Origin of the sequence: Pseudomonas sp. BIGb0558, assembly GCF_024807515.1 — a bacterium.
GTDB lineage: Bacteria > Pseudomonadota > Gammaproteobacteria > Pseudomonadales > Pseudomonadaceae > Aquipseudomonas > Aquipseudomonas yamanorum_A.
The window spans coordinates 1-57,671 of the sequence record NZ_JANUEW010000010.1; the positions used below are offsets into that span (position 1 = coordinate 1).

General features: G+C 54.4%; 46 protein-coding genes and 2 pseudogenes (1 of these 48 running past the window's edge). 17 read left to right on the forward strand and 31 right to left on the reverse strand.

Going from position 1 to position 57,671, the window contains the following annotated elements:
• Window positions 1-282 precede the first annotated feature (282 nt).
• Window positions 283-675 (reverse strand): lysozyme inhibitor LprI family protein, encoded by a 393-nt coding sequence (locus M2400_RS14330; protein ID WP_177042157.1) that lies wholly within the window; start codon window positions 673-675, stop codon window positions 283-285.
• A gap of 193 nt (window positions 676-868) precedes the next feature.
• Here M2400_RS14330 and M2400_RS14335 point away from each other — a divergent pair, with 193 nt between their 5' ends.
• The 4 genes from M2400_RS14335 to M2400_RS14350 are packed head-to-tail and all read left to right on the forward strand — an operon-like array spanning window position 869 to window position 5,011.
• Complete coding sequence (locus tag M2400_RS14335; RefSeq protein ID WP_177042159.1) at window positions 869-2,272, forward strand: gluconate:H+ symporter; 1,404 nt, start codon at window positions 869-871, stop codon at window positions 2,270-2,272.
• Between the two features lie 15 nt (window positions 2,273-2,287).
• Entirely contained in the window at window positions 2,288-3,148 is an 861-nt protein-coding gene (locus M2400_RS14340; protein WP_259196398.1) for a MurR/RpiR family transcriptional regulator, read from the forward strand.
• 1 nt (window position 3,149) lies between these two features.
• A complete protein-coding gene (locus M2400_RS14345; RefSeq protein WP_177120139.1) occupies window positions 3,150-4,613 on the forward strand; it encodes an amidohydrolase family protein in 1,464 nt (487 codons plus the stop codon).
• Between the two features lie 29 nt (window positions 4,614-4,642).
• Window positions 4,643-5,011 (forward strand): VOC family protein, encoded by a 369-nt coding sequence (locus M2400_RS14350; protein WP_259196400.1) that lies wholly within the window; start codon window positions 4,643-4,645, stop codon window positions 5,009-5,011.
• A gap of 172 nt (window positions 5,012-5,183) precedes the next feature.
• Here the strand turns inward: M2400_RS14350 and M2400_RS33580 are convergent, their stop codons facing one another.
• The 5 genes and pseudogenes from M2400_RS33580 to M2400_RS14370 form a co-directional block, all read right to left on the reverse strand.
• Window positions 5,184-6,047 carry a methyl-accepting chemotaxis protein gene (locus M2400_RS33580; protein WP_371132985.1) on the reverse strand — a complete coding sequence of 288 codons (864 nt, stop codon included), beginning with the start codon at window positions 6,045-6,047 and terminating at the stop codon, window positions 5,184-5,186.
• Window positions 6,048-6,086: 39 nt separating this feature from the next.
• A pseudogene (locus M2400_RS33585) lies at window positions 6,087-7,136 on the reverse strand (methyl-accepting chemotaxis protein); the annotation flags it as partial.
• A gap of 120 nt (window positions 7,137-7,256) precedes the next feature.
• Window positions 7,257-9,062: a CocE/NonD family hydrolase gene (locus tag M2400_RS14360; protein WP_259196574.1), complete on the reverse strand. Its 1,806-nt coding sequence runs from the start codon at window positions 9,060-9,062 to the stop codon at window positions 7,257-7,259.
• A gap of 19 nt (window positions 9,063-9,081) precedes the next feature.
• A complete protein-coding gene (locus M2400_RS14365) occupies window positions 9,082-10,521 on the reverse strand; it encodes a YfcC family protein (RefSeq protein ID WP_177078886.1) in 1,440 nt (479 codons plus the stop codon).
• A gap of 108 nt (window positions 10,522-10,629) precedes the next feature.
• Window positions 10,630-11,526, reverse strand: coding sequence for a LysR family transcriptional regulator (locus tag M2400_RS14370; RefSeq protein WP_177115792.1), 897 nt, complete (start codon window positions 11,524-11,526; stop codon window positions 10,630-10,632).
• 172 nt (window positions 11,527-11,698) lie between these two features.
• On the opposite strand from M2400_RS14370, the gene M2400_RS14375 reads away from it, so the two are divergent.
• Window positions 11,699-12,922 carry an OprD family porin gene (locus M2400_RS14375; RefSeq protein ID WP_259196408.1) on the forward strand — a complete coding sequence of 408 codons (1,224 nt, stop codon included), beginning with the start codon at window positions 11,699-11,701 and terminating at the stop codon, window positions 12,920-12,922.
• A 6-nt stretch (window positions 12,923-12,928) separates the two neighbouring features.
• Here M2400_RS14375 and M2400_RS14380 read toward each other — a convergent pair whose 3' ends face one another.
• From M2400_RS14380 to M2400_RS14405, 6 genes are all read right to left on the reverse strand, one after another.
• A complete protein-coding gene (locus M2400_RS14380) occupies window positions 12,929-14,386 on the reverse strand; it encodes a glycosyltransferase family 39 protein (RefSeq protein ID WP_259196410.1) in 1,458 nt (485 codons plus the stop codon).
• 111 nt (window positions 14,387-14,497) lie between these two features.
• Window positions 14,498-15,052 (reverse strand): nucleotidyltransferase family protein, encoded by a 555-nt coding sequence (locus M2400_RS14385; RefSeq protein ID WP_259196412.1) that lies wholly within the window; start codon window positions 15,050-15,052, stop codon window positions 14,498-14,500.
• Window positions 15,053-16,081: a hypothetical protein gene (locus M2400_RS14390; RefSeq protein WP_259196413.1), complete on the reverse strand. Its 1,029-nt coding sequence runs from the start codon at window positions 16,079-16,081 to the stop codon at window positions 15,053-15,055.
• Between the two features lie 177 nt (window positions 16,082-16,258).
• On the reverse strand, window positions 16,259-16,552 hold the full coding sequence (locus M2400_RS14395; RefSeq protein WP_259196414.1) for a DUF6124 family protein: 294 nt from the start codon (window positions 16,550-16,552) through the stop codon (window positions 16,259-16,261).
• A 756-nt stretch (window positions 16,553-17,308) separates the two neighbouring features.
• Window positions 17,309-19,390 carry an ATP-binding protein gene (locus tag M2400_RS14400; protein WP_259196416.1) on the reverse strand — a complete coding sequence of 694 codons (2,082 nt, stop codon included), beginning with the start codon at window positions 19,388-19,390 and terminating at the stop codon, window positions 17,309-17,311.
• A 353-nt stretch (window positions 19,391-19,743) separates the two neighbouring features.
• Window positions 19,744-21,099: a site-specific DNA-methyltransferase gene (locus M2400_RS14405; RefSeq protein ID WP_259196419.1), complete on the reverse strand. Its 1,356-nt coding sequence runs from the start codon at window positions 21,097-21,099 to the stop codon at window positions 19,744-19,746.
• A gap of 452 nt (window positions 21,100-21,551) precedes the next feature.
• Between M2400_RS14405 and M2400_RS14410 the strand changes: the two are divergent.
• Window positions 21,552-21,680: pseudogene (locus tag M2400_RS14410) on the forward strand (integrase); the annotation flags it as partial.
• Complete coding sequence (locus M2400_RS14415; protein WP_259196420.1) at window positions 21,677-21,946, forward strand: hypothetical protein; 270 nt, start codon at window positions 21,677-21,679, stop codon at window positions 21,944-21,946. The pseudogene M2400_RS14410 and the gene M2400_RS14415, both read left to right, overlap by 4 nt.
• A gap of 349 nt (window positions 21,947-22,295) precedes the next feature.
• On the opposite strand, the gene M2400_RS33590 is transcribed toward M2400_RS14415, so the two are convergent.
• Together M2400_RS33590 and M2400_RS14420 are read right to left on the reverse strand one after the other, a co-directional pair.
• Complete coding sequence (locus M2400_RS33590) at window positions 22,296-22,451, reverse strand: hypothetical protein (RefSeq protein WP_405046185.1); 156 nt, start codon at window positions 22,449-22,451, stop codon at window positions 22,296-22,298.
• 50 nt (window positions 22,452-22,501) lie between these two features.
• Window positions 22,502-22,771 (reverse strand): Arm DNA-binding domain-containing protein, encoded by a 270-nt coding sequence (locus tag M2400_RS14420; protein WP_259196422.1) that lies wholly within the window; start codon window positions 22,769-22,771, stop codon window positions 22,502-22,504.
• A 1,166-nt stretch (window positions 22,772-23,937) separates the two neighbouring features.
• Here M2400_RS14420 and M2400_RS14425 point away from each other — a divergent pair.
• A complete protein-coding gene (locus tag M2400_RS14425) occupies window positions 23,938-26,340 on the forward strand; it encodes a HAMP domain-containing sensor histidine kinase (protein WP_259196424.1) in 2,403 nt (800 codons plus the stop codon).
• A 3-nt stretch (window positions 26,341-26,343) separates the two neighbouring features.
• On the forward strand, window positions 26,344-28,314 hold the full coding sequence (locus M2400_RS14430) for a hypothetical protein (protein WP_259196426.1): 1,971 nt from the start codon (window positions 26,344-26,346) through the stop codon (window positions 28,312-28,314).
• Window positions 28,315-28,364: 50 nt separating this feature from the next.
• On the opposite strand, the gene M2400_RS14435 is transcribed toward M2400_RS14430, so the two are convergent.
• From M2400_RS14435 to M2400_RS14450, 4 genes are all read right to left on the reverse strand, one after another.
• Window positions 28,365-29,270 (reverse strand): phosphoadenosine phosphosulfate reductase family protein, encoded by a 906-nt coding sequence (locus tag M2400_RS14435; protein WP_259196427.1) that lies wholly within the window; start codon window positions 29,268-29,270, stop codon window positions 28,365-28,367.
• Window positions 29,263-32,829 carry an ATP-binding protein gene (locus tag M2400_RS14440; protein WP_259196429.1) on the reverse strand — a complete coding sequence of 1,189 codons (3,567 nt, stop codon included), beginning with the start codon at window positions 32,827-32,829 and terminating at the stop codon, window positions 29,263-29,265. Before M2400_RS14440 ends, M2400_RS14435 begins: the two co-directional genes overlap by 8 nt.
• A complete protein-coding gene (locus M2400_RS14445; protein WP_259196431.1) occupies window positions 32,822-33,775 on the reverse strand; it encodes a DUF4007 family protein in 954 nt (317 codons plus the stop codon). The genes M2400_RS14440 and M2400_RS14445 overlap by 8 nt, the downstream gene beginning before the upstream one ends.
• 492 nt (window positions 33,776-34,267) lie before the next feature.
• Window positions 34,268-35,116: a hypothetical protein gene (locus M2400_RS14450; RefSeq protein ID WP_259196432.1), complete on the reverse strand. Its 849-nt coding sequence runs from the start codon at window positions 35,114-35,116 to the stop codon at window positions 34,268-34,270.
• A gap of 537 nt (window positions 35,117-35,653) precedes the next feature.
• Here M2400_RS14450 and M2400_RS14455 point away from each other — a divergent pair.
• A complete protein-coding gene (locus M2400_RS14455; RefSeq protein ID WP_259196435.1) occupies window positions 35,654-35,854 on the forward strand; it encodes an AlpA family transcriptional regulator in 201 nt (66 codons plus the stop codon).
• A 356-nt stretch (window positions 35,855-36,210) separates the two neighbouring features.
• Complete coding sequence (locus tag M2400_RS14460) at window positions 36,211-36,867, forward strand: inovirus Gp2 family protein (protein WP_259196576.1); 657 nt, start codon at window positions 36,211-36,213, stop codon at window positions 36,865-36,867.
• A 100-nt stretch (window positions 36,868-36,967) separates the two neighbouring features.
• Here the strand turns inward: M2400_RS14460 and radC are convergent, their stop codons facing one another.
• The 6 genes from radC to M2400_RS14490 form a co-directional block, all read right to left on the reverse strand.
• Window positions 36,968-37,465, reverse strand: coding sequence for a DNA repair protein RadC (gene radC / locus M2400_RS14465; RefSeq protein ID WP_016973819.1), 498 nt, complete (start codon window positions 37,463-37,465; stop codon window positions 36,968-36,970).
• A 46-nt stretch (window positions 37,466-37,511) separates the two neighbouring features.
• Window positions 37,512-38,435 (reverse strand): hydrolase or metal-binding protein, encoded by a 924-nt coding sequence (locus tag M2400_RS14470; RefSeq protein WP_259196439.1) that lies wholly within the window; start codon window positions 38,433-38,435, stop codon window positions 37,512-37,514.
• A gap of 106 nt (window positions 38,436-38,541) precedes the next feature.
• Complete coding sequence (locus M2400_RS14475) at window positions 38,542-39,546, reverse strand: YqaJ viral recombinase family protein (protein ID WP_259196441.1); 1,005 nt, start codon at window positions 39,544-39,546, stop codon at window positions 38,542-38,544.
• 111 nt (window positions 39,547-39,657) lie between these two features.
• Window positions 39,658-40,626: a DUF932 domain-containing protein gene (locus tag M2400_RS14480; protein WP_259196442.1), complete on the reverse strand. Its 969-nt coding sequence runs from the start codon at window positions 40,624-40,626 to the stop codon at window positions 39,658-39,660.
• 66 nt (window positions 40,627-40,692) lie between these two features.
• A complete protein-coding gene (locus M2400_RS14485) occupies window positions 40,693-41,022 on the reverse strand; it encodes a hypothetical protein (protein ID WP_259196444.1) in 330 nt (109 codons plus the stop codon).
• Window positions 41,023-41,723: 701 nt separating this feature from the next.
• A complete protein-coding gene (locus tag M2400_RS14490) occupies window positions 41,724-42,656 on the reverse strand; it encodes a LysR family transcriptional regulator (RefSeq protein WP_259196446.1) in 933 nt (310 codons plus the stop codon).
• Between the two features lie 157 nt (window positions 42,657-42,813).
• On the opposite strand from M2400_RS14490, the gene M2400_RS14495 reads away from it, so the two are divergent.
• The 6 genes from M2400_RS14495 (at window position 42,814) to mhpT (ending at window position 50,425) form a co-directional block, all read left to right on the forward strand.
• Window positions 42,814-43,737, forward strand: a complete 924-nt coding sequence (locus M2400_RS14495) for an amidohydrolase family protein (RefSeq protein WP_259196448.1) — start codon at window positions 42,814-42,816, stop codon at window positions 43,735-43,737.
• Between the two features lie 82 nt (window positions 43,738-43,819).
• A complete protein-coding gene (locus M2400_RS14500; RefSeq protein ID WP_259196449.1) occupies window positions 43,820-45,256 on the forward strand; it encodes an aldehyde dehydrogenase family protein in 1,437 nt (478 codons plus the stop codon).
• 57 nt (window positions 45,257-45,313) lie between these two features.
• The gene (locus tag M2400_RS14505) at window positions 45,314-46,429 is read left to right on the forward strand and encodes an iron-containing alcohol dehydrogenase (protein ID WP_259196451.1); all 1,116 of its coding nucleotides are present in this window, start codon (window positions 45,314-45,316) and stop codon (window positions 46,427-46,429) included.
• An 80-nt stretch (window positions 46,430-46,509) separates the two neighbouring features.
• Window positions 46,510-48,714, forward strand: a complete 2,205-nt coding sequence (locus M2400_RS14510) for an AMP-binding protein (protein ID WP_259196452.1) — start codon at window positions 46,510-46,512, stop codon at window positions 48,712-48,714.
• On the forward strand, window positions 48,711-49,133 hold the full coding sequence (locus tag M2400_RS14515; RefSeq protein WP_259196453.1) for a PaaI family thioesterase: 423 nt from the start codon (window positions 48,711-48,713) through the stop codon (window positions 49,131-49,133). The genes M2400_RS14510 and M2400_RS14515 overlap by 4 nt, the downstream gene beginning before the upstream one ends.
• A gap of 80 nt (window positions 49,134-49,213) precedes the next feature.
• On the forward strand, window positions 49,214-50,425 hold the full coding sequence (mhpT, locus tag M2400_RS14520; protein WP_259196454.1) for a 3-(3-hydroxy-phenyl)propionate transporter MhpT: 1,212 nt from the start codon (window positions 49,214-49,216) through the stop codon (window positions 50,423-50,425).
• Between the two features lie 409 nt (window positions 50,426-50,834).
• Here the strand turns inward: mhpT and M2400_RS14525 are convergent, their stop codons facing one another.
• The 7 genes from M2400_RS14525 to M2400_RS14555 all read right to left on the reverse strand — a co-directional run.
• Complete coding sequence (locus M2400_RS14525) at window positions 50,835-52,085, reverse strand: OprD family porin (protein WP_259196455.1); 1,251 nt, start codon at window positions 52,083-52,085, stop codon at window positions 50,835-50,837.
• A 170-nt stretch (window positions 52,086-52,255) separates the two neighbouring features.
• Window positions 52,256-53,275: a 4-hydroxy-2-oxovalerate aldolase gene (gene dmpG, locus M2400_RS14530; RefSeq protein ID WP_259196456.1), complete on the reverse strand. Its 1,020-nt coding sequence runs from the start codon at window positions 53,273-53,275 to the stop codon at window positions 52,256-52,258.
• Between the two features lie 10 nt (window positions 53,276-53,285).
• Complete coding sequence (locus M2400_RS14535; protein WP_259196458.1) at window positions 53,286-54,221, reverse strand: acetaldehyde dehydrogenase (acetylating); 936 nt, start codon at window positions 54,219-54,221, stop codon at window positions 53,286-53,288.
• On the reverse strand, window positions 54,218-55,048 hold the full coding sequence (mhpD, locus tag M2400_RS14540) for a 2-keto-4-pentenoate hydratase (RefSeq protein ID WP_259196577.1): 831 nt from the start codon (window positions 55,046-55,048) through the stop codon (window positions 54,218-54,220). The genes M2400_RS14535 and mhpD overlap by 4 nt, the downstream gene beginning before the upstream one ends.
• A 14-nt stretch (window positions 55,049-55,062) precedes the next feature.
• Window positions 55,063-55,926, reverse strand: coding sequence for an alpha/beta fold hydrolase (locus M2400_RS14545; RefSeq protein WP_259196459.1), 864 nt, complete (start codon window positions 55,924-55,926; stop codon window positions 55,063-55,065).
• Window positions 55,927-55,941: 15 nt separating this feature from the next.
• Window positions 55,942-56,895, reverse strand: coding sequence for a 3-carboxyethylcatechol 2,3-dioxygenase (locus tag M2400_RS14550; RefSeq protein WP_259196461.1), 954 nt, complete (start codon window positions 56,893-56,895; stop codon window positions 55,942-55,944).
• A 1-nt stretch (window position 56,896) separates the two neighbouring features.
• Window positions 56,897-57,671, reverse strand: the end of a protein-coding gene (locus M2400_RS14555; RefSeq protein ID WP_259196462.1) for a bifunctional 3-(3-hydroxy-phenyl)propionate/3-hydroxycinnamic acid hydroxylase. 884 nt of this gene lie beyond the right edge of the window; the window shows 775 of its 1,659 coding nt (coding positions 885-1,659); the start codon falls outside the window, past its right edge; the stop codon is at window positions 56,897-56,899.

Below are 57,671 nucleotides of genomic sequence, written 5' to 3' on the forward strand. Positions count from 1 at the left end.
ACCGAAGTCTGAGGTTTTACGACTGCTGCTCCGCAGAGGTGCGATTGCGTAGCAGCTGTCGAGCCTTGGCGAGGCTGCGTCTGCGGTGTGCCTGACACACCGAAGTCTGAGGTTTTACGACTGCTGCTCCGCAGAGGTGCGATTGCGTAGCAGCTGTCGAGCCTTGGCGAGGCTGCGTCTGCGGTGTGCCTGATACACCGAAGTCTCAGGTTTTACGACTGCTGCGCAGCCGAACGCGGCCTCGTTCTACTCGACCGCTGCTACGCAGGGTGTGCTTGACCATCAGGGCCCGACCAGGTTTTCCAGCTCCTGGGCGCGGGTCTGGGTCATGTCCAGTACGCAGCCGGAACCGTTGACCTGGTCAATGGTGCCGCCGGTGGCCGAGCCGATGAAGCCGCAATTGGCATCACGAAATTTGATCCACTGGCGCTGCACATCCTGCAATTGCTGTTTACGGGTGCCTTCCATGGCCGTCATGGCAGCTTTGTAGGCGGTGTTCAGGCGCGCGTCCTGAACCTTGGTTTCCTTGGTGTTGCAATCGACCATGTCGGCGGTGGTGTTGGCGCCGTCCATGCATTTTTTCAGCGCCGGGTTCTCGTCGGCCGACGCCGTGCCGCACAAAGCCAGCAGCAGTGCGCTGGCGGCGAACGGAACAAGCAGGTGTTTACGATTCATTCTGGGTTTTCCTGGTCATGAGTCGGTGTGCAGTCTAAGACTCGGCCTGCGCCGTTGAGTTTCCAGCCCCGGCGATCTTCATGTAAGAACGCCCCCCGAATTTTCATCCACTGGCCCCGGGCATGTCCCTGCGCGACAAGGCTTATCCGTGGGCGAAAATTACTTTCATAAAAATTGAAAATCCACCTCGGTAATGATTTATGACTTTCACAACCTATTCGACGTGACCCTTTCCGAGGAGTACCGCATGGCCGCATCACCGGGGTATTGGCTGTTGATCTACGCCGCCATCGCCATCATTGCATTGATCGTATTGATCGCGCGTTACCGGCTCAACCCGTTTATCGTCATCACCCTGGTGTCCATCGGCCTGGCGCTGTTGGCCGGGATGCCGGCGGACACGATCATGGGCTCCTACGAGGCGGGCGTCGGCAAGACGCTGGGGCATATTGCGCTGGTGGTCGCGCTGGGGACGATGCTCGGCAAGATGATGGCCGAATCCGGCGGCGCCGAGCAGGTGGCGCGCACGCTGATCAACCGGTTCGGCGAGCGCAATGCGCACTGGGCGATGGTGTGTATTGCGTTCCTGGTGGGGCTGCCGCTGTTTTTCGAGGTCGGTTTTGTGTTGCTGGTGCCCATCGCGTTTACTGTGGCGCGGCGGGTCGGCGTATCGATCCTGATGGTCGGTCTGCCGATGGTAGCGGGCCTGTCGGTGGTGCATGCGCTGGTGCCGCCGCATCCGGCGGCGATGATGGCGGTGCTGGCCTATAACGCGTCGGTGGGGCAGACGGTGCTGTATGCGATTTTGATCGGCATACCCACTGCAATCATTGCCGGGCCGCTGTACGCCAAATTTATCGTGCCGCGCATTCACCTGCCGGCGGAAAACCCGCTGGAACGCCAGTTCATCGACCGCGAACCGCGCACCCGTTTGCCGAGTTTCGCCCTGACCATGGGCACCATCCTGTTGCCGGTGGTGCTGATGATGATCGGCGGCTGGGCCAACCTGATTTCCACGCCGGGCACCGCGTTCAACCAGTTTCTGTTGTTTATCGGCAACTCGGTGATTGCACTGCTGGTGGCCACTTTGGTGAGCTTCTGGACCCTCGGCCTGGCCCAGGGTTTCAACCGCGAATCGATCCTCAAGTTCACCAACGAATGCCTGGCGCCGACCGCCAGCATCACCTTGCTGGTGGGCGCGGGCGGCGGGCTTAACCGGATCCTGGTAGACGCTGGCGTCACCAATGAAATCCTCGGCTTGGCGCATGCCTTCAACCTGTCGCCGCTGGTGATGGGCTGGTTGTTCGCCGCGTTGATGCGGATCGCCACCGGCTCGGCTACGGTTGCCATGACCACCGCGTCGGGCGTGGTAGCGCCGGTTGCGATGGGCCTGGGTTATCCCCACCCGGAATTGCTGGTGCTGGCCACCGGTGCGGGCTCGGTCATCTTTTCCCACGTGAACGACGGCGGCTTCTGGCTGATCAAGGAATACTTCAATATGACGGTGATCCAGACCTTCAAGACCTGGACCGTGCTGGAGACTCTGATTTCAGTGGTCGCCTTCGGTCTGACTTATGGCCTGTCCTGCATTTTGTAACCCGGAGCCGAACCGATGGACATCCTCTACCAGATCCGCGCCCGCCAGGATTCCTTCAGCGCCGGCGAAGGGCGTATCGCCAAGCTGATGCTCGATGGCGTCGGCTTTGCAGCGTCCGCCAGCCTGGAAGAGTTGTCCCAACGTGCCGAGGTCAGCACCGCCACCTTGTCGCGCTTTGCCCGCAGTGTCGGGTGCCGTGACCTGCGCGACCTGCGCCTGCAACTGGCCCAGGCCAGCGGGGTTGGCAGCCGTTTCCTCGACCCGGCGGGCCTGCCTGAGCAGTCGGCGTTTCACCGGCAGATTCTCAGCGATATCGAGGCGACGTTGCGCCGGCACTTGTCCGGTTTCAACCAGCGCAGTTTTGTCGACGCCGTGAGCCTGCTGGGCAATGCCCGGATGATTCACGCGTTTGGCATGGGCGGGCCGTCGAGCCTGTGCAGTGACGAGTTGCAAGTGCGCCTGGTGCGCCTGGGCTACTCGATCGCCGCCTGCCACGACCCGGTGATGATGCGCGTGACCGCCGCCACGCTGGGCCCGGAACATGCGCTGATCGTCTGCTCCCTGACCGGCATCACCCCGGAGGTATTGGGCGTTGTGGCGCTGGCACGCAACTACGGCGCAAAAATCATCGCCATCACCCTGCCGGATTCCCCGCTGGCGCAGTTGGCCGACGTGCTGCTGCCGCTGCAACCGGCGGAAACCAGTTTTATCTACAAGCCAACGGCGGCGCGCTACGGAATGCTGTTGGCCATCGACGTGCTCGCCACCGAGCTGGCCCTGGCCATGCCGGACGACAACCAGGAACGCCTGCGACGGATCAAGCTGGCCCTGGACGATTATCGCGGCGGCCCCGACAGCCTGCCGCTTGGAGATTGAGATGAAGTACCACACGCTGATCCGCCAGGCTTTGATCATTGATGGCAGCAACACCCCCGGCTATGTCGCCGATGTGGCGTTGCGCGAAGGGCGTATCGAGAAAATCGGCGACCTGTCCCAAGACAGCGCCGAGCATGAAATCGACGCCACCGGGCGCGTGCTGGCGCCGGGGTTTATCGACGTGCACACCCACGACGATACGGTGGTGATCCGTCATCCGCAGATGCTGCCCAAGCTCAGCCAGGGCGTGACCACGGTGATCGTCGGCAACTGCGGCATCAGCGCTTCGCCGGTGAGCCTGCGGGCTGATCCGCCGGACCCGATGAACCTGCTGGGCAAACGTGAGGCCTTCGCCTATCCGCGTTTTGCCGATTACCGTGCTGCGGTGGAAAGCGCCCACCCGGCGGTGAACGTGGCGGCGCTGATCGGCCACACGGCCCTGCGCAGCAACCATATGGACGACCTGCACCGCACCGCCACGCCCGGCGAAATCACCGCGATGCGCGCGCAGTTGCAGGAGAGTCTCGCGGACGGTGCCCTGGGGTTATCCACCGGCCTTGCGTACGCCAGTGCGTTCAACGCCGAGACCGATGAAGTGCTGCAGCTGAGTGAAGAACTCACGGCGTTCGGCGCGGTGTACACCACGCATTTGCGCAGCGAATTCGAGCCGGTGCTGGAGGCCATGGACGAGGCGTTTCAGATTGGCCGCCACGCCAGGGCGCCGGTGATCATTTCCCACCTCAAGTGCGCGGGCGCCGGTAACTGGGGTCGCAGCCCGCAACTGTTGGCCTCGCTGGAACACGCGGCGAAGACCCATCCGGTGGGCTGCGATTGCTATCCCTATGCGGCCAGTTCTTCGACCCTGGACCTCAAGCAAGTCACCGATGCGTTTCGTATCACCATCACCTGGTCCACGCCGCATCCGGAAATGGGCGGGCGGGACCTGCAGGACATTGCCGCCGAGTGGGCAGTGCCGCTGATGGACGCGGCCCGTCGCCTGCAACCTGCCGGCGCGGTGTATTACGGGATGGATGAGACGGATGTGCAGCGCATCCTGGCGCATCCGCTGTCGATGATTGGCTCGGATGGTCTGCCGGAAGATCCGTTCCCTCATCCACGCTTGTGGGGCGCGTTTCCACGGGTGCTGGGGCATTTCAGCCGGGACCTTGGGTTGTTCCCGCTGCACACCGCGGTGCACAAGATGACCGGCTTGTCGGCGGCGCGTTTTGGCCTGGCCGAACGCGGTGAAATTCGCGAAGGGCACTGGGCGGACCTGGTGTTGTTTGATCCGTTGCGGGTGCGCGATGTGGCTGACTTCAAGGAGCCGCAGCGTGCGGCGCAAGGGATTGACGGTGTGTGGGTCAACGGCGTGCTGAGCTACAGCGACGGGCAGCCCAACGGCCAGCGGCCCGGACGATTCCTGGCGCGCAGCGGGGATTTGCGTAAAGGGTTTGCGGCTTTATAGTGGCCGCTCTCAAACACGGAGCAATCGCCATGCACTTAGGAAAAGTCACCCCCATTCTGCGCAGTTTCGACGAGGCCAAGACGCTGGAGTTCTACGTCGACTTCCTGGGGTTCAAGGTCGATTGGCAGCACCGGTTTGAAGATAATTTTCCGTTGTACCTGCAGGTGTCGCTGGGGGAATGCGTGCTGCACCTGTCCGAGCACCATGGCGACTGCTCGCCGGGTGCGGCGGTGCGGATTCAAGCCCGGGGCCTGGAGGCGTACCAGCAGCAGTTGCTGGCCAAAAACTACCGCAACGCCAAGCCCGGAATTGAAGACACGCCGTGGGGCAGTCGTGAGATGAGCATCAGCGACCCGTCGGGGAACCGGTTGGTGTTTGTCGAAGAAGTAGCGGTTTGAACCCGTTCTGATGTGGCGAGGGAGCTTGCTCCCGTTGGGCTGCGCAGCAGCCCCAAAACCAGGCGCCGGGTTTACCTGAACGGTCTCGGTTGTTTGGACTGGGGCCGCTTCGCGGCCCAACGGGAGCAAGCTCCCTCGCCACAGTTTGAAGGTGCTTGCGTTGAAGGTGGGTTTACACCCGGAAGTGGCTGACCATCTGCTGCAACTGCCCGCCCAGGCGCGCCAGCTCCACACTCGACTTGGCTGTCTCGTCGCTGGCCGCAGCCGTCTGCTCCGACACGTCCCGCACGTTCACAATACTGCGGCTGATCTCTTCAGCCACGGCACTTTGCTGTTCGGCAGCGGCGGCAATCTGCTGGTTCATCGACTGGATATTCGACACCGTACGGGTGATGTTTTCCAGTGACACACCGGCCTTGCGCGTCAGTTCGACGCTGCTGTCGGTGAGGCTGCGGCTGTTGTTCATCACGGCGGCCACTTGCTGGGTGCCGTTCTGCAAACCGGCCACCAGGCCTTCGATTTCTTCGGTGGATTTCTGGGTACGCTGGGCCAGCCCGCGGACTTCATCGGCGACCACCGCAAAACCGCGACCGGCTTCACCGGCACGGGCGGCTTCGATGGCGGCGTTGAGTGCCAGCAGGTTGGTCTGCTCGGCCACGGCCTTGATCACGTCCATCACGCTGCCGATCTTGTTGCTCTCTTGCTGCAGGTGCGTCATGGCGTCGGTGGAGCGGGCCACTTCGGCAGCCAGGCGTTCGATCTGGGCGATGGCTTCGGCCACCACCTTGTCACCGGCACGGGCTTCACCGTCGGCGGCCGAGGCAGCCTGGGAGGCTTGTTCGGCGTTACGCGCGACTTCCTGCACGGTGGCGGTCATCTCGTGCATGGCGGTGGCCACTTGATCGGTCTCGATCTTCTGGCTGTTGACCCCGGCGCTGGTCTGTTCGGTGACCGCCGACAACTCTTCGGCAGCGCTGGCGATCTGGGTGACGCCGTCGCGGATGCCACTGATCAGCTCACGCAGGGTTGTGCCCATGCGCTGGATGCCTTGTTGCAACACGCCGAGCTCGTCGCGACGCGTGACCTGGATGTTGTGGCTCAGGTCGCCGGAAGCGATGCGTTCCACCACGGCAAGGGTCTCGCGCAGTGGGCGGGTAATCTGGCGGGTGATGATCACGGCCGCCACGATGCCCACCAGCAACGCCAGCAACGTGCTGATCAGTTGCAGGCTGCGGGCCTGTGCGCTTTCGGCGTCGCGGCGTTGCAGCTGGATGTCATACAGCTTGTCGCTGATGGTGACGATGTCGGTGCCCTGGGTGGTCATTTCTGCCCGGGCCGAGACGATGTTGGCGTTGGCTACCTTGTAGTTCTGCACCGCGCTGCGATAGGCACCGAGGGCCGTTTCCAGTGAACCCAGGGCGGTCTGCTGGCTGGCGCCGAAGGCTGCGTGCAGGTCTTTCAAGCCGTCGATGGCTTTCTCGATCTGCGCAGCCGCACGGGCTTCAGTCTCGGCGTTGACGTTGCCGGTGTAGCCGCGCACTTCGTAGCGGGCCAGCTGGAATTGTTCCTTGGCGCTGGTCACGGCCTGGAACTGGGTGAAGCGCTCAGCGCTGTCGGGCATCTGCCGCACGCTGGAATCCAGGGCACCGATCTGCGCATTGGCGATGTCCGCCTTGTCACCCATGACCTGGCGTGCGGCGTTGCCGTTGCGGTAAGCCTCACGCATTTTGTTCAGGGATTGCTGGTAGGCGGTGATGATCGCTTTCTGCTCGTTGAGCAGCTTGAGGTTGTCCGGGCTCTTGAAGCTGTCCAGCAGCTTTTGTTGCTGGGCCGAAAAACTGTCGAGGTTGGTCTGCACGTTTTGCGCCACGCCTTCGTCACCGTTGGCCAGCATATATTGCAGGCGCACGATCCGCAGTTTGGTCAGCGAAGCATTGAGCTGGGTAATGTCGCTCATCCAGTTGCTGCGGTCGATCAGGCCGCCCAGGCTGGTCCAGCCAGTGAGCGCGAGGATCGAAGTAAGCACCAGGACCAGGCCGAAGCCCAGGCCCAGTTTCATATTGACGCTGATGTTGCCGAACCAACTATTCATCGCATTCCTCCAGGAACAGATTTGCGGGTACATCCGGTTGCTGGAAGTAGCGACCAGCCGATGGGTAGTCAGGGGGTATCGGCAGGCCTGGCGAGAGCTGAAACGGTTTTTTCGTGGCGGCTGGGTTTATGGATCGTGAGCGACCAACGGTAGTCAGTTAGCCTCTGCGCACGGGGTCACGGTCAACACCATGCGCGAGGGATATCGCGGTGTCATGTGCACGGTGTTGCGCGCGACCCTCGGGTATTGCGCCTGGCCGGGTGCTTCACCGCTATTGGGGTTGACATCGAACCGCGGAAAGTTGCTGCCGGCAATGTCCAGGCGCAGGCGATGACCGCGCTGGAACAGGTTGCAGGTGGCGAAGGGTTCGATCACTACCTTGACCGGCTTTCCCGGGGTCAGCCATGTCGGTTGCTCCCACGAGTCACGGTAGCGGGCGCGACGAATGCCGTCGGTGATATTCATGGCGAAACCATCGGGGTAGACATCCACCAGTTTGGCGGTGATATCAGTATCGGGTGCATCGCTGTCGATCCACAGCTCAATGGACACGGGGCCTGCGACGATCAAGTCCTGAGTGAGGGGCTCGGTCTGGAAGCTCAAGACATCGTCACGTTCGGCCAGGGGGCGATTGTCGCCACGGGTACCAAAGAAGTCGGCCCGCTCGCGCTGGTCGAACGCGCCGCCGACAAAAATGGGGGCACCGGAGGTCAGCGCACCGCCGACGGTCGGCACGGGGTTGGCCGGGTCGGCGCAGTAGCTGAGCTGGCTCTCGGTGCTGGGTAGTTCACGTTGCAGGCGCCGCTGCGCGGTGAGGTGCAAGGTCATCTGGGTGCTGCCCGGCAGCGGCCATTCGCTGCTTTCGATCCAGCGACCGCCGTGTTGCAGGCGACCCTGTTGATCCCGCACGCCCGTGCCGCCGCCCATCAAAAACACCTTCACCGATGCCGGGCCCGGCAGCGGTGTGTCCTTGAGGGCGCGCTCAAACCAGTCCAGGCGACAGCTCAGCCAGTCCCTGGCGACCTGGCCATCGAAGGCACCCAGGGCGCCGAATTCAACCTCACCACTGTGGGTGATATTGCGATCGCCGTGGAGCCACGGGCCCATGATCAATTGATGTGCCGAAGTGGTGCCGGCGCTGAAAGCTGCATGGTTGGCCAGGGTCGAGCTGACATAGGCGTCATACCAACTGGACATGAACAGCACCGGAATATCCGGCAAATCCTGGTAATGCCCCTCGGCGTAAATTCCCGGCGCCTGCCAATACGGGCCGAAGTCGCCCTGGGCCCATTGCTCCAGCAAATACGCCTCATATTCCGGCACATGCCGCAGAGGCGAGTGCCCGGCTTGCCAGGGCATGCGCGTGAACCACTGGTGGATATCTTCCTGTTCCAGGGCCTCGAGGATCGCCGGGTCTGCCAGCGCCGCCGGGCTTTCCTTGGCCTGGCGAAACGCCCAGGTGGCCTGTTTGAGTTCCAGTGCACCGCCCTGGCGAATCCCGCACTGGTAGGCATTGGCGAAGCCGCCGCTGTCCAGGACCATGCTGCGCAGGCCCGGCGGGTGCAGGCAGGCCATCGCCAGCTGGGTGTGGGCGGCGTAGGACAGGCCCATGCTGCCGATCTTGCCGTTGCACCACGGCTGTTCGACGATCCAGGCCAGGGTGTCGAACCCGTCCTCGCCCTCGGCGGTGTATTTGGTGAACACACCTTCGGAGGCATAGCGCCCGCGGCAATCCTGGAAGATCGCGACAAAGCCCTGGGCCGTAAACTGCGCGGCCATTTGCTCGCGGGAAATGTGCTGGCCGTCGAGCTGTATTTCCGAGCGCGACGGTTTGCTTTTGTCGTAGGGCGTGCGTTCGATCACCACCGGAAACGGGCCGGGACCTTGGGGCAAGTAGATGTCGGTGGCCAGGTGGATGCCGTCGCGCATGGCGATCATCTGGTTGTGCAGCGTCTGCATGGAAAAAACACTCATCGGTTCAGTACCCGGTGCCTACGGCAATGGCCAACAGCACCATCGCCAGCACGGCATAAATCAGAAACAGCGGCAGGATGTAGCGCGCCCACTGGCCCCAGCCGACGTTGGCGGTGGCCAGCAATACCAACAGGCCGCTGGAGGTCGGGGTGATCATGTTGGTCAGGCCGTTGCCCATCAAAAACGCGAACACCGTGGTTTGCGGGCTGACGCCGGAGAGTTGCCCCAGCGGCCCGAAGATCGGCATGGTCACCGCCGCCTGGCCCGAGGTGGACGGGATCAGCACATCCAGCCCCAATTGCGCGAAAAACATGCCATAGGCCGAGACCACCGGGCCGTGATCGCCCACCAAGTTGGCCAGGCTGTTGACGATGGTGTCGAGCACCTGGCCGGTGCTGAGGATGATTTCCACGGCGGTCGCCAGGCCGATCAACACGCCGGCAATCAGCACCTTTTTCATGCCGTCGACAAACGCGCTGGCGGCGGTGCTGGCGCCGAGCCCGGCGATCACGCTGAAGGCCACGGTCAGCAGGAGGTAGAACGCCGACAGCTCGTGGTATTTCCACTCCCAGCGGTTGGAGGCGTACACCAGGAAACCAATGCCCGCACCGAGTACGATCAGGTTCAGCAGGTGGCGCAGGGGCAGCGGTTTGCGTTCGAAGGTGATCTGCGCGCTGGCATCAAAGCCGTGCTTGCGGATGCTCCACAACACGAATGCGATGCCCACCAGCAGGAACGTGCAGTAGGCCAGGACGCGCATGCTCAAGCCGCTGAAAATCGGCAGCCCCACCATTGGTTGTGCCACGGACAGCGCCACCGGGTTGGAGATGGAGGCCAGGTAGCCGATCTTCACCGAGATGGTCACGATGGCCAGCCCGATCAGGTTCGACAGCCCCAGGCGGTTGGCCATGGCCACCATCAACGGCACGATCAGGATGAATTCCTTGGCCAGGCCCATGAAGGTGCTGCCGGCGGAAAACACCAGCATCAGGCTCGGCACCAGCACGTAGATATTGCCCCGAGTCAGCCCCAGCAGGCGCTCAAGACCGGCGTCGATCACCCCGGCCTTGTTCAGTACGCCGAACATGCCGCCGATGAACAGCACCATGAAAATCAGCGCCGCGCGTTTTTCGATGCCCTGGGGAATGGCCATGAAACCTTCCACCAGTGACACCGGCCGGGCGACTGTATCGCCGGCCTTGCGCGGTTCCAGGGAGAACAGTTGGCCGAGGGAATCGTGTTTCTCCAGCACTTGGTAGGAGCCGGGAACCACCAGGCCATTCTGGCGCTGGAACTTGCCCGAGTTCACCGCGTAGGTGAAGGCGACAGCCAGCAGCACGATGCTCAACAGAATGATCGCCGGGTTGATCTGCTTGCGTTTCGCGGGTTTTTCCACCGGCGTTTCAGTCGGCGAGTGGGTACGGACGATCTGCGGTTCGGTCATGCTGGTTGCCCCGGTGTGCGCTGTTATTGTTGTGTCGGGTGACACTTGTGGAGCGGACACTAGGGCAAAGTTTTCGCGGCGACAACGTTATGCGCGGGCTGGGTTGGGCTATGCGTTTTGTGCGGCCAGGCGCTGCTTGAGGTGCTCGGCAAACGCCGTCACCACTTTGGATCGGGGCTCATTCGCACGAAACGCCAGGCCAAATGCATAGGGCAATGCAGGCCGAAACGGGCGGACCACAATCGGCAAATGCATGAAGTGACTGGCCAGCAAACCATTGACGATCGACACTCCCAACCCCTCGGCGACAAAGCTGCACGCGGCGCCCACCGAATGCACTTCGACCCGCACCTGCGGCGTCAGGTTGGCCGCGCGAAACACCTGGTTCAACTCGGCCCGCAGCGCCCGTTGCCGGCCCAGCATCACCAGCGGCACGTCCCGCAGGTGCTGCACCTCAATGCACGCGTGACGGGTCAACGGATGGTCCGCCGGCATCACGCACACGCCTTCGGTTTCCAGCACCGGTTCAATCTCGAAGTCGGGAATCTCGGTGGGCAAGCGCACAAAACCGAGGTCGGCGGAACGGTCGAGCACGGCCCGTTCGATCATGTCGTAGGACCCGGTCAGCAACTCGACGACGATGTCTTCACGACCCTTGAGAAACTCGGCGACGATCCGTGGCAGCAGCTCCTGGGTCATGCTGGTGGGCACCCCGACCTTGATCAGGCTCTTGCGCGAACGGCCCACGCGCATCTCATCCGCCAGGCGCTGGATACGCTGCATGCCGTCCACCAGGCCGGCCACTTCGGTGAGCAGTTCTTCAGCCTCCGGGGTGGCCATCAAGCGGCCCTTTTTGCGCAGGAACAACGCGAAACCCAAGGCCTCTTCCAACTGGCTCAATAACCGGCTGACCGCCGATTGCGACAGGCCCATGCGGGTCGCCGCACCGATGGTCGAACCGGTGGACATGATCGCCTTGAAGGCTTCGAGCTGCTTGAGATTCACCGTGATGTTCCTGTGGTTTGAGGGCTTTGCGCATAGCCTGATGCGCTTCTCGCATAACGTTGCCGGGGGTTCGATCAGCCGTTAGTGTCCGCCGCAATGCGACACGCCGTCCAGCCTGTCGCAGGCAGCAACTGCCCATAAAAAACCACAATACGGCATTCGGGAGACGGTTATGCGTGAGCTTTTCACGAGGGGAGGAGTGGTGTGCGCAGGCTTGTTGGCGAGCCTGTCACCGGCGTTGATGGCCCAGGGTTTCTGGGAGGACTCCCACGGCAAATTGACCTTGCGCAATTACTACTTCAACGACGGTTACCGCGACGGCGGCGAGGACCGCAAGGAGTGGGCCCAGGGCTTTTTGCTCAACCTGCAATCGGGCTATACCGAGGGCACGGTGGGTTTTGGCCTGGATGCGTTGGGGCTGTCGGGGATCCGGCTTGACTCCAGCCGCGCCCATGCCGGCACCGGCTTATTGCCCGTGCACGACGACGGCCGCGCGGCCAGTGAATTCTCCAGCCTGGGGGTGACCGCCAAGATGCGCATCGGCGAAGCCGTGGTGAAAACCGGCACGCTGCTGCCGAAAATTCCGGTGCTGGTATACAACGATGGCCGGCTGTTGCCGCAAACGTTCCAGGGCACTCAAGTGGAGTACAGCGGCATCCGTAACCTGTACTTGCACGCCGGGCATCTGGACAAGTTCAAGCTGCGAAACTCGACCGACAGCGTGGACATTTATCCCCAGGGATACAGCGGCAAAAAAGGCACTGACTTTGATTTCGCCGGCGCCACTTACGCCTTCACGCCGAAGCTGAGCGGTACCTGGTACTACGGTGAAATGCGCGAATTCTATCGCCAGCAATTCTTCGGCCTGGTGCACAAACAGCCAGTGGGTGCCGGCAGCCTCACCAGTGACTTGCGATACTTCATCAGCAACGAAGCGGGCGAAGCACGCAATGGCAAGGTCGACAGCGACATGTTCAGCGGGCTGTTCACCTACCGGCTGGGGCCGCAGGCGCTGGGGGTGGGTTATCAGAAAGTCACCGGCGATACCGCGCTGCCCTACGCCAGCGTGTCGACGGTGTACTCCTTCAGCAACGCCGGCGTCGGCAAATTCATCCAGGCCGGTGAGCAAACCTGGATGCTGCGCTATGACTACGACTTTGCCGCCATCCTGCCGGGCCTGACCTTCATGACCCGTTACTACAAGGGCCAGAACGGTGACTTCAAGGGCCGCGAAGCCCGTGAGTGGGAGTCCGACACCAACCTGCGCTACGTGATCCAGGACAGCACCTTCAAAGGCGTGGGCATCGAGTTGCGCAAGGCCACGTATCGCTCGACCTATGCGAGCGATCGCGACAACTACCGGGTTTACCTCACGTACGACCTGGCGCTGTGGTAACAGGCCTTACTGCTCGATGAAATAGTACGGCTGACGGTTGACCGCCATCTCCTTGACCACCGTCACCGGTACGTTCAGCCGGTCTGTATTGTCCACCAGGGCCACATTGCCGGGCTTGGCCGCGAGGTAGCTTTTGAGTTCCTCCGGGGTTTGCAGGATCGTCAAATAGCCCTGCATGTAAAACACCCCGGCCCCGGCAATTCGCTCGTTGGCCTGATACAGCACCACCTCTTTGCCTTGTGCCTGCATCGCCTGGATCTGGCTGATCACCGGCACAAACGACTGGCGCACATCGGCCTTGGGTGCGAACCAGAAAGCGGCAACCAGGTAGCAGGCAACCACCACCGCGAAAAAGCCACCCACCAGGCCGCGGCGATGTGCATAGACGTGTTCGGCAACGTTGGAGACCTGCCCGCGACTTTTCAGCCAGCCCAGCAACACGCCGCCATACTCGGCGGCCAGCACGGCGGCGGCGGGTGTCAGCGCCATCAGGTACACCGTGCGCTTGCTGGAGGCGAGCGTCAGCAAGGTGAATTGCGCCACCAGCCACACGCTGAAAAACAGCCGGTAGCGGTTACGCACCAGGCTTTTGCGGAAGTGCCACAGCCCGAGGTACACCAGGATGTTCCACGGCAAAAACGCTTCGGGCAATTTGACGATGTAGTAATAGAACGGCTCGTAGTGGCCGGCTTCGACAAACGAGCCGCTGAAGCGCCCGACGCTGTTGGTCAGCAACACTTCACGTACCGCCTGAAGGCCGTCGCGCTGGTACAGGAAACCCAGCCAGATCATCAGCGGCACCAGCGCCAGCAGCGTGAACAGCCCGGGTTTGATCCAGTCCCCCAGCTTGAATCGTTTGTCCATCAGGCTGGTGCTGGCCAGATAGACGAAGATCACGATGCCCGGCATGGCCAGGCCCAGCACACCTTTGCTCAAGGTAGCGATCACCATCCCCAGGGTGAACAGCAACCAGGTACCCAGATTGGAACTGTCGCGCTCCGACTCGGGGCGGTTGGCCTGATAGAACGCAAGCAAGGCCATGGTGATACCGAGGGTGAGCAGCGAATCTTCACCCACGCCGCGCACATTGCTCCAGTAACTGGCCATGGTCGCCAGCATCAACGCCGCGACAAACGCCAGCGTCTTGGGCCGGCCAAACTTGCGCAACATCCCGTACAGCAGCATCACACTGAACAGCCCGGCAAACGCCGACGCCAGGCGCACTGCCCAGGTGGTGCCGCCGAACAGCCGAATCGCCCCGGCGTCGAGCCACAGGCTCAGCGGTGGTTTCTCCAGGAACGGTTCACGAAACAATCGCGGCACCACCCAGTCGTTATCCAGGTGCATGGCCATGGCAATCCCGGCCACACGGGCCTCGGTCGAGCCTTGCAGCTCGTGATTGCCAAGGGCAAAGAAGAACAACAGCGCAGCAAGCAGGAGCAGCAGAGGAGCGGAACGCGTCATGGATTCTGGCTACCGAGGCAGGGGACCGTTCGGGGGAACAGTCCGGGCGATCGGTGAGTATACGAGGGCGATTCTTAATAATTCGTGAATGAATGTGAGGTTTTTGTAGGGTCAGGGTTGTTTCAGCAGCGGCCAGAGGGTGAGCCAGCCTTTGGAGGTGATGCGCTGTTGGTAAATGGCGTGTTTTTCTTGGACGAAGCGGTGTGTGGGTTTGAGTTGGAGGTTGAACAGGTCGTCCAGGCCGAGAGGGGCTGATACTTCGCACAGGTCTTCTGCGGTTCTTCTGACGGCGACTGCGGTGGCCGTCTCTGGCCAGAAGCGCATTGCATCGCTGGCGTTTCGATAGGGCGCGTCGCCGTTTCGTTGGTGCATGCGGGCCTGGTTTTTGACTGACCAGTCGATGGAGGGTTCTGCTGCGCGTAACAGCGCTTCGAGGCGGCGGTCTTCGGCGGGGTCGGTGCAGGTGGCGTCGAACCACAATACGTCGACATCGCCGGTCAGTGGTGATAGGGGGCGACCGTGCAGGTGATCCCACACGGCGTTGCGTACGAAGCCGGCGCCGATCCAGCAGTCGGGGAGGGCCAGGGCGCGGACGACGGCCAGCAGGTGCCAGCGTTGGACATTGCTGCTGATCAGTGTCTGGACCATCTCGTGCTGGTCATGCATTCAAGGCATCTTCAAACTGGCAAGTGCGGCTTTACCCTTGGCCGACAAAACAGGTTCCAATTGCTCCCAGGTGAAACTCAGGTCATTGTCGCAACCGTCGCCATTGGCCGGTGTGGACAGCTTCATGCCCTGGGTGTCGAAGCTCAGGTCGAACGTCGAGTAACTGGTGACCGCCGGGCAGCCTTCATCGGTGGTGGTTTGCTTCTCCAGCCAGGCGCTGAATTTGGCGGGCAGTTTCAAATGGCCGGAGTAGGCGTCATACCATTCCTGCTGACCGCCGAGCCAGGTCCATGGGTCAACGCTTTCGCCGGTTTGCAGGTTCCAGGAATGCAGCCCCCAACTGATGCCCCGGGCGCCGGTGCCGGCAGCCCATCGGTAAAACCTGACGGTGATCCACTGGGATGACCAGTAAGTGGGTTCGACGCTGATTTCGCTGGTATAGGCCGCGCCGTTGCGTCCCAGGTATTCGCGTCGTTCGCTGAAGTAATCGGATTGATCATCGGCGTTGACGGCCAGGCTCGCCAACTGCCGGTTGACCTTCTGAATCGCCGGGCTGTCGCCCTCGAGCTTGAGCGTCACCTGGGCGCCTTGGGTCTCTATCTGGTAGCTGTGCCCGGCGAAGGACTGCTTCTGCGTCTTGACCGGTAGAGGCGTGGCTTCCATGGGCGTGTTGTACGCATCGCTGGCGCAACCTTCGGGCGGCGTTGCCATGCGCTGCAATGCCAGGGGCAGTGGATTGCTGCCCTTGGTTTTGCGCCAGGTGCCTTTCAGGGAATCGCCCTGTGGCGCCTCCAATTGCCAGACACCGCTGTTGCCTTCTTCGGCCCAGGGAGCATCGGGTGTTTCCTGGGTGAGTTGAATTGGTGTCAGGAAGCGCTGGTAGTAGTAACTGCCGCCTGTATTGGGCGAGGCGTTGAAGCAGGCGGTGATTGGCGTCTTGCCGAGTGTGCCCTGCCAGACGCCGGCGAGGTTGGCGTTGGCGAGGGTGGACAGGGCGGCGAGGGCCAGGAATAGAGAGGGCTTGAGCATGGGGTATCGGACTTCCGGTTGTCTGATAGAGGTGGTTTCAGGTGGGGCAGTACTTGGCACGGGATGGAGAAGTATCACAACCATCCGCAATAGAAAAAGGTGACGGATATATTTTCAAGAAAATAGCCCGCTCACCCTTTTCTCAATGTGTGGCGCTTGCGAGTTGGATCGCTGTTTTTAGTACTGGGAAGCTGTACTTCCCTGAGTTTTCGAGTCTGCCGTTGGCACAAGAATGTCCAGTGCACGCGTCACCAGCAACTCACCCAAGACGCTCAATTGTTGGGTGGCGAGAAGTTTATGGCGAAACGCACCATCAAACTCGAAGGCCAGATCAGTAGTGAGCGCGTTCAGCGAAGCTAGAGTTTCGCAGGCTTGTACCAGCAGGGTTTCAGGGTCGATGTCTTGGGCGATACAGAAGATATCCGTGCCGGATTGGCCCGAGCATGGCGGATTGGGAGTGATCTTTTTCATGGTGACGCTCCTACACTGGTGACGGGAGCTGCCATTCCCCTGCTGTCAAACAGGTGTGGGTGGCAGCTGTACGCGGGTTGACAGACCGGAAGTGTAGGAACCCGGCGCACCCGAAGATGCCCCACGCACAGCCGCCATGAACGAGGCGGAATGCGCGAAGCATGCCGACTTATCAAGGGGAGTGAAAGGTTACACTTTTCGGCCTGTCAAAGCCGGTCGCTGATGAGCAGCAACCAGGGAAGGCTAACTTCGTGGGGTGACTCGCGCCAGTTCATGCAGGGCGCGACGTCTTGAAGGAAAAATCCGAAGGCTCATTCGGCAGTGTATTTACAGGACCCCAGAAACAGCAAAACCCGCACAAGGCGGGTTTTGATGGTGCTTCGTATTTGGTGGGCTGGGGTAATCTGAATTGGCGTCTTATGGTATTGATTATTATAAAAATATTCGTTTCTTATATTTATTTGAATACCAGCAGGAATACCTTACGTGATAGCCCTGCCAGAGCCCGTCGCTTGTAATCGATCTAACAACCTTTCTTCACCTTCCATCTATTGCCGGACGAGATAACCGACTTGGATCATTCCTACCATATCCAGAAGGGTACGGTGATCTGTATATTCGCCTTCTACTTGTTCCCAAGTAGGAATGCAGGGCCGTGAAGAAGGCTGGACCGATGATATCTGTACTGGCCTGTGTTTGGCCCTCGCATTGGACAGTTATACCAAACTATATACCCCGCCCTATTAAAGGCAGTTGTCACCCCATATAAGTCTCAAAATCACTTTCTTCGAGTTTTGCGATATTTAGCGAGCTTATCTTGTTGGCATCCAAGTTAATTAAGATGTCACATATTACCGCAAACAAGCCGCACTTGTCAGCGCACTCTTCTAGCTTGGGCTTGGATAAATAGCTAGAGGACGAGTGAGCGCCAACATTTGACAGCTTGACCGCACTTCCAAAAGCCGCCAGATCCAAAAGGTTGTTAATTGTACTAAATGTGATTCCAGAAATATTAGAAACTTCGCCTAGAAGATTTTGGTTCTTTTTTAAAAGAATTAAAACATGCATGACGCCGAACATTAACGTCGAACTTAATTCTTTCTTCAATCCTGCGCTCAGGCTTCCCTTGTCAATTTTGTTAAACCAGTGTTTTTTAGTCTTGGATATTTTTATCCACGAAACATCGAATATGCATCTGATAGAGCAAGCTATGAGAGGTAGATATTCATCTCTATTGCGAGATTGATAGGCTTTGTCTATCGCATAAATTAGGTTTGAAATAACACCCTGGCTGATAAGATACCCAGATTCTGATTCGATTGTGAAAATTGACCGTTGTGGTGATCCAGTTACATTGGAGATTTTCTTACTAAACTCTAACTTTATTTCAGTAGAAACCAAGCTTGTATGAGGGTCTCGATATCGAAAGCTTATTAGTTTATCACAGGGATCTTCAATTGAGTGCAAAACCCCATTTCTCGATGGTATTCCATCAATAGAAATTTCCACTTCATTTTTGTTAACTTCTATACCAAGGCTATTTCTAACCTGAAAAATATAATTCTCCAACTCAATTTGATTCGAGGGTGTATAGATTTTCAAAGGCATCTTTCTATTGATTGATATTGATGCCGCCATTCTTTTCTGCTCATCCGGTTTCGAAACTGGGGCAGCCTTACCTGTAGGGACCTTTTTATTATAACTCTCTTTCTGCAATTCTCTTTTTAGCTCAGAGCCATTAGTTTGAATAAGTTCGTTAAGATGCTTAAGGTTTTTGATCAGGCTTTTAGTTAGGGAATTGTCGACAAAGTTTGTTCTGTCCGAATTGAATTCCACCTCCTCACTCTGGCTTCTTAGGTTGACTCGCCCAATCATCTGGGGTAATGAACTTCCCGAACTGGTTTTTCTGAGCAGTTCCGGATCGAAGATCACAATATTATTAAAGAGATTTCGATTGAAATAGACTAGAGGGTACAGCGCGTCATCATGCACCCTTTTATTTAATGGGGATACGGTTTTTGAATTCCTGCCTCTTCCAAAATGAAATATTATCAGTTCTAGAGTTATTGAGTAGTCTGTTCTCCGCATCGGCTCAGGCAGGCCTGGAATTGACTTTGCTAGCTCTCCCTTGTGATAAAATTCAATATTGTTGTTTTCTGAATCAAAAGAAACATAAAATAGTTGATCGTTATCACTTTCTAGCTTGAAATTCTTAAGGTTTCTAGTCGAATAGCTAGTTGCCTGGTTCTCTATCTGAATTTTTATGTCAAAATTTTGATCTACGATGGCTGCAGCAAGTTTTTCCGAAACCTTCTCACTATTTAAATCATCAAGCAATACCTCGATTTCTTTTGGGCTTGAAGAAATAATAATTGTGGTTCCTTTCCCTTCGTGAGCTTTCGTTATGATGGGTATCCTAGTCCCTGCAAGATCTTGCTTACTGACTAGCTCTGATTTTTTCAGAGAGAAGGTGCTCTGAACCCCGTCCTTGCTCGTGATCCATTGAACCTCATCGCCAAACTTAAATGCTGCAAGAAAGCCTAATCCTTTAGAGCCTTGAGTGATTCTACTAGCACCATTTTGTTCGATGACGTGGCCATATTTTTTAGAGCTTTGTGATATGTGAAAAAGGCTTTCAATTTCATCAGCCCCCATTCCATTTCCGTTATCAGAAATGGTCACGGTGTTTTTTGAAGTTTCGACCTTGATTATAATATCTGGCGAAAAAGCATCATAAGCATTCTTTATCAGCTCGTTAAGCGCAAACAGTGTTGATGGTATCTTCTGTGACAGCTCTTCGATTAATTTTCCGCCAAACTTCAAAGAGGCTTCCGACATATGAAATTCCTTTTTTACAGATGAGAGCACATTCATGGACGGTAGGTGGTCGTAGTGAGGCTGTCAGATCACCCTTTTCTCTTTGTTCATGGTTTAAGAACTTTTGGTTTCGTTGCCAAAAAGATATGCTTCAGGAACTATATCTCCAGTATCGGCGCCCGTTAGGTCTTGAGTTTTAATGCTTGCACAGATCTTACTAGCATCTGCATCGTAAGAGTTTTTTACTAACTCCATGAGAGCTTGTATGTTGTCAGCTATGAGGTCGAAACTAAAATTAAATATTGTGGAGATGCGAGCCTCAAGCAAGAGCGTATCGATGATAGCTACACCGGGCGCCTTGTCATAACCTCCTCTCATACGCACCCCCATGAACGAGTTACTAAAATCCACTCACTAGCCATAGTTGATCCTTCACTATTTTTAGATGCCATCCTTTTACGAGAACCAGGCAATACACGTTCTACAGTGGTAACTATTTCGTGCCCATTCGCGGTAAGAAATTCTTTAGTTATATCTACCAGAGGAAACGTCTTGCCTCCTATTCTTCTTTCTCCAAGGGTGAAAAAACAAAAAGCCCCGAGCTTGAGTCTATGGCTAATCACTATTAATGACTCGCGATAATCTCGACAGAAAGACAGGGTTTTCTTTCTTAGAGGGCCAGCATGCTCGATTTCTATTAAAAAATTCGCCAATGAGGGCGATGCTGTAGAAAGTTCGTTTCTTGCTTGGTCAGCAAACCTCAACGAGCCACCTAGACTTAATGTATCAATTCGCGAAGTAGAGTCTAATAAAAAAGGGTCGAATCCATCATGCAAATCAATCGGATCAATCCAACGGAGTGGCAAGTAACTATGCTGCCCATAAGGGACTGTAGTTTTATTGTCTCCGTATGGAGGGGAAGTCATTAATACGTCTGCAAGTTGCGATGCTTTCCATACACCCGAGACCGAGCCGGATGATAGTAACGCGGCAGGGACAATTTCTTGGTTTGGTCTTGTCGAAATTCTTGACCAGTGCAACTTAAGTCGAGAGAGATTTTGCTCGCAGACAATCTTGAAGACTTTAATGGCATCAGTCTCTCGTCTTGCGATATCCTCAAGGCTATATGCATGTAACTTGAACGTTGAAATTCTCGAGTTTGATACTAATCTTATTGTTTCAGCAAAACAGACCCATAAGAATTTTCTAGCAATTTTGTTAGGCTGATCAACTATTGACTTGCGCAACCTACTCAGCCCATCTTTTATTTCAGGTTTAAACCACTTATCTATGTTGGGGAAATTAAAAACGCACGACGCCGAGGCTTCTGCCAAAGTGACTACAAGAGACACAGCATTAGACGCAATCTCAACGTCCGGTGGAGCAGATTTTACCTCGCACAATAATATAGCCATAGGATTAATATCACTTCCGTAATAATTAATCCCTCTATATAAACTCTCTAACATGACAGTGCCCGACCCCGAAAAAGGGTCATACACTAAAGAAATATTGTCTTCCACAGCAATCAAGTCATCCAGCAATGCTCCTTGCAGCTCAGGAACCATCATAGCGGGGTACTGAAAGAGAGCATGATTTCCAGATCTTCTTCTCAGCTCAGAAAATGCCCAAAAGTTGCTGTCGTAGTCAGTCCGTGAGGATAATCGAAGGCGCAACTCTGCTGATTTATCATCCGTGCTACCACTTAGGCCGGTTTGCCTAGCAGTCATGTCAACCCCCAATCCGTAACCAAGCCCTAAATCCAAATTTGCCCGAGTTTCTTCCACATTCGCCAGTCATATTCCTGCCTTGGGACTCATGCTCGAGAAGCTACTCAGATCTACCCTTCGCAGGCTTGTAAGGGCGTCTGCCAAACCATCACGTAGAGTAATGGAAAAGTAATTGCAAACACACTCTAGCCATCAACAGATAGCAATTTGCAATGTGTGGTGACCCTTCTGAAATATCATTCTGCTCTCTAAGCCCCGCCCCTTGCCGCGCCCGAGCCCTCTCAAGAGGCTTCGCCTGGTAGGCTGGTACCTTTCCTTCAGTTCGACATAGTGCCATCACATGGTTGCTGCGGACTAGTGAGGCATTACGCTTGCGAGAGCCCCTGGCCATTCTCTGATCGTTTCCAGACCTTCGGATAGGACCTGCACTCGCTCGACCAACAGTTCATCCTCCCCTCAATGGCGGTCGTGTTCATCGAGAAGATCGAGAGCTTGATCAGCGTGCACGACAGCAGATCAGCCACGAATTGGGACATAACCGTATCGATGTGGTGAGTGCCTACAGCGGAGGTCGGCGATGACATCCAAGTTCGACATAGCGCTGTTTCTGCGCCCCGTGCTCAAAGGTACACATGCCACGCGGCAGCGGCACATCAGGCAAGCAGAAAGGATGCACGAGGTGATTCGTGAGCGCAGGGGTTGCGCGACTCACTGGTCTGGGAAAGAAAAGCACGTGAGATGGTTTCTGGAGCATTACCTGCGATGCTCAGCCCCGGCTACCGTCGTCGACTACGAGTTAACACCAGGGTTGATCCGCCGCAGAAAGGCAAAAGTCGCGGTTGCCTGATAGATCTTTAAGCGTGAGCCCCTGAGTATGGGCATGCGCAGCCTTCCCATACTCAGGGGCTTGGCTGAAGAGGCGCAGGCATACCCGAGATCTAGCGACCGTAGTCACTCCTCTCTCCCTGCTACACGACACGGATCGTAGCCGGTGTCGCGCACCTTTTGGATGCTCAGCGAATTGGTACGACGTTGCGGTCCCTGGTATGACTAGTGGACGAAACTGGCCTAAAGATTTCTGGCCCGTAGCGATTTACAACAAGAACGGTAATCTCTATTTCATTGGTATGTAGTCGTCGGCCTGTGCGGCTGGCGGCTATTAGCCAATCATGCCGGGATTTTATCTGCGTGATCAGTCATGCAGGTTCTCTCGTAAGGCGATGGTTTTCAGGGGCAAGTTTGAGTGCACAACAAGCAGGCAGTTTTCCCACCCAGGGGAAGGCATTGAGTTCAAGGCGCTGCCGCACCGTGCGGGTGTACTCCGGGTCCCAGGTGGACTCGCGAATACTCAACCACTGCGTGGCGACCGACTCAAAGGTGTGCTGGCGGTCGAGCTGGCTGACTATCTGGCCATGCGTCTTTGCAGCGAAGGGTCTTGTCCGCCGGCAAGCTGAACACGAGCGTCATCACGTTTGCGACGAGCCTTCTGCAGGCCGACCTCTGAGGAAACGCCAAGAGCCAGGCGTTTTTCCTTTCCCAGAAAGCGGTACTTCAAGCGCCAGTAACGGCCTCCGTTGGGCTGCACTTCCAGGTACAAACCCTGTTCGTCGTACAGCTGATAGGGGTTGTCCTGAGGCTTGGCGTTGCGGCAGTTGGTGTCTTTCAGGGGCATTGGGGGGCACATCCTCTCCGAGCGAGCTGATGAGCGTTTTATGCCCCCATATATGTCCCCGTCAACCGTGGGATGCCCTGGGATTAGGTGGGAAAACGCGGGCAAGAAAAAAGCCGTAAAGCTTTGATTTCTCTAGGCTTTACGGCTTTTCTGGGTCTTCCTGGGAAGACTAAATGGTGGGCCGGGGTAATCTGAACGTGTCTCTCAACTATTTGATTTAAAACTAAATTATCGGTTTGAAAATTTTTGTGGAATACCATTTGGAATACCGATTTTAATCCCCACAACTGTTTAGGGTGAAACCTAGGATTCTGTTGATTGGTCTTGTTGAGTATATAGTCGACGACCTGAATTGGCCCCACGTCAGCCCCCATTAGAAATGCTCGATGCTCGATGCTCGATGCTCGAGACCAGAGCAGACCTTCGTTGCGCATAGCAGGGGGCGTGGCACTGAAAATTGCGCCATCAGCCATCAGCCATCAGCCATCAGCTATCAGATGTGTCATACCTACGCCGCGGTAGCGCATATCCATTTTCATTCCAGTTCTAGCAGAAAAAACCTTCCACCTAACAGGAAAGTGACTTCCGTCAACATTTTTGGCTATGACCGTTATAGATGAGGCCGTATTCGCTTTATTCCTAGCACTTCCTATCAGCAGCAACGGGAAGGAAAGCTCACGCAGGAGCGGCTCCAAGATAGAGCGCTGAGCCAATACGCTTCAGAATGAACACGTTGGTGCAAGGAGCGGGCGCTTGGGAAGCGCCTATTTTGGTGTCTGGGGGGATGCTGTAACGTGATGACGCAAATGTAGATGCCCAAGCACGTAGGCTGAGTCATGGTGGGTACACCATTTTTGACGCTGAATTGTTCAAATTGCAAACGATCTGAACGAGAGACGGGCGGCTGTCCCTTGCACCCCTTGTTAACGGCGCCACCGTTAGACCATTATCAACCACACTTAGCTATAAATGGAGGGCTTTGGTACGGAAGCTCCCCATCTGCCTGCTGAAAAATGAAGCATGAGCTTTGGATTGTGAGGTGGGTTTGGTTCAGCTTAAGAGCAGGTGATCCCAGCTTCTGTATTTATGGGCTCTCAGAACGACGTTATTCGCAAGTGGTTTTTTCACAGATGCATATTTTTTAAAAATAACTAGTGGGTTTTTATATGAGCCAAAGGAACGCAGCCGTAGCAGATCGAAAGGGAACGTCGAGCGTTACAGGCCAAGCAGGCGTGGGTTTTCGAGTAGCTGCTCGTACGCTTATACACTTGGGGCGTGAGCTGATTAGTTCAGATGAGATCGCAATTAACGAATTAATTAAAAATGCGTTTGATGCCGGTTCTGAAAAAGTTGGTGTGCGAATTATTTGCCCGATTTCTACCGTAGATTTGAAACAAATTATAAATGATCTCCTTGATGGGGCTATAGCATTTCCAGAGCGGCGGGACGAGGTTCTCGATGAGTTGGTGTCTTTGTCGGAGCTCACTGAATTGGGAAGTGAGACCGTCGCTCATTTACAGAGTAAATTGGATGAGCTACAACAAGCTAAAACTCTGGAAAACTTCGTCAGTTTATTAGAAGAGATTAACTTTATTGAGGTCTCAGACGCAGGGTGCGGAATACAGAAGAAGAATATATATTCTGTGTTTCTCACCGTGGGGACTGATTATAAGGTTAGGGAGCATACTCCAGAGGGTGTGGACGCATATTTGGGTAACAAAGGCATCGGGCGTCTTTCCATGATGAGATTGGGGGAAAGGGCCCAAGTTACAACGTGGACTGCTTCAGGTGAAGCTACCCTAATCGATTTTGATTGGAGAGCGTTCCAAAATGAAGACGCTCAGGTAAGTGATATTCCGGTGAGTGTGTCGGATGTTAATATTACCTCATCTACTGAATCAGGAACTGTTGTCCGTGTTTATGCGTTAAATAGTGAATGGTCACAAAGCCGGGTCGAAGAAGAAGGTTTAAAAACTTTCATCCGGCGGTTGAGAAATCCATTTAATAAAGGTAAGAAATTTAAAATAAGATTGACAGTAAACGATAATATTCCGATACCTTTTTCGCCACTATCCGATGAGATAAAAAAACTCGCAGATCAGCATTTAACTTTAACGTTTACTTCTGGTGATGTAGAAGACGAAAGTGACGCTCTGATCACTATAAAGATAAGAAGCTCTTTAGATGGCTCTTTAGAGGACACGCAAGTACGTAGCGCGGGCTCCGTATGTAAAAAATTTGGTGTTAAGTTAAGAGATCTTTTATCAATTGGCCCTTTCTCAATAAATATTCTCCGTTTGAATCGGAGGATTTTAAAAGAAAAGGTTAAGCAAAACTGGGTGAGTGTTAGGCGGGAGCTCGATACATGGTCAGGAGGTATAGCTATTTACCGCGATGGGTTTCGTGTAGGATTTACTGGGTCGGAACAAGATGGTGATTGGTTAGGTTTGGATCATAAAGCGATCCGCGGTGGCGGTTATATAGTTAACAGAATTCAAGTTATTGGAGCTCTTGAGATAACACACGACCACAATAGAGGGTTGGTTGACCTTACAAATCGTGAAGGTTTGGTAGATACTCCAGAAGCGCGCTTGTTAAAAGAATTGTTGCTTGAGTTCGCAATAAATCCGCTCCGATCTCTTGTAGAGGAACAAGATGAAAAGCTAAAAAGTGCTGCCTTAGAGCGATTGGTGAACGATGGTACCTCCACTTTAAACGACAGGCTTGCCCTAGCGAAGCGAGACGTGTCGCAGCTTAAAGCAAATGTACCCAAGGATCTAAAATCTTCAGTTAATTCTTTGGATGAACATTTACATTTTATTAGTACGCAAGTAAAGAAGTTTGAAAATGCAATAGAAAAAGTTTCGGAAGGCCGAGAGGATATATTGGAGTTAGCAGGTATAGGGAATGTCATGCATGGAGTTATGCATGAGCTAACGAGAACTACTGCACAAACTCGCAAGTTAATGGTTGAGCTAGCCCAAGACGCCGATGGGCAAACCAAGGATATGTTAAATAAACTTGAAGGCGAAATCAAGGCAATCAACACGAGACTTAAGCAGTTGGATCCTCTTATGCCGGGGGCTCGGCACTCTAAAGCTGATATAGATGTAGTTAAGCTAAGTAGAACGGTGTTGGCTGGTTATGCTTCGCGATTTGAACGGCATAACATCGAGGCAAGTATCACAGTTGACGGTTCGCATAAATCAACGTCTGTGAAGGTTAGAATGGTGCCTGGGTTTTTAAGTTTAGCCCTAGAGAATATTATTAGCAACGCAGTGTATTGGGTGGGGCAGCGAAAGGATCCAGATGTCACTGGTCGTATTGATATAGAAATAGATTCAAGGGCAAGTACTGTGTCGGTCACCGATAATGGTACTGGGGTGGATTACGCTGATCGGGAACGTATATTCCAACCAGGTTTTAGTCTGAGAGAGAAAGGTAAAGGCTATGGGTTGTATTTGGCTCGTGAAGTAGCCGAGTATCATGGAGGGAAACTATTTCTCGACCCTGATTCGGATAAGGATGGGCATTTGCATACATTTACTCTTGAGCTTCCAAGGATTTAGGTTATGACTGTAGCACAACTTCTCAGAGAAACTGGCGTGACACGGATACTGCTAGTTGATGACGACCTTGACATGACAGTCACCCTAAAGGGGCTTCAAGAACACGCTGTTGGTGTGAATATAGAGGAAATGCTATCCGATGACGAGCATGATATTACCGAAAAACTTATTGAAGAGCTAGAACGTCATGGTCTACCGAGTAATACAGTGTCCGATCGCGTTGCAGGGTTGCGCGTAGATGCAGTAAGAAACGCGGCTGATGAGTTACTGCAGAAGACTTACGCTGCTGTTCTCGAGCAGCGTGAAGGGTTTAATAAACCGCTGGTACAAATTAAAAGTTGGGTCACTGGGAAGGGTATAGCTCTAGACGAGTGGAGCGCGCCAAAGGTTGAAGAGTTCCCTGAGCGTTATGATTTATTGATCATTGATTTTTACCTTGAGCAAGATAGTTTTGAGGCGACAATTAAGCTTATCAATAAAGTTAAAGCGATGCATCAGGAGCAAGAAAATCCATTGCTGGTCATCCTAATGTCATCCAACGTTGCTGGCTTGCAAGCTGAGTTCGAACATGTTCGAAATCAATGTCGGATGTCTGCCTCACGGTTTCGAATTTTGGCAAAGCCGGTTCAAACTAACCTGGATAGCCATGTTAAAGCGAAATGGGAAAGGGCACTTACACAGCTTGCTCGAGAGAGAAAGATAGTTAAACCAATTGAGGAGTTTATTGACTCTTGGAAACGAACTTTAAATCAGGCTTGCGAAAAAGTTGTTGAGCGTCTCTATGACCTAGATGCCAGCGCTTTTGCTATGTTGTCAGCTACTGCTGATAAAGATTCTATGAAAATAGAGGAGTATACAGCTGACATACTGTCGCGGCGTATAAGTGCTGAAACTGAAGAGGCTGGGTTTCCATTTGAAGAGATAATAAAACTGCAAACGGCTTTAGCAGAAACTCCCGAGGTAGGGCCGATGCTTGATCAGGGGGTAGAAGTGCGAAGTGCTCAGCACGGAATCCGGAGCCTCATGTGCGATATCATCTGGCATAGAGAGCCCTGGTGGCTTCCTAAGAGTGACGCTCCGGCTTATCCCCAGGCGATCGGTGAAGATGAGCAAGGACAAGTAGATAGGGAGGCGCATAATCATAAGCCTCAGGCTATTTTAACGGAGCGCCTGGTTTGGATGAAACGGTACCTCCGGTTCGGTACGTTGGTGAAACGAAGATCCGACGGACAAATATTTATAAATTTAACCCAAGCTTGTGATATCCAATCAGTTAGGTTGTCTGAAACTGAAGATGTTCATTATCTATTTATGCGCGGTAATCAACTAAGTGTCGATGCCGTGGGTAGTGGAGAGAAGGTAGTAGACTCCTCCTATTATTGCACCACAGTAGATTCGGATGAATTTTATACAGTTCAATGGAATCTGCGTCGCCCATATACGCCATCCATGAGTGAAGTGCTTGAGCATTTAGAAGATTATCAGTTGATAGGGCAGCTAAGGAATGAGTCTGCTTATGGCGTACTAACAAAATATACTTCTCAAGCGTCTCGAGTTGCGCACATACGGATGCCTAAGGTTTATCGCTATAGTGCAAAAATTTATAAAAAATCTGCGCAAAATAATTATGCTAGGTTAGACACCTTAGAAATGGACGCTAGTGTTTGGCAACGTGATGATAAATATTGGAAGGTACAGCTGTCCGTCGAATTCGCTCAATCTATGTTGCAGTATTTTGAAGGTCTTACAGTTGACCAAAAAGATACCGTTGCTGGCGGGCTTGCTACCGGAGTTAAAGTTGAGAGTGCAAAGGATTGGTTGCCATGCAAAGTTATCTTGCCAGGAAAGGTAATTCTTGCTCGATTAGAAGCTAAGACGGTTGTTAATGAGCAGGATGTCATAGCGTTGATGCAGAAAAGCGAGGCTCTTAAAGGTCTTGATGACGGGTTTTTCGTTGTGTTCTGTTGCCCGTAAGGTTTTGGTTGGGAGAAGTAGTTTGCCCGTGGCAAACTACTTCTCTCGATTTACTTATGACACACTAAACAAGATCCTCCCCCTTCGTCGACGCCATATAAATCATCAATATCTATGAGTGCTATTCTTTCGGGGCGCAAGGGGTTAACCACTTTCCTGCTTTGCTCTCGGGCTTTTCTTTCTAAAAAATCTGCTTCAATTTGCGCGATGCGCGCTGGACGTTCCAGTTCTTCGAGAGGCTCTCCTTTAGTCCATGTGAATGGCGACCCATTATCAAGTGCATTTTTCTCGTATTGTTTAGCCTCTTCAAAGGCCTCCGGATGTTGTCGTTTTAAATTGACCCATTCTATTTTTTGCTGAAAAAAGCAGAAAGTGCACCCACTTCGCGATCTCCATTCGTAGTACTTAGGCAAGCCAAGGCCGGAGGAGTCCAACATATCGATCACGCCCTGCTTGTCGATGGAGGCCTCTCGGAAGGGGTATTCAACGGTTAAGCCTTTTTGAGTTGGGGCATACCCTTGTCGATAGTCTTCGTCAGCTCTAATCGCGACATAGCTGATTATCTGTTCCCCTCGAGTTAGAAAGGGAGTCAACCACTGGCGGAAGGGAAGGAGCTTCAGCTGTCTAGTGCACCATCTGGTGCTTGGTGATGGTAAAAAATTTCCGTATTCGCGCAACCAGAAATCAAAATCCCTATCTGGATTTAACCGCAGAATTGCCTTTCCTAAAAATCCTTCTAAGCGATTTAAGAATTCATATACTTCAGGAAGCTCCTTGCCTGTGTCAGTGAAGAAGTATTCAATATCCAGTTCGGGTCTAGTAAGTCGCATATAAACCGCAAGCGCAGCGCTGTCACGCCCCCCTGACAGCCCAAGAACATGCCTATGCACCGTAATTTCACTCAACGTCGTTTGAGACGCCGCTTCTAAATTTTTTGGTAATAACGAACTACTCATTATTGTTGCTCCTGGATACGTCTTCCATCTCTACTAAGAGAGTACCTGCTTGGGCAAGCGCTGCTAGGACCACTTCACGGCGTACTCCCTGAGCGCTGAGCATTATCAACTCCGAGAGTTCTCTAATATGGGTTGTATCTTCAGGTGAAATATCGAAAGACTCAGTTACGGTTTTTCCTGATTCACCAGTCCCAAATACCACTGCTATTGCATTTCTCGTTGGGGGGCGACCTTGGATAGAGCTGACGGTTTCGATCTGACGAAAGCGCAGAGCCCATTCGGCGAGCTGAATAAGAGCCGCATTTATATCTCTATCGTTCCAATCGCGAGGGGATTTATTTAGTGAGAGGCTCAGGAGCCCTTCAATAGACTTTGTATCGCTGGTAATGGTAGAAAGGTGTAATGCAAATGCTTCTAGTTGTAAATTGCCTGATATACCCGATACCGTTTTTGATCTCTCATGTAACATCTTTATCGCTTGATCATTTTCCATTGATGCGTCTAAAGACGATAATGTGCGTCGAACGACATCATTAATCATTTTAGGGTATGCATCAAAAAGCTCAGCCAGAGCTTTAGTAAGCTCCTTCAGATAACCTGAGGAGTCAGTCGTTTTTAGCAAGAGCGGTAGGTCTACAAAGAGAACCTTATGTGGGTCACTGGCTTTTATTAAGGTGTCTCGAACAAGCTTCGTTTTCGAGCTAAGGTTGGCGGTTCGATATGTCCACTGTGGTAGCTCAAAAACAATAGATACTAATTTTCTTGCAATCTGTAGTGGGTCCGCTTGGGTAGGCGTCCCTAGATACTTGAGATGCTTCGAGATTCCACGAAGGATTTCGAGTTTGAATTCGTCAATTGCAACATTTTTGAACGTGAATCTATCTGCACTTTGTAGCATTTCGTCAATATTTACTTCTGTAACCTCAGATAGAAACATCCCGTCCTTATACATCGCCATCCGGTGTTTGTTTGCCAAATAAAAGGCAAACCATAAAACCGGTAATACGCCAGGTCGTATGCCGAAGTTTGGGCCTTGCCAAATTTCGTACAATGTTGGTAGCGATGTGGTGCTCTGGTCGGACGAAATAAGCTTTTCAGCTACAGCCCAAAAGCCTTTAAAACTGTTTGCTCTCTTGGCTGCGGGATTGTCCTCTGTAGGTGGACGAAACCCAAATCGTGGTGGTGAGCCAAGTACTGGCTTCTCCACTAAACCATGTATGCCGCTAGCTTCCAATATATTGTGATAAAGGCCGGCCTCCGCTGGATAACCCTCAAAGCCAAGACGCTCTTTGCTTTCGTGACGAAGCATTGAGTACATGAGATCTCTTCTAGCTTTAGCCCCGTTCGAAGATGGAGTATCTCGATTTATCAATTCACTAAATATTTGTGGACTCAGTGAGAAAAGGTTGTCGGCTAGCTGTGAAGTAATTTGAGCGAGTGATAAGGTCTTATCGCTTTCAGCGGGCTGTTTAATAGAAAGTCTGTCGCAGTTTAACCATTTAATATTAACTAGGGCATCTCGCAACTGATCTTGTAGTCGAGTGCGAACGTCGGTTATACGGATGATTAGTTCTCTGCGAGCGACTGAGTCGTTCTCAAGTTCCGACGTGGTCCGTCGAATTTTTTCGTATGCTACTAATTCGCGACCAAGTTCGCGAATGTTCTCGCCGTTTACAGCCACTCCTACGAGTATAGGTGAAGTGACGCTCCTGTCCGCCTGTAGTCTTATGGACTCAACGGTTTGTTGAATATTCTTGTTTCTCGCGGGCAGTACGATGCAAAAAGATCCAAAAGCGCTACTTGAGGCGTTATTTTTTCCTCTTTTCTTATCTGTCGCTATAGAGTTAGTATTTTGATTGTAGATGTTATTTGGATGCGCAAGGTAGGGCAACATCCAGCGAAGATTCCCGGTCTCGCAGTAATGTCGTTTAGCAAGTATAGGTTGGAGTTTCACCAGTTCAGAGAGTTGCTTGAGATCGGGTTCTTCAATGGATGCTAGCTCTTTATCTAGCGCGGAATCGAGGTCGAAATCACTTCCTTCAGTCAAGGCCCAAGATGCCTGGTGCCTCTTGTAAATAACAATTGCCCAACGCTGTAAATCTTTAAGCGCTAATTGTAGCTGATCTACGGATACCTGCTTTCCGGAACTATCATGCAGGCAAGTTAAAAGAGTTCCTTCGTCTGCTAATAACCCGGATCCTGAACGGAAAAGCTCAATCAATGCTATTGTTTTGACAATCTTGACGTGCAACTCGTCGTCCCGTTGTTTGGCCTCTGTACGCTCTACAGCGTCAACCCCCTGCGCCCAGCGATGACCATCTGGTGAGGCCATAATGCTGGGCTCTAGATTAATGCGTAAGTAGTCCCAATAGTCGGCTGGAGTGTATGTGATCTTTTTATTCAGTGCCGTTGTATTGAGAAACTCTCGGAAACTACGAGGTTCAACAGACGCAAGGAAACCGAACGCACTTCTTTCATTCTGCCCAAATCTGCGTCTTGAAGCTGGGCCAAGCAATGCGGCTGTAATTGGATGGAGAGGCCAGCAGCGGTCCAGGCTTTCGGCGAATGTACTACTCAGGCCAGGACGCCTGTGACGAATGGCTGCTGCTATTTGATTTGCGATAATCAAAGATTCAGGATGTTCATGCGATGTGTGGATTGCTTTTCCCGTGAGCTCTACCATTTCGTCAGAGGCGGCAACTAATGGGATATCAATGTATCTACCTTGAATTTTGCGCCACTCATCTCTAAGTTCAGAGTTAAGTCGGTTCGCATATTGATCAAAAGATTGGTGAAGGATTCCGACGATGACAATTTTTTCTTTGCTTCTGGAAGCTGTGTCATACAGTTCTTGGAAGAAATATATATCATCTCCGTCGTTAGCTGAAGCTTCGAGGAATTTCCCTAACTCATCGATAACCAACAGTACCCCGTTGCCAGGTCTCTTCTCCGCTTGTTCTGAAAGTGTTTGTAGTACTGCGATTGTTCTAGTTCGGGTTGAACCTTTTGTTTGTTCAAGGATATTCGTGCGTGCATGGTTGTCCAAACATCTTGCAAGTTCATCAACGATGCTGCCTCGAAATCCTACAATTGGAAGTACCAGCCAACCTTCTTTTGTAGTTGCAAACGCTTTTGAAATATCCGTTTCGCAGCTTTTGCTTTCCTTAATGCCTAGTAAGTCATAGGCGGTATTTCTTAGCTTTTTATTAGGTGTGACTAGACTGCATAATGCTAATGCTAGTGATGATTTTCCTCCGCCAAAAGGACCTGTCCACGTAAACGCACGCTGAGAGCTATTTATTATTTGTTTTGCTGTTCCATCAAGAACATTACGAGCTGTCCCCTGGCAAATGTAACCTTTTAAGGCTTCCGGATTACCATAGTCCTGATCAAGAGTTACTGCTCGTTGGAACTGCCTGGTTAATGTAACTACGCCTGCGAGATTCTGAGTGATCTCTGCTGAAGGCTCTTTTTTTGAATTCACGGTATGAATTGACGTAGTATCCACAGTCGTTTTTTTTGGGGTGTGTATTTTTTTAGCTGTGGACGACTTACTCATAAGCTAGCTCCAGGGCAGTTCTTAGTTCCATAGGAGATTTACGTAGCACTTGACGTAAACCAGCGGTGTCATCCCACTGATACTGTTTGTTTGTAATTGTTTCTAGATTCATCAGTTTTTCGGCAACTGAGTCTTCATCAAGCTTAAAAACTCTTCCAGGAGAACCTATTTCATAAGCTATTGTTTCAAAAGATAATGAGCCTTGATCTGGAGAGAACTCATTCCAAAATTCGATAAGGGCGTATAGAAACGCACCGTCGGTGAGGGTTGATTTGTTGCCTCTGCGTAATGAGAACTCATCTCTGCTTTGAGATGAAATGAGTCCAAGCTCACTGAGCATCGAATCCGCATGTTCATCAACTGAAGTACCCTCAGCTCGATCCGAGTAGCACCGAATGAAGACTTCAATATCTCGCTTTAACGTGGCAGGAGAAATAGTTATACCGCGCTCGTGTGCAAATTCTGAAAGGGACTTAATCAGGGCTTGAGAGGTAAAGCTTTGCTCGTGGATGTGATTGAAAGCCCAAAACCAAGTGGAGCTACGGTGAGTTCTTCTTTCTGGCATTCCCCAGCCACCTGCCAGTTTCCAGTGCGCCAACCACATGGTAGTTGCGTGCTCACAGTATGGGTCGAGCCCGTTCCTATCGAATATCTGATTGCCAAATGCGGTCGCAATCATTTCACCATTTTTGTCGGACAATACGTCACAAGCAATCGCCCAATGCTTGATCGCGCTTACCATATTTTTCCCAACGCCTAGCGTCACGATGGCGTACGGATCCGCGAAGATGTTCTTGGAGCGATCTCCCCGTTTCGACGTTGGTGCGAATTGGGAGCTGTCCTTTACTGCGTCATATGCTTTTTTGAGCCAAAGCTGCCGCAAGGCGAAGGTTTCGTGACCCGAAAAAAGGGGGCGATAGTTTTCAGAAAAAAGCAGTCCGCGCATATCAAACCATAGCTGGCGTAGATCGCCAGCGCAAAAGGTGGGTGACTGGCGAGGTCATCCAGTCGGTTGCTTGGTAGTATAAGAGAGGGGTGAAGCAGGTACTAGGGGTTTCACTCGCCTCCAAAAAAGCAGCAGGTCGGCAGAGATTCGCCAAGAAGCATTCCTGCCTGTGGGGGGCTTTCCTTGAGGGAGATGAAGTGGCGGAGCGTAGGGCCTGACAATTTTTGAGCTTGTGTGCAGAAGAGGAAGGCGTGTTTGGATCACACTTAATTACCCTGTTACTCAGGAATATTTTGATATACCCGTACGGAATGTTATTGGATGTGCGGCTTGTCGAGGAGTGCCTTTGTTGGCCGTATGACTCTACACATTTGATAAGTTATCCGCTGAATATTGCTCTGCTCTGATGATGTTGTAGTGGATCTACGAAATGCGGTTTGATTCGTTCGAGACGCTTGTTTAAAGGCCGCTATTAGCACTTGAGATTTAGTATTATAGGTCTCGAAGAATTTTTAGTTTCTCGGCTATATATATTCCTTTTTCTGACTCCATTTGAATTAATATTTCTAATATTTTGGCGCGTTTTAGCTCATGTGTAGCAGCTAGTTTGTCAAGAATGTTAATGCTCTTGTCAGAGAGGAGGAAGTTATACTGCTTCTTTCCAGTGTTTTTTTCTCTGTATTTGTTTTGGCTCCAGCGTTTTTTTATTGAATCTACACAGATAGTTTTTTCGGCTTCTCTAAAGTTTGTCAAATCAAAAAAAATTAGTAATTCTTGGTAGTTATTAAAAGGTTCTTTATATGCGGTTAAGAAGGGAGTTTTTTTGCTTATTAGTTCCCATGCCAGTTGGTATTTTTCGCTTTCTTCTGGGTTGATGAACCATCGAAAAATGTAGTCTGATTGTTTATGTTGATTCCATAGGTTGCTAATATTTATTATTTCATTTGCCTTTTGCATTAACTCTATTGCCCATATGTCTATTGTCGCAATCACCAGCTCCCTACCGGTTAAGTTTTGCAATAAGTTATGGCTATGAAATCCGGCCCTTTCTGATACTCGCTGGAGTACCCATTTTAGTTGTCTCGTATCATCGGTGATCCATTGTAAGCTGGCGTCGGTCAGGAAAAGTGCGTTCTTTTGTTGTTCAATATTTATCTTTAACCATGGAGTTTCAGTAATGAAGGCGGCCATCCGGTTTCTAACGCCAGAGCTTTCAAGTTCGCCAAAATTTACTTGTGGGTACTGGAGTCTCAAATTTATCCATAACCATACGGTTAGACGACGATCCACTTCGATCTCATTTAGTACCTTTGAGAGTGAATCATTCCAGTTCGTGGTCATTTATTGGATATCCATTTTTTGTGATTGATGATTTTTAGTCTTTAACTCTAGTAGATTTATAGATTAAATGATGTTGATTTGTCTACGTTTTTCTGAGGTTTTTTCTGGGTTTTCTAGTGTTTTTATTGTAGTACGCTCGCGCCCCGGTGCTCACTTTTCGCTTGAGCATCCGTGGGAGCTTCGACTCGAGGAGTTTTTTACTGAGTCCTGCTTACGCGGGGGGGTGATGGAGGCACCTTTATATTAGGTCAAATCTCTCTAAAAAGTGCTCACTCCTAGGCCAGTTCTGCCCAACGTCGGTCCCTGCCACCTTCCAATTGGCATATGTTTGATCAGGGTTAACTCTTGAATGATCTTGATTAAATAAAAGTGTTTTATTTGTAAATTCAGATTGGTATTTCTTTGTTTTGTAGAGTTTAGGCCTGCTTGCTGATGTTTGGGCTGGTCGTGTGAGCCTTTGGCTTGTTCGTTAGCTGTCATCCGATGTGAAAAATTACGTAGCTCCCTTATCCATTGAATGGATATGAGGGTTGAGTTTTGAAAATTATTCGTCTTAAACAAGTTTGTGAAGTGACTGGATTGGCTCGCTCTACCGTGTACAAGTTCATTGGGGAAGGAATATTTCCTAAGCCAGTTCCTTTAGGGGATCGTTGCGTCGGTTGGCTGGAGAGTGAAGTTTACGATTGGATACTAAGCAAAATCCAAGAGCGGGACCAGTTGGAGAAGAAGGGTGCTTGAGATGCTGCTACGTTTGGCGCTGAAGTCTTGATTGGCTCGGTTCTAGTTAACGCCATGAAGAAACTTCTTCATGGTGTTTTTCCGGAGTTGTTATTGTCGCTGGATACTTGTGTCTTAACAGGAAATACGAATGCTTTTATCTGGTATTGCGTGGATGGGGTTTTCGGTATTGGTACTATGCTTATACAGTATCTCTATTGTGAGTTTGGCTTGTCTGTACTGGTTAGGTGTAGGAGGTGTGTCGGAGGGAAGATAGGCGCTCTAAGCAGAGCAGTATTGTGCTCTGCATTCTTAGGTGTAAGTAAAAATGTACTAGTGGGCCTGACTATATGAAACTAAATACTCGGGGCTCCATCATGGCTAGATATCCAGGCAACACGAACTTAACCCTTCATTGCGAAGGTTCTTATCAAGGCTTGACCGTGCAAGTGGATAAGGGACCTTTCATCCAAGAGTACCTAAACCGTCTTCATCAGACGGTATCTCGAGCGCTTAATCAGTACCCTCGTGTGTTCGCATTCAGGTTTGACCTGCGGCTACCAGCTAACAGTCAATTGCCCGATTACGCTTTCACGAACGAAGTTATTGACCGCTTCATCGAATCCTTTAAAGCCAAAATCAAGCACAATCGCCAAATGGCGAAACTTGTGAATAAGTACGCACACGACACCAAGGTGCGTTACGTCTGGGCTAGGGAACAAGGGCAGCACGCGCGACCACATCATCACTTTGCGATCTTGCTGAACTACGATGCATTCAATGCGCTGGGTAAGCTCGAATCAGGCAGAGACAACATGTTTAATCGCTTGGAAGGAGCGTGGGCAAGTGCTTTAGGACTATCAGTAGAAGCCGTCAGGGGGTTGGTCGAGATTCCACAAAATCCTTACTATCACTTGTATCGCGACGAGATAGCCGGACAGGCAGCCTTCTTCCATCGTGCGAGCTACCTGTGTAAGTCGAGCACGAAGGTTTTTGGGGATGGTTCCCATGGTTTCGGGTGCAGCAGAACCTGAGCACAACGCTGAATCACGACAAAAAAAATAGAAGGACACCGTGCCGACGACCACCCTGGCAGTGCCAAAGGCGGTCCATCGGACGGTGTGTACATTGGAGTTAAAGGTAACCTCGTTCAGCCAGCGATACGCAGCCTTCATGACCTACAACGATGTGATCCAACGTCTGGGTGCCAATCATGCTGAGGGCGTTCTTGAGCGCCTGGGTTAGCGTGCGATCAGCTTGGCTGGGTTCAGGGTCGCCGGATGGATGGTTATGTACCAAAATCACCGCTGCCGCATTGTGCTCCAACGCAATCTTGACCACTTCTCGCGGGTAGACTCTGGCGCCATCCAGTGTGCCTCTGAATAGCTCCCTGAAGGCAATCACTCGATGTTTGCTGTCGAGCAGTAGTAGCGCAAAGACCTCGTGCTCGTGGTACTGCAGCAGTGTTTGCAGGTGGCTGAAAACCTGCTTTGGCTCCGTTAATGCCCGGCCTTTAGACAGACGGCTCATCGCCAATTGTTGTGCCATCTGCAGTATGTCAGCCTCGGTAACCGGGGATTCCATGACATAGGTACCGATTGTTTCACCGGCTATCAGCTTGTGATATTTCATTCGGGTATTCCTGAGCGAATAGGGAAGAACGCAGAAGAGTTGATGGCTACTGAACCGAAGACCTGCTTTTGTGCTGCGAGGCTCGCGATTCCAGCTTCTGGGCAAGTGAGCGTTTGGCAGGCGCTGCCGGTGGAGGGGGGTTGAGTTCTATACGGCTGGGCTGATCTTCAATGACAGGGAAGAACTCCTCGACGATGGCACCGGTGTCCTCCACGGTGTCCTCAAAGGCCCCATTGTTAAAACCCTGCCGTGCCGCTTGATCCAAGGCGCTCTGATCAAAGCCTGCGGCTTGACGGGCTTCCTCCAATTGCTTGGCTGCGATTAAGGCATCCTCCATGCCCAGACCACTGCGTACCGTGATGTCTACGTAGAAAATCGGTGCACCGTGGCTTTGGCGAGTGGACTTACCGCGAAGACGCAACTCCAGCGGCAGGCAGGCCAGTCGATCGCCGGAGATGGCTTGCAGATAGTGCAGTCGCGCTGCCAGGGTGCGGATGCTGTTGTAGCCTGTGGTGCGAAAGACAAAGCTGCCAAGTGGATCGTCATCGCCAATCACAACGTTGAGCCGGCCGTAAGGTTTGCAGGCATTGCCTTGAGCCAGTGAACAGCCATCCGGAGAAGGGCAGGGCAACGACTGAATACCATCCTTGGTCAGACGCTTGCAGGTCTCACCATTGCCGACGCACAGCGGCCGGCCGGTGTTACGGTCGAACAGGCTGTAGTCAGCCCGAAAGTTGAGGTCCGGCTCGTTGAACAGCAGCCGGATCGGAATGCTGCGCAGCTTGCCGTCCTTACCGTTGCGCAGTTCTTCGTTAAGGGGATGCAGCAACCAGCCGTCACGGTTCTGTACTTGGGAGGTGAGGGTGAATTGATCGTCTTTTTCTGGCAGACGCTTACCGTTCTTTTCGACGACCTTGCCGATGGAGATTCGGCCTAAAACCGGGGGTGTGATGGCTAAACCTTTGAGCATGGGAGTTCTCCTGACACTGAAATAAAAACGCCACCGAGACCGCACGAGCGACCAGGGTGGCATTGAAGGGAAAGGGCACGGGGATAAGGGAGGAGCGAACGATCGTTTAAGCCAGCAGAAAACGTCGACTACCGGCTTTGGTGGTCGAGTAGCGAACTTGCAGATGAGGCTTTTCTTTTAGCAGGCGGGGGATATCCAGAGCCAAGCTGTCTTTGGCTTTCTTCCACGTGATGCTGCCGGTTGCGAAGGTCGCCCGACTGGCATCGTCTATGGCCTGTTGCAGCGTTTGCTTAAGTTGAGCTTCCTGCGCCTCCTGTAGAGCAATCGACTTGCGCACGTTCTGCAGCTCGGTAAAGGCCGTGCAGAGCAGTGTGTCTTGGCTAAAGTCTAGGGTTTGTCCATTGTCGTGCGGATACAGACAGCGCAAAGCTTGCTCCGCTGAGGCCGAACCGTCTGCCGGCGGTGGGGTGTCACTGACGACGTAATCCCAGAAGAGCCGTTCCAGGTCAATCAGCCGGGCTATCAGTGACTCATCGCGTTCAATGCGATGGATTTCCAGATGCTGACCTCCGAGCAGTACCGCCACATCCGCCGCCTGCTTGCCAGTCACGGCCAGCTGGTGAATGACCTGCAACTGCACATACTCGGGCACGCCTTCTTTCCAGAGACGTGCGCCGTTTATGCCGGCGGTTTTGCATTCGAGAATCTGCACTTCTGACGCACCGATAACCTCACGGTCGATATTGGCCAGCATCCAGGCCAATTTGGGATCAGGATGCTGCAGAACCGCATTGACCCGGCGGACCCGATGACCGCTGCGCCGGGTGTAATGGGATGCGACAATCGGCTCCAGGATGTTGCCCCAGTACGCGGGGCTTTCCTCATCCTGCGGATCGAGCATGGTTAGTAAGGTGTCACGCCCGGTTTTTTCCATCCACAGTTCCAGCTGTGATTTATAAGGGTTCAGGCCCACAGCGGCGGCGGCATCTGAACTGCCGATGCCTTGCTTGCGCACGGTCAACCAGTCCTCACGCGGCAGTTGTTTGGTGCCGACCAAGCGTAAGGCAGGACTGGGTTTAGTTCTGAGATGTAGTAGGGATTGAGAGCTCATAATCATTTCCTTGAGGCATAAAAACGCCCAACCAGCACGAAGCTGATCAGGCGTTTAGGGAGTGGAAGAACAGAATGGGGAAGGGGTTTATGAGGACAGTGAAAACTAGGCCTAAGCTGCAAGTTGTAGCGCCGCCTCCAGCGCCCGTTGCTTGAGCTGTGCTCCTTGCCCGAACCAGGCAGAGTCCATACGGTACTCGATGCTTCTCGCACGGCGTTCGTGGTCGACGTACTCCGTCACGGCGTTGAGCAGGCCCCAGGCGGTTCCTTGAGCTGACTCCAGGGTTGATCCGCGGCCCTGGCCTTCATATAGACCTTGCACCTTGCGTAGCGCCCGCTCGTTGGGAAGTACTGCCGGTAGTGGCATGTTCGGATTGGCATCACACAGCACGTTCATGAAGAATCCCATGGCTTCATGCCACTGAACTTTGCGTTCAGATAGCATTCGCATCCGGTGCATGAAGTTGTCCCATTGCGAGACGGCGATACCGAGTTGCTTTTTAACTGCCTGTGGATCGAAACGCGTGCTGTGCGGCACCTTGATCGCTTTGGCCGAACCGTCCAGCGCAATAGTCAACGTGTTATTGCAAACTACCCGCACAGTTGTAGGTGTGGCCGTGGTAGCCAAGGTACCGTCACAGGAGGTGGCCAGCAGGAGATAACCATTGACCTGATCGTTGCCTCTCAAGGTCGTACCTTGGCCAGTGCGGGCCAGCGCCCAAAACTTGCGACCGCCTTTGAGTACGCCGGCCGTTTCCAGCTCGAAGCCCGATACTTCAGTGAGGTCCCGATAGAACTCCAAGACCTCGCGCGGCTGCACGACCTGGTAGCGCTGAGAAACCACGGACAACGGGGCCTTAGTATCGGAGCGGTAGAGAACCTTCTGGTCAGGGAAGGTGTGAATTGAGCCAAGTGCACCGATGCTATCGGATTTGAAATGCACCGGGCTGTCCTGGATCTTCCAGTCCATACCCGCTTCGCGCTGCCAGATTTCGATGGGTTGTTTCGGAGAAAGACGACTACCCAGACCGTGCCAGGGAGTTGCGCCAACATAAGCCATTTGTTCAATGAGATGAGCCATGGGAATAGGTCCTTTCACAAAAGGGGCGCCCCTGTTTGCATGAGAAACAGGGGCTGACTCGATGAGTTAGCGATTAGCGCTGAAGCTGTAACCGCACTCTAGGCATTGATAGTTATTCAGTACCTTGTCATCGATCTGTTCACCGAGCGTGGCCCCGGCGATACCGCCAGCGACCCCTCCAAACAACCCCCCTAAAATCGCCCCAGCGACGCTCCCGATTGCGATGCCTATTGGGCCTCCGACGACACCTAAAACAGCTCCAGCTTCGGCGCCGGACAGAGCGCCAGCTGTACCACTGGCGGCGCCGCCTGCGGCACCGATCAAACCGCCTGCTTGTTTCCCAATATTTTTCGTGACGATGCGTCCAGAGTTACAACTTGGGCAAGGGCTATACATACGCAGATCCTCTCAAATGATGAGCGTGCTAAGCGAAGTGCAGGCACGCCAAAATCCCAACTGCAGTCGATACAGGTGGGCGTTCATAGAGGTGATATAGGTCTGAAATATTTTTGATTATCCACGGGCGCACAGCCAATGGCCATACAGAATGGACGGTGGAAAGGCACTGGGCTGACCTACGTGGCCTGGCAAGATCAGCAGTTGACCAGTGCGACACTCGAGCCGGAGGGAGTATGAGGCAAAGCTGAACGGAGTAAGTGCGGAGATGAGCTTGAATGTACTTGCCTACAACTTGAAACGGGTCATGAAAATCATCGGTACCCATCACTGATGAGGGCGCTAACGGCGTAAAAACCGGCGTGTTTTTACGTCTCCCGATGATCTGGCGCGTTGCTGGGGCGGTTTAGCTCATCAGGAAGGGAAATCGTGCCTTGATCAGACTACGGAGCCGGACAGCCACTCAGTCTTGAAAATCAAAACGGGATCTAGAGTTTTTACACACTCTGGGCCGATTGCTGCCTGTTGTGATCGCATTGGGATTTTCGGTTTCGGACGTAGTAACGTCTTGAACAGACGAACCACTGTCCAGTTCGGGCGGAGAAGCAAGTCCCGCCAGCCAGTCTTCGGTCTGATGCAGTTGTCCGATGACGGCAAAAACTGCAGACCAAAAATCCCAACATCGCTCGAAAATATTTGCTTTAAATGTTGCCCGACAACGAAGAAATTTCTGAAGTCAGCTCGTCGACAATCATGTTCCGCAACCAGCGAATAGCATGATCCGTGTTGGACCGGCGATGCCAAAATAGTCGAATCGTCCGTAAGGGAAGGACCATTGGAACGTCAACAATCTGTAGGTCCCAATGCGCGTTAAAAACGTCCGCAAGTTGGCCGGGTACTACGGATATGAACTCTCCCGTTTCAAGCATCATGGGCGCGTGGAGAAAGCTGGGAATTTCCATGGTGTTGGCAGACGTATGTCCACGCTCGGCTAGCTCTTGACTGATGATTTCATGAACGCGTGACGGCGATTTGACGACCAGCTGTGGCGCTTGTGCAAATTGCGCCAGCGTCATTTTTTCATGGCAGAAAGTACTTCCCTTGGCTGCCAGGCATACGTAGTGGCGTTCATAAAGCCGTCGTTGAAACACCGTCGATCTGTGGCATTCAAAGGGACCTAGCGCTAAATCTGTGCTTCCCCGCTCAAGCGCATCTTCAACAACCTCTGTCGACAATGTCGTGAGTTTGAATTGAATGTTGGGCGCTTCCGTGCGCACTCGTTTGATGATGCGCGCGCCCAGTACGAAACAGCCTACCTCCGAAAGGCCCAGGGTAATGCTCCGGGTGGACTCTGCAGGGTTGAAGCTTTCGCTGCTCATCAACTCATCGCGAACCTGATCCAACACGAGCGACACAGTCGCCTTTAGTTCCAGCGCTCGTGTCGTAGGGCGCATGCCGCGGCCCGTGCGTACTAGCAGGTCATCTCCCAGCAAAACTCTAAGACGACCGAGCGCGGCACTGACTGCCGATTGGCTCATGTCCAAATCATCCGCCGCGCGAGAAACGTTTTGGTGGATCAGCAAGGCTTCCAGTACGGGAAGAAGGTTGAGGTCGAATTTTCTGATATCTACCATGTCGATTTTGCTTATCCGTTATACGCGCTGGATCGATACTCACACACTCTGTAGATTTCGGTCAATGCAGTGGGGCGGTCTTTGGGCAAGGCCGATTCTGGGCTCAAACAACAACAAGCTCTGCTGTCACCGCTCACATCATTTAAAGGTTCAGCTCATGGAACTCAAGATCGACACTCATCACCATATTGTCCCGCCTGATTACGCAAAGTGGTTGGATTCGCGCGGGATAACAGCCGGTGGGTTGCCTATCCCAGTGTGGTCAGCCGAGGGCAGCCTGGATCTGATGGAGTCGCAAGGAACCTCCTGCTCCATTCTGTCGGTCTCCACGCCGGGTGTTCACCTAGGAAACGATCAAGAAGCCCGCGCGCAAGCTCGGGAGGTGAATGAGTACGCCGCCAGCGTCATCAGAACCTACCCTGGGAAATTCGGTTTTTTCGCCACGTTGACTTTACCGGATGTTGAAGGCGCGATTGCTGAAGCGGCTTATGCGTTCGATAAGCTGGGCGCCGATGGCGTCATCCTGCTGGCTAACGTAGGCGGCCGCTACCTGGGCGAGGCCGCATTCGAGCCGTTGATGGAGGAGTTGAATCGTCGGAGCAGTGTGGTGTTCATCCACCCCAGTGAACTGCCATGCGAGCCGGTAGAAGGTATTCCGCCCTATGTGGCCGACTTCCTCTTGGATACAACCCGAGCGGCAATCAACATCGCCAAAGCGGGCTGGCTAGAGCGCTATCCAAACATTTCGTTCGTGCTGTCTCACGGCGGAGGCTTTCTCCCATTCGCTGCCCAGCGAATCGCTCGGGCGGTATCGGATGGCGGCCCGGATGACGTGGGGATCGAGCGGCTCAGAAAGTTCTATTTCGACACCGCGCTGGCCAGCAGCCCGTTTGCCCTTGCCGCCTTGTTGGAGTTTGCGAAGCCGGAACGAGTTTTCTTCGGCAGTGACTGGCCATATGCGCCTAAAGCCAGGTCCATGAACTTCTTGAGCCTCCTTGAAAACTACGCCATGGACGATGCGACGCGCCGCCGTATTTACCGTGAAAACGCTGCGCAGTTGTTCAAAAAAAGAGCCGGCTAAAGCGTCGTCAGAATTCGCCTCATGCGGTAGCCAGCTTTCGCGGCTGTAGCGATCGCCAAGAACAAAAATTAGGAGAAGTAGCGTGACATTAGAAATTGACGTGAAGAACCCGCGCACAGGCACCGTTGACTATCGCATTGCTCGCTTGTCAGAGACGGATTTCGACACGGTTTGCCAGGAGCTACGCAGCGGGCAAAAGACATGGTCGAAAGCCGGACTGGAAGCTCGGGTGAAAGTGCTTCTTCAATGGGCCGATGCGATCGAAGTCAACGCAAATCTCATCGGCTCTGCCGAAGCCTTGGATACTGGGCGGCAGCGGTTATCTCACGAAGTCCCGCACATGGTGGTGGGTTCAATCCGTGATTGGTGTGCAAAAGCGCCGCACATCTTCGAGTCCGCACAACGTACCGGCACGTCAGTAATCAATGCTAATGTCGTGTTTGAAACCCAACTGGTGCCGTATGGCTTGGTGGGTTTTATTACGCCGTGGAACCACCCCTTCCTTCTGTCAATGATTGACGCCATCCCGGCGTTGCTGGCCGGTTGCGCAGCGGTTATCAAGCCCAGCGAAATTGCTCCCAGGTTTATCGAGCCGGTTATGGAAACGGTGCGTCAGTTTCCTGAGCTGGCGGCTGTGCTGAGGTACGTCGCGGGAGACGGCGCAACAGGGCAGGCACTGATTCAGCGGGTCGATGCCGTGTGCTTCACCGGCAGCATCAAGACTGGTCGTTTGGTGGCAGAAGCGTGTGCACGACGGCTCATACCGGCGTTTCTCGAGTTGGGTGGCAAAGACCCCGCAATCGTCACCGAGCATGCGGATCTAGAGCGTGCGGCCACTTCGGTTCTTCGCGGGTCGGTATTCGCCATGGGTCAGATCTGTTTTTCGGTTGAGCGGGTGTATGTCCATGAGTCCGTTTACGACGATTTCGTTGCTTTGTTGGCGGGCAAGTCGCAAGCGCTGGAGCTTGCGTACCCAGACCCAGCGCATGGGGATTTGGGCCCGTTTATTCTCGCCAGCCAAGCAGCGATCGTTGATTCCCACATCGATGATGCGGTATCGCAGGGCGCGAAAGTCGTAACCGGTGGCAGAAGTGAAAACCTGGGTGGCGGCCACTACATGCGAGCGACGGTTATCTCTGACGTAACGCACGACATGAAGTTGATGACCGATGAGACCTTCGGGCCGGTTACTCCCGTTATGAAGTACCGCACGGAAGACGAAGCGGTCGCGCTGGCCAACGACTCCGTTTATGGCCTGTCAGCGGCAGTCTTTGCCGGTAGCGAAGAAGAGGCGATGCGTATCGGCCAACAGATCGATGCCGGCGCTGTGGCCCTGCAGGATGCGGCCATCACGATTTACATCCTTCGCGACGCGGAAAAAATGTCTTTCAAATCATCTGGAATTGGCGGGTCTCGCATGGGCCCTAACGCGTTGCTGCGTTTTGTCCTTCGCAAAGCTTTGGTGACCAACCGGGGCGGGGTCGCCGACCTGCGCGATCTTGCCGAGCATCGGCGCTGAAAGTTGTAGTCGAGTCCGTATCTGGCTGTTGCAGCCTCTACTTATCAGGTGATTAACGTGGTCGCTTATATTCAACATGTTGGCAGGATCCGATTTGGCTGTGGCGCGTTGGCCGAGCTGGCTAGCGAGCTTCAATTGCTGAGTATCTCTCGGCCATTACTCATGCTGGACGACGGCGTATGCAAAGCCGGTCTGAAGGTAAAAGTGTTTGAAAGCCTACCGCTGGGTGAGCAAACCCCAACGTTTAGTGATTGCCCGAGCCATCCCTCTGAGGACGCGGTGCTTTCGGCATTGCGTGTTTACCAAGACGAGAATTGCGATGGCCTGATTGCCCTGGGCGGCGGTGCGGTTATCGACCTGGCCAAGGGCGTCGCGTTGATGGCGACCCACGAGGGCAAGTTGGCTGACTATGCAGTGGGGAGCGCGCGAGGGGCACAGATTGGTCCCTTTGTCGCGCCGCTGCTTTGCATCCCCACCACTGCCGGCACCGGTAGCGAGGTGGGACGCGGCGCGGGGATCGCAATAGGCTCTGGTGGCGAAAAAGCGATCTTTATGAGCGTAAACCTGGTGCCAAAGGTCGCGCTCTATGACCCGGATCTCACCCTTACGCTTCCCGCGCGGCTGACTGCCGCGACCGGTATTGATGCGCTGGGTCATGCAATCGAAGGGTATCTCTCACCGGCGGTGAACCCGCCAGTCGATGCCATTGCACTGGACGCTATAGAAAGGCTGTGCCGCAACCTGGGCACAGCTGTGGCCAACCCTTCAGATCGCGAAGCTCGTTCGCAGGTGTTGATGGGCGCTATGGAGGGGGGCATGTGCATGTGGAAAGGGTTGGGCTGGGCTCATGCGCTTTCCATTCCTCTGGACACGTTCAATTTGCACCACGGCACGTTGATCGGCTTGCTTCTCCCTGAAACCCTCAAGTGGGCTCGGACGGTTGTCCCGGAAAAGTTCGAGCGCCTTGATCGTGTCCTGGGAGGACGCTGCGAGGACATCGTTTCGGCGCTCGTATCGGAGATCGGTTTGCCTCGTACGTTGAGTTCATTGGGCGTGCCCTTCGACGCGTTGCCCGAAGTCGCCGAGGCAGCCACTAAAAGTGTCTTTAACCGGACTGCACCGTTACCCGCCGAAGCACCTTACTTCCTGGACCTTTTGCACAAGGTCTACTGAACACACTGCTTTTGAATCGTACAGGCCTGAATGGCTGCCGCCGTAAGGCGAGCAGTCGTTCAGAGGAGCTCATAATAAAAATGCCTGATCAAATCAAACACGGCCCGAACAAACACGACAACAGCGAAGACTGGCGCTCGGCGATGTTCGCCACGCCCGACGTCGACTTACGCGCCTCGCCAGACGGTAGCCTCTACCTCACTTCACGCCGCATTTTGAGTGCGCGCGTACGCACGGTCGTCGACTGGCTGGAGCAGTGGGCGCATGACACGCCAGCCGCTGTATTTATTTCCGAGGCGATGTCGAGCGGACAGCGTCAGGGCCTGTCGTACGCCAAAGCGTGGCATGACTCAGGGCGACTTGGCGCGGGGCTGCTTGCAATAGGGCTGAAGCCCGGAGATCGGCTTGCTGTATTTGCACCTAACGGTATCCGCCATATGCGCATCGCACTGGGTGCGCTGCGTGCTGGAATTATCTATGTGCCCATTGCAGCCCAGTATGCCGCGCTGGGTGGGGACAAGGAGAAGCTTGCCAGTGTGCTAGAGAAGCTTAAGCCAGCAGCCGTTTACTGCGACAGCTTTGCCGATGCCCCTTTGGCGGCGAGGGCGGCACGGCTGGTAATCGAGGGCGATGCCGGTTTGGCGCAGCTGTTCGAAGCTGCCGATGGTGTCGACGATCCAGACATCGCCTGGCTTGACCCGTCTGCGCCAGCAAAATTGTTGCTCACCTCAGGCTCCACTGGCCAGCCCAAGCCGGTTCCCTATAGCCACGCCATGATGACGGACAATCTTCTGGCAACCCTGGACGTCTGGCCATTTGTGCTCCGCCGCAAGCCCGTTTTAGTGGACTGGCTGCCTTGGAATCACGCGTTTGGCGGCAATAACAATGTCCACATTGTCCTGTCGCAGGGCGGCACTCTGCATATTGATGAGTCCAGGGGCAAGCCGGAGCGTTTCGACCTCCATGTGCAGAACCTTCGCAGGTTACAGCCCACCTTTCACGGCGCTGTGCCGTCGGGTTGGGCAGCCTTGTTACCGGTGATGGAGGCTGATGACGAGTTTCGCCAGGCGTTCTTCGGCAATCTCGATGCAATGTTCTCTGCCGGTGCGGCAATGGCGCCGGACATTTTCACGCGCTTGTGCCGCAACTCAGCAGCCGTGCGCGGTTTACCGGTGCCCATTCTGACCGGATGGGGTGCGACCGAAACAGGCCCCGGCGCCACGCTTGTACATGCGCCAAATGCTGAGCCCGGCTGGATTGGAACGCCCTTGCCGGGCGCCGAGATTCGCCTAAGCCCCAGTGGGGATAAGTTTGAGCTGAGTGTGCGCGGGCCAAGCGTCATGCGCGGTTATTGGGGCGCTAGCGCCAGCGCAGCAGTCGATGAAGAAGGTTTTTATCGGACGGGCGATGCAGGCCGTTTGGTTGACCCCGAACGCCCAGAGCTCGGTCTGCGTTTCGAGGGTCGGCTAGCTGAAGACTTCAAGCTTGAAAACGGGAGCTGGGTGAATGCCAGCGGCCTTCGGCATGAGCTGCTTAGGCGCGCCGATGGTGCCTTGCACGATGTGGTGATTCTTGGCGCCGATCAGGCGTATATCGCCGCGCTGTGCTGGGTCGCGCGACCCATCAGGCTGGACGATCTGTTCGCGCAGCACAATGCCGAACACGCCAGTCCCACCAAGCGTATCGAACGCTTCGCCATTCTCTCTCCACCGCCCTCGACTTCTGAGTTGACACCGAAAGGTGAACTGGATCGAAACGCGTTGCGTAAAAACCGGCCATTTGAAATCGAGGCGTTATTCAACGCCAAGGGGGCAAGCATGATCGAGGTTGATCAAGGTAAGGACCTCGCCGAACACGTAGGCGCGGAGCTGGGCGTCAGCGATTGGGTACTCGTGGATCGGGAGTTGATCGCCAGCTTCGGGCGGACTACCGGTGATACCCATTGGGTTCACATGGATGAGGAGCGCGCTCGACGCGAAACGCCTTTTGGCGGGGTGATTGCGCATGGCTTTTTGGTGTTGTCGCTGGTGACGGGGCTCTCTACACAGTGTTTCCGGGTGAAGAGGGCAGAGCGCTGGCTTAACTACGGGCTGGACCGAGTCCGGTTTCCCGCGACCGTCGCCGCCGACGCCCGCGTACGTTTGCGACTGACACTGGTTGATATCGGTCAGCAGGCTGGCGGTACGCGTTTGCAGCTTGGCTGCGTCATTGAAATTGAAGGTGGCACGCGCCCGGCAGCGGTGTGTGATTGGCTCTGCATTGTGTTCGATGGAGATGAAAAATGAGTGCGCAGAGGTTTGAAAGTGTAGGCCAGGAGAACAGCTTTCTTGGGCACGTGGGCGGGATCGAGCGAGCGATATCCGAAGGTGTTGTTGAAACCAGACTGCGGATACAGCCCCATCATCTCAACCCCAATGGGTCGGCGCATGGCGGCGTTTTGCTAACCCTTATGGACATTACGCTGGGCATGACGGTCGAGGCATTTCTGAAGTGCGATAACGGCCGGCATCCTGTCACCATTCAGTTGAACAGCAACATGATTGCGCCAGCGCATTTGGGCGCGACCGTCATCGGACGGGCCAATGTCGATGGCAGCACCAGGACCATGAGTTGGGTGAGCGCAAGCCTGGTTTCAGACGGCATCACCTTAATGACCGCCACCGCTGTATTCCGTAATCCCCCATCTGCCGAACGCGCTGCTTAAACCAGCGCTTCGAGTCGAGACCGATAACAACAACGCGCTGCCCATGAGCACCGCACCTACCGAATAATAAGGAGATTAAGGTGACTACCTTAGCGAGCATTCAGCCCCGCACAGCGGGCAAGTTGACGATTGGCTTGTGTTTCTTAGTGGCGTTGCTGGAGGGGCTGGATCTTCAGTCGATCGGCGTCGCGGCGCCCCGTATGGCGCGCGAGTTTCACTTGACCCCAGGCGAGCTTGGCTGGGTTTTTGGTATTAACGCGTTAGGGCTATTGCCGGGTTCCGCGATTGGTGGATGGCTTGCTGACCGCATTGGCCGCAAGAATATGTTGATGCTGGCGGTAGCCTGGTTTGGCATATTTTCCATCTTGACCACTCAGGTCTGGAACCTGGACAGCCTTCTGGTTGCGCGGTTCTTGACCGGTTTGGGCCTGGGTGGCGCGATGCCTACCCTCATTGCCTTGTGCTCGGAAACCACGCCACCGGAGAGACGCGGTACCGTGGTGGGGGCGATGTACTGCGGCCTGCCGTTCGGCGCTGTGTTTGCCTCTTTGATAGGAATTATCAGCAATGCCGAAGATGCGTGGCGGCACATCTTCTACCTGGGCGGAATCGGCCCACTGCTCACGCTGCCCTTGTTGGCACTGTTCCTGAAAGAGTCCAACCAATACATCAGCGCCAGTGAGAAAGGTGGCGTCCAAGCGTCGGGGGCTGTCGTCGACGCGCTATGGAAAGGTGGACGCGCTAGCACAACACTCGCTCTATGGCTTAGCTACCTGTGCACGCTCATCGTTCTCTATTTCCTGATCAACTGGTTGCCTACCCTGGTGCTCTCTCGCGGGCTGACGCCGCTGCAAGCCAGTAGCGTTCAAATCATGTTTAACATCGGCGCGGGTATCGGTGCCATTTCCATTGCCGCTCTGTTTGACCGGTCAAGCAAACGCGTGGTGGTTATCGCCACCTATATCGGCGTAGTGATCGCGCTTCTGGCGCTCGCCGCCGCCACCAATGGTGTGGCGATGGCTGCGGGTGGACTCTTTGCAGGTTTGTTTCTCACCGGCGCGCAGTCGGTTTTGTACGCGCTGGCCGGCACGGCTTATCCAGTTGCCGTGCGCGGCACGGGGATTGGCGCGGCAGGGGCGGTGGGTCGGCTCGGATCGGTGATCGGGCCTTTGCTGGCGGGCATCCTCTTAGGGCAGGGGCAGAGCGGGGTAATGCTCGTGGCATCCAGTGTCTTGTTGATCGTTTTTGCGGCAGCCGGCCTTCTGAGGGCTAGCCGCAATATCTTCTCGTAAACGCGTTTCGGTTATCGCTTCCACAGTTACCCTGTCACCGCGGTGACCACTCCCAATAACCCGCCACGAGCTTTTCGTGGCGGGTTCATTTCCACGCTGAGAATGCCCAGCGCTGAGGGTCTTATGATCCTTGCCTCCCAACGTATTCCATCGCTTACGCGCCAAGAAAAATTAGCTGTCGTTCGGGCATGGTTCACCTGCACGAAGCAGCTTGAGCCACTGAAAGAGCCAATTGGCAGGTAGCCAAGCACCGCTAGTGTCGGACCGCGACAGCGCGACGTTCTTTGCGATAAGTGTTCGGGTCGATTGCTCTATGCACACAAAAAAGCCCGCAGCCATTGAGGCCCGGGCTTTTGCGTAGTCTTGGTTAAAGCGCAGGTTGCGGTCTGCGCCGCTATCCCGTTGGCGCTTACCAGAGTTTCAGAGGGTAATCGAGGTAGAACCGGGTTTCGGTGAAATCACGGGAGAAGTCGTTGTTATACGTGGCCTGGCGAAGGCGAACATTCAGCCCTTTGAATGTGCCGGACTGGACCAGGTAGTTCAGCTCGACGTCGCGTTCGTTCTCTTTGGAAGCAGCCGGGTTGTTTGCCAACGTGATATCTCTACCCCGTAGATACCGCAATGTTGCTCCGAGGCCGGGGACACCATAGCTGGTAAAGTCGACGTCGTATCGAAGTTGGGTGCTGCGTTCTTTTGGATTGACGAAGTCCGCTGCCTGTGCGCCTTCTGAGTTGACGTTGACGTCTGTCCCCGCGATGTAGGGCATTGCCGAGGATCCATTTAGCTGCATATAGCCCAGGCCAAACGAGTGCGCGCGCCATTTGTAGGTGAACATGGTGCTCAGCGTGCGGTTGTCTACGGTGCCTGCTTTGGAGGCGCCATCCCCCGTGCTGTCGAGGAAGCGTATATCGCTTTTAAGCTTGCCTTCGCCCAGTGGCATTGTGTGCAGCAATGCCACGTATTGCTGACGATACAGGTCATCGAGCTCGGCGTAGTAGTAGGTGCCGGTGAGATGGTCATTAAAGGCGTAGTCGGCGCCCGCGAAGCTGAACGAATCGGATAGTCCGCTGGGGTTGAATCGCCCGTTGAGGCTGCTGACGCCCATGCGTTCTTCGTCGGTTGAGTTGCGCAAAATAATACGGTCGACGTTGCCCGCGTGCAGGGTCAGGCCGGGTATTTCCTGTGAGCGCAGGTAGCCGCCTCGGAAGGTTGGAGGAAAGAGCCGTGTGGTAGTAATGGCCAAAATCACTGGGAGTAACGGTTGGAACGTCCCCACTTGTAGGTCGGTTGAGGAATATCGGACTTTGGCGGCTACTCCCAATTTGCTGTACTCGTCGGCCGGCTCCCGGGTCACCGCATCAAAAGGCAATAGACCTGTTCCGCTTCGGCCTGCGCTGGAGTCCAGTTTGATACCGCCCATTGCCAATACATCAAGGCCAAAGCCGAAGGGGCCTTGGGTGTAACCCGAGTTCATGCGCAGGATAAAACCTTGCGCCCACTCCCTGGCCTCAGACGGGCCCGTCCCATTGGCATAGTCCCGGTCGAAATAATAGTTGCGCGAAAGCAAGGTGGCTGAGCTGTCGCTCAGCAGGTCGGCCGTCGCAGGTAGACATACGCCGACGGCGAGCACGCCGACGAGACGGCGATCAATGCGTTTCATAGCTGTTGTACTCCGGTGTTTTGTTTTTATTATTGGAATGCCGTGCGCAGACGCACGGGTGTAGCAAGGCCCCCCTGGCGAGGGCCGTGAAGTGATTACCTGTTGAAAATGAAGGGGCGGTTCGCAGCAGGGATGTCCACCGCTGCTGGGTCAAAACGTCTCGTCGGTCGCTAGCGTTTGAGCAGGTCCAGCGCCACATCGACGATCATGTCTTCTTGGCCGCCGACCATCCGTCGTTTGCCCAGCTCGACCAGGATGTCGAGGGTTTTCAGGCCGTACCGGGCGGCGGCGATTTCGGCGTGGCGCAGGAAGCTTGAGTAAACGCCGGCGTAACCGAGTGCCAGCGTTTCGCGGTCTACACGCACGGGCCTGTCCTGCAGCGGACGGACGATGTCATCGGCGGCATCCAACAAGGTGTATAGGTCAGTGCCGTGGTTCCAGCCCAGGCGCTCAGCGGCGGCAATAAACACTTCAAGTGGAGCATTGCCCGCTCCCGCGCCCATGCCTGCAAGGCTGGCATCGATGCGGTCGCAGCCTTCTTCAACGGCGGTGATGGAATTGGCCACGCCTAGCGACAGGTTGTGATGGGCATGCATACCTGTTTCGGTGCTCGGATCTAGCACCGCCTTGAATGCACGGAACCGGTCGCGTACGTCCTGCATGCTCATCGCGCCGCCGGAGTCGGCCATGTACACACAGGTCGCCCCGTAGCTTTCCATCAGCTTGGCCTGCGCGGCCAACTGCTCGGCGGGGATCATGTGACTCATCATTAGAAAACCGACGGTGTCCATCCCCAGCTCGCGGGCATATTCGATATGTTGTTTCGATACGTCTGCTTCAGTGCAATGCGTGGCGATCCGTACTACACGCGCACCGGCACCGTAGGCGGCCTTCAGGTCATGCACCGTACCGATTCCCGGCAGGAGCAGCGTAGCGATTTTGGCTCGACTGATGACATCGAACGCCGCTTCAATCCATTCCAGATCGGTGTGCGCGGCGAAGCCATAGTTGAAGCTGGAGCCTTGCAGCCCGTCGCCGTGTGCGACTTCGATTGAGTCGACGCCGGCTTTATCCAACGCGCGGGCGATGTCCTGAACATTCTGAATGGAGTACTGGTGACGGATTGCGTGGCTGCCGTCGCGCAGAGTGACGTCACTGATGTAAAGCTTGTTGGCAGTTTTGAATGTCATAGCCGTCTCCTCAGGTACTGAGCATCGACAGCGCCATGCGCTCGGCTGTGGCCAAGGCTGCGGATGTCATGATGTCGAGGTTGCCGGCATAGGCCGGTAGATAGTGGGCAGCGCCTTCGACCTCGAGGAAGATTGAGGTTTTCAAGCCGCTAAACGTCCCCAGGCCGGGAATTCGCAAAGGCGCGCTGGGTGGGATGAGTTCGAACTGCACGTTCTGTTTAAGCCGATACCCAGGCACGTATGCGATTACGGCAGCGGCCATTTCTTCAATAGATGCTTGGACGTGCGCCTGGTCGGCGAGGGCGGACAGCACAAATACTGTGTCTCGCATCATCAAGGGCGGTTCAGCCGGGTTCATCACGATGATGGCTTTACCCTTGGTGGCCCCACCGATCACTTCGATCGCTTTGGAGGTGGTTTCGGTGAACTCGTCGATGTTGGCGCGAGTGCCAGGCCCTGCCGATTTGCTGGCGATGGAGGCGACGATCTCGGCGTAATGCACCTTGGTGATACGCGACACGGCTGCAACCATTGGAATGGTTGCCTGCCCGCCACACGTGACCATGTTGACGTTGAGTTGCTCGAGGTTCTGCTCCAGATTCACCACCGGCACGCAGTAGGGACCAATGGCCGCAGGTGTCAGGTCGATCAAACGAATGCCAGGTTTTACTGCGCGCAGAAACGCATCATTCTTCACGTGCGCGCCAGACGAGGTGGCATCAAAGACAAAATCGATGTGTTGGAAAACGTCCATTTTGGACAGCCCCTCAACCCCTTCATGGGTGACTTGCACTCCCATACGTTGCGCTCGGGCCAGACCGTCGGATGCCGGGTCGATGCCGACCATCACTGCCATTTCCAAGTGCTTTGCGTTGCGCAAAATCTTGATCATCAGGTCGGTACCGATATTCCCGGAACCCACTACGGCGACTTTTAGTTTTTTCATGGTTGTTGCCTCACTTGTGCGCTGGCCACGGATCTCTCGGCACTAAAATTCACGCTGACTCGGCCTACGCCGTCGATCTCAGCCTCGAATCGGTCACCCCCAGCCACCGCCACCATGGGCCCCAATGCGCCGGTTAAGATGATGTCCCCGGCGCGCAGCGGATCGCCCAGACGAGCGAGGGTCCGCGCCAGCCACGCAGCTGCATTCAATGGGTGGCCGAGGCATTCTGCTCCACTACCGCTGGACACCAGCTCACCGTTGCGGGTCATGCGCATGCTGGCTTGACGCAGGTCTAGCCCGTCCAGGCGCCGGGCCGGGCCGCCCAGTACAAACGCGCCGCTCGATGCGTTGTCTGCCACGGTGTCGACGAAGCGAATGTTCCAGTCCTGGATGCGGCTGCCGACTATTTCGAGTGCTGGCATAACCCAACCAACGGAAACTGCTACATCAGCAAACGTGGTGTCTGCAAAGGGCAGATCACGCTCCAGAACCAAGGCGATCTCGGCTTCTATTTTTGGCTGCAGGACGCGGCTGGCAGACACGGTCTCGTTATCGCCGTAGCACATGGCCGCGAATAAGGTGCCGAAGTCCGGCTGATCCACCCCCAGTTGCTGTTGTACTTTTGGGTTGGTCAGACCAATCTTGCGACCCACAACACGGCCGCCATTGGCGACAACGTGAGCCACGTTGAGGCGCTGAATGGCGTAAGCCGCATCGGCATTGTCTTCGCCGATCTGTTCGCGCAGCGGCGCAATCGCTTGGCGGTGAGCGTCCGCGTTACGCAGGTCAGCAGCGAGCTGATCGAGTTTTTCTTGAGCAGGGTGCATGTCGGCCTCGATCATCAGTGGGTCAGGAAGTCCAACACCAGGCGGTTGTACGTCTCGGCGTGTTCCCACTGAGCCCAGTGGCCGCAACGGTTGAACACATGCAGTTGGGCATCCGGTAGGCCGGCCAGCAGGCGCAGGCCGGTGTCCATGGGCACGAACCGATCTTCACGGCCCCAGACGATCAGGGTTTGGGCTTTGATCTCGTGCAGGCGGTGGCTGACATCGGGGAATTGTTTGGGGTTCAGCGTGCTGCTTTTGACAAAGTTTTCCAGGTGTTCCTTACGGGCAAGAATGTTGTCCAAGCGCGTCTGGAACAACTCTTCAGTCATGCTGCTGGCGTCAAAGACGAAGACGGTCATCATCTTCTTCAGGTTCTCAATCGTGGGATCGCGATACAGCGCGCCGATCAACTTGATGCCCTCGGTGGGCTGCGCCACAAAGGCACTGTTGCCGCCTGTACCGCCGCCCATCAGCACCAATTTGCCAATGCGTTCGGGGTAGTCGAGCGCGAATGCCACCGTGGTGTGGGCGCCCATCGAGTTGCCTACGATGTGCACCTGGTCGAGGTCTAGCGCATCAAGTAAACCCTTGAGCGCTTGTGCGTTGAGATGCGAGCGCGAGCCTTCGCTGACGATTGGATCGCTTTTGCTCCAGCCTGGGCAGTCCATCAGAATGACGCGGTAACCGGCATTCACCAGCGGCTCAATGTTGCGGTTGAAGTTGGCCCACCCGCTTGCGCCAGGCCCGGAGCCATGGAGCATCACTACGGTTTCAGTGCCTTGGCCTATGTCGTTGTAATGCAGTTGCAAGTCCAGCTTGCCCTCACGGATACGTACCAGGTGGCTGGTGGAGGACTCAGTAAATGCGGCGGAAGTCATAGGGGTTCCTTGTATTCAGAAGTGACTGTTCACGGGGTGGGCGCCAAGACCGGCGAAACCGGCAATCCATTCAGGAATAGGGCGGTAGTAGCGCCCCTCGCACTCGTAGGGACCGAAGGCTGATAGCGCGGCGAAGGCGCAGACCCACGTCTTGACCTCGTGAGTGGACTTGCCGGCCAGGGCCGACAGCTCATCGTTGCCCAGGGCATCGAGATTGCTCAGGCACCCTTGCTCCAGGGTGTCAAGAAACTGCTGATCCCACGTCGGATTGAGGGGGTGCAGACAGTTCTGGTCTTCAATGAAATGGTGGGCGGCCTGAATGACGCGTTTCTGGCGTGCATCACGCTCATCAGCCGACAGATTTCGGCCACTGCCCATCAAGTAGTCGGCCATGGTCGCGTCCACATGGGCCAACTCGGGCACTGGCGGTTGGTGAGACAAACCGCCGGAGGCAAGAAACAGCACCCGTTTATTCAGAGTACGTGCCCACTGTCCGAGGGCTTCGCCAAGCAAGCGGGCACGCTTAAAGCGGGGCAGGGGGACTGCAACTGAGTTAATGAAAACTGGAATGACCGGGCAGGCTTGCAACCCGCCCAGCAGCGACTCCAGGGGTTGGGCGAACGCGTGGTCAACCTGCATGCGGTAAGACACTGCGATGTCGATACCGGCATCGAGCAACGCACCAGCGCAGTTCTCGGCTAAAGCTTTGGGGACGTCCAGCGGTCCGGCAGGCGTACCAAAATCACCAATTGAATGGGCGGCTACGCCTATACAAAACGCCGGCATAACGTCGTAGAAAAAGCCGTTGTAATGGTCGGGCCCCAACAACACGATCAGTTCTGGATCGAAACGCGCAATTCGGGCGCGGGCCTCGCTGATCATGTCCTCGACTTCCGCGAGCACCTCGGGTGCCGGATCGACGTAACCCACCAGTGGCGTGTGCGACAGGCACTGCAGATACACACTCATATCAGGCCACCTTGCTGGCAGCAGGCGCTGCAGTGCGTTGTGGTAATGCGTGTAGCGCCAACGCCAGCTTGTCACAGGTTTGACCAAGCGTTTGCGGGATAGCCAAACCCGCAACGAAGCGATCAGGGCGCAGTACTGCAATGGAGGATGAGCCGCGTGCGAACCACTCTTTCAGGCGCCCGGTGGTATCGCCAACGCGAATGACATCGTCGCCACCGCTGCGGGCTGCCTTGAGCTGGACGTCGGGTATGACCTGGATGAACCGCGCGCCCAGGGCTTGCCACTGTTGGAGTTGCGCGGCATTCAGCCCCCATGTCGGGTCGCAGCCCCACGCGATGATGGCGAACCCGTTGCCGATGACGTCATCAAGCAAGGCGGTTTCACCTGCTTCTGTGAGCACCTTGGGCTGTATAAACATCTTGCCTACAGGCGAAGCCTTATCCGTCGATGCGACCAATGCCCCCTGCGTGTATTGCGGCATGGGCTTAAAGCGCATTTCCAGGAAGTAGCGCTTGATAGGGGGGAGGTAGTTGAGTAACCACGAAACCCCGTCGCGCAGCGAGCCTTGCCAGCGTTTCGGTGGGGCCAGCACGTGCCCGGCAAGCACAGAAAGATCGATCATCGCTTTCGCGTGGTCGCGACGTTCCAGTTGGTAGGTATCCAGCAGGTGGTCGGCCGCCAGCCCCTTGACCACCAACGACAGCTTCCATGCCAGGTTGGACGCGTCGCGCATGCCGCTGTTGTAACCCTGTCCTTGCCACACGGGCATGATGTGC

Excerpts from the sequence above, each read along its gene's own strand:
- M2400_RS14485 (WP_259196444.1), bottom strand. The coding sequence starts at position 41,022 with ATGTATAGCCCTTGCCCAAGTTGTAACTCTGGACGCATCGTCACGAAA.
- M2400_RS14375 (WP_259196408.1), top strand. The coding sequence starts at position 11,699 with ATGCGTGAGCTTTTCACGAGGGGAGGAGTGGTGTGCGCAGGCTTGTTG.
- M2400_RS14450 (WP_259196432.1), bottom strand. The coding sequence starts at position 35,116 with ATGACCACGAACTGGAATGATTCACTCTCAAAGGTACTAAATGAGATC.
- M2400_RS14335 (WP_177042159.1), top strand. The coding sequence starts at position 869 with ATGATTTATGACTTTCACAACCTATTCGACGTGACCCTTTCCGAGGAG.
- M2400_RS14490 (WP_259196446.1), bottom strand. The coding sequence starts at position 42,656 with ATGGTAGATATCAGAAAATTCGACCTCAACCTTCTTCCCGTACTGGAA.
- M2400_RS14440 (WP_259196429.1), bottom strand. The coding sequence starts at position 32,829 with ATGAGTAAGTCGTCCACAGCTAAAAAAATACACACCCCAAAAAAAACG.
- dmpG (WP_259196456.1), bottom strand. The coding sequence starts at position 53,275 with ATGACATTCAAAACTGCCAACAAGCTTTACATCAGTGACGTCACTCTG.
- M2400_RS14430 (WP_259196426.1), top strand. The coding sequence starts at position 26,344 with ATGACTGTAGCACAACTTCTCAGAGAAACTGGCGTGACACGGATACTG.
- M2400_RS14545 (WP_259196459.1), bottom strand. The coding sequence starts at position 55,926 with ATGACTTCCGCCGCATTTACTGAGTCCTCCACCAGCCACCTGGTACGT.
- M2400_RS14435 (WP_259196427.1), bottom strand. The coding sequence starts at position 29,270 with ATGAGTAGTTCGTTATTACCAAAAAATTTAGAAGCGGCGTCTCAAACG.
- M2400_RS14380 (WP_259196410.1), bottom strand. The coding sequence starts at position 14,386 with ATGACGCGTTCCGCTCCTCTGCTGCTCCTGCTTGCTGCGCTGTTGTTC.
- M2400_RS14400 (WP_259196416.1), bottom strand. The coding sequence starts at position 19,390 with ATGTCGGAAGCCTCTTTGAAGTTTGGCGGAAAATTAATCGAAGAGCTG.
- M2400_RS14360 (WP_259196574.1), bottom strand. The coding sequence starts at position 9,062 with ATGCAGACGCTGCACAACCAGATGATCGCCATGCGCGACGGCATCCAC.
- M2400_RS14550 (WP_259196461.1), bottom strand. The coding sequence starts at position 56,895 with ATGAGTGTGTATCTGCAGTGCCTGTCGCACACGCCACTGGTGGGTTAC.
- M2400_RS14470 (WP_259196439.1), bottom strand. The coding sequence starts at position 38,435 with ATGCTCAAAGGTTTAGCCATCACACCCCCGGTTTTAGGCCGAATCTCC.
- M2400_RS14420 (WP_259196422.1), bottom strand. The coding sequence starts at position 22,771 with ATGCCCCTGAAAGACACCAACTGCCGCAACGCCAAGCCTCAGGACAAC.
- M2400_RS14480 (WP_259196442.1), bottom strand. The coding sequence starts at position 40,626 with ATGGCTCATCTCATTGAACAAATGGCTTATGTTGGCGCAACTCCCTGG.
- M2400_RS14345 (WP_177120139.1), top strand. The coding sequence starts at position 3,150 with ATGAAGTACCACACGCTGATCCGCCAGGCTTTGATCATTGATGGCAGC.
- M2400_RS14510 (WP_259196452.1), top strand. The coding sequence starts at position 46,510 with ATGCCTGATCAAATCAAACACGGCCCGAACAAACACGACAACAGCGAA.
- M2400_RS14385 (WP_259196412.1), bottom strand. The coding sequence starts at position 15,052 with ATGCATGACCAGCACGAGATGGTCCAGACACTGATCAGCAGCAATGTC.
- M2400_RS14475 (WP_259196441.1), bottom strand. The coding sequence starts at position 39,546 with ATGAGCTCTCAATCCCTACTACATCTCAGAACTAAACCCAGTCCTGCC.
- M2400_RS14395 (WP_259196414.1), bottom strand. The coding sequence starts at position 16,552 with ATGAAAAAGATCACTCCCAATCCGCCATGCTCGGGCCAATCCGGCACG.
- M2400_RS14525 (WP_259196455.1), bottom strand. The coding sequence starts at position 52,085 with ATGAAACGCATTGATCGCCGTCTCGTCGGCGTGCTCGCCGTCGGCGTA.
- radC (WP_016973819.1), bottom strand. The coding sequence starts at position 37,465 with ATGAAATATCACAAGCTGATAGCCGGTGAAACAATCGGTACCTATGTC.
- M2400_RS14340 (WP_259196398.1), top strand. The coding sequence starts at position 2,288 with ATGGACATCCTCTACCAGATCCGCGCCCGCCAGGATTCCTTCAGCGCC.
- M2400_RS14425 (WP_259196424.1), top strand. The coding sequence starts at position 23,938 with ATGAGCCAAAGGAACGCAGCCGTAGCAGATCGAAAGGGAACGTCGAGC.
- M2400_RS14445 (WP_259196431.1), bottom strand. The coding sequence starts at position 33,775 with ATGCGCGGACTGCTTTTTTCTGAAAACTATCGCCCCCTTTTTTCGGGT.
- M2400_RS14365 (WP_177078886.1), bottom strand. The coding sequence starts at position 10,521 with ATGACCGAACCGCAGATCGTCCGTACCCACTCGCCGACTGAAACGCCG.
- M2400_RS14535 (WP_259196458.1), bottom strand. The coding sequence starts at position 54,221 with ATGAAAAAACTAAAAGTCGCCGTAGTGGGTTCCGGGAATATCGGTACC.
- M2400_RS14415 (WP_259196420.1), top strand. The coding sequence starts at position 21,677 with ATGACATCCAAGTTCGACATAGCGCTGTTTCTGCGCCCCGTGCTCAAA.
- mhpD (WP_259196577.1), bottom strand. The coding sequence starts at position 55,048 with ATGCACCCTGCTCAAGAAAAACTCGATCAGCTCGCTGCTGACCTGCGT.
- M2400_RS33580 (WP_371132985.1), bottom strand. The coding sequence starts at position 6,047 with ATGGGCACAACCCTGCGTGAGCTGATCAGTGGCATCCGCGACGGCGTC.
- M2400_RS14390 (WP_259196413.1), bottom strand. The coding sequence starts at position 16,081 with ATGCTCAAGCCCTCTCTATTCCTGGCCCTCGCCGCCCTGTCCACCCTC.
- M2400_RS14350 (WP_259196400.1), top strand. The coding sequence starts at position 4,643 with ATGCACTTAGGAAAAGTCACCCCCATTCTGCGCAGTTTCGACGAGGCC.
- M2400_RS14495 (WP_259196448.1), top strand. The coding sequence starts at position 42,814 with ATGGAACTCAAGATCGACACTCATCACCATATTGTCCCGCCTGATTAC.
- M2400_RS14405 (WP_259196419.1), bottom strand. The coding sequence starts at position 21,099 with ATGACTGCTAGGCAAACCGGCCTAAGTGGTAGCACGGATGATAAATCA.
- M2400_RS14330 (WP_177042157.1), bottom strand. The coding sequence starts at position 675 with ATGAATCGTAAACACCTGCTTGTTCCGTTCGCCGCCAGCGCACTGCTG.
- M2400_RS14515 (WP_259196453.1), top strand. The coding sequence starts at position 48,711 with ATGAGTGCGCAGAGGTTTGAAAGTGTAGGCCAGGAGAACAGCTTTCTT.
- M2400_RS14460 (WP_259196576.1), top strand. The coding sequence starts at position 36,211 with ATGGCTAGATATCCAGGCAACACGAACTTAACCCTTCATTGCGAAGGT.